At 41.0% G+C, this 57,671-nt stretch carries 51 protein-coding genes, 2 pseudogenes and 1 riboswitch (1 of these 54 running past the window's edge); of the genes and pseudogenes, 40 read left to right on the top strand and 13 right to left on the bottom strand.

Going from position 1 to position 57,671, the window contains the following annotated elements; translation table 11 throughout:
* Positions 1 to 1,272: the 3' portion of an LTA synthase family protein gene (locus tag J7E52_RS20380; RefSeq protein WP_214750267.1), read on the top strand. Its footprint begins 525 nt before the window's first position; the window shows 1,272 of its 1,797 coding nt (coding positions 526-1,797); its start codon lies off the left edge, out of view; it ends in the stop codon at positions 1,270 to 1,272.
* A gap of 20 nt (positions 1,273 to 1,292) precedes the next feature.
* On the opposite strand, the gene J7E52_RS20375 is transcribed toward J7E52_RS20380, so the two are convergent.
* The 4 genes from J7E52_RS20375 to tagD form a co-directional block, all read right to left on the bottom strand.
* Entirely contained in the window at positions 1,293 to 2,219 is a 927-nt protein-coding gene (locus tag J7E52_RS20375; RefSeq protein WP_214750266.1) for an LCP family glycopolymer transferase, read from the bottom strand.
* A gap of 288 nt (positions 2,220 to 2,507) precedes the next feature.
* The gene (locus tag J7E52_RS20370) at positions 2,508 to 3,548 is read right to left on the bottom strand and encodes a C40 family peptidase (RefSeq protein WP_214750265.1); all 1,041 of its coding nucleotides are present in this window, start codon (positions 3,546 to 3,548) and stop codon (positions 2,508 to 2,510) included.
* A 281-nt stretch (positions 3,549 to 3,829) separates the two neighbouring features.
* Entirely contained in the window at positions 3,830 to 4,993 is a 1,164-nt protein-coding gene (locus J7E52_RS20365) for a CDP-glycerol glycerophosphotransferase family protein (RefSeq protein WP_214750264.1), read from the bottom strand.
* The gene (gene tagD / locus J7E52_RS20360; RefSeq protein ID WP_057278149.1) at positions 4,986 to 5,384 is read right to left on the bottom strand and encodes a glycerol-3-phosphate cytidylyltransferase; all 399 of its coding nucleotides are present in this window, start codon (positions 5,382 to 5,384) and stop codon (positions 4,986 to 4,988) included. The genes J7E52_RS20365 and tagD overlap by 8 nt, the downstream gene beginning before the upstream one ends.
* A 929-nt stretch (positions 5,385 to 6,313) precedes the next feature.
* On the opposite strand from tagD, the gene J7E52_RS20355 reads away from it, so the two are divergent.
* The 5 genes and pseudogenes from J7E52_RS20355 (at position 6,314) to tagH (ending at position 14,236) form a co-directional block, all read left to right on the top strand.
* Positions 6,314 to 9,643, top strand: coding sequence for a CDP-glycerol glycerophosphotransferase family protein (locus tag J7E52_RS20355; RefSeq protein ID WP_214750263.1), 3,330 nt, complete (start codon positions 6,314 to 6,316; stop codon positions 9,641 to 9,643).
* 99 nt (positions 9,644 to 9,742) lie between these two features.
* The gene (locus J7E52_RS20350; RefSeq protein ID WP_214750262.1) at positions 9,743 to 11,281 is read left to right on the top strand and encodes a glycosyltransferase family 2 protein; all 1,539 of its coding nucleotides are present in this window, start codon (positions 9,743 to 9,745) and stop codon (positions 11,279 to 11,281) included.
* A gap of 133 nt (positions 11,282 to 11,414) precedes the next feature.
* A pseudogene (locus J7E52_RS20345) lies at positions 11,415 to 12,620 on the top strand (CDP-glycerol glycerophosphotransferase family protein); the annotation flags it as partial.
* 3 nt (positions 12,621 to 12,623) lie between these two features.
* Entirely contained in the window at positions 12,624 to 13,421 is a 798-nt protein-coding gene (locus J7E52_RS20340) for an ABC transporter permease (protein ID WP_214750260.1), read from the top strand.
* Positions 13,422 to 13,438: 17 nt separating this feature from the next.
* A complete protein-coding gene (gene tagH / locus J7E52_RS20335; protein WP_214750259.1) occupies positions 13,439 to 14,236 on the top strand; it encodes a teichoic acids export ABC transporter ATP-binding subunit TagH in 798 nt (265 codons plus the stop codon).
* A 37-nt stretch (positions 14,237 to 14,273) separates the two neighbouring features.
* On the opposite strand, the gene J7E52_RS20330 is transcribed toward tagH, so the two are convergent.
* The 3 genes from J7E52_RS20330 to J7E52_RS20320 are packed head-to-tail and all read right to left on the bottom strand — an operon-like array spanning position 14,274 to position 18,426.
* Positions 14,274 to 15,440, bottom strand: coding sequence for a glycosyltransferase family 4 protein (locus J7E52_RS20330; RefSeq protein ID WP_214750258.1), 1,167 nt, complete (start codon positions 15,438 to 15,440; stop codon positions 14,274 to 14,276).
* A 24-nt stretch (positions 15,441 to 15,464) separates the two neighbouring features.
* The gene (murJ, locus tag J7E52_RS20325) at positions 15,465 to 16,991 is read right to left on the bottom strand and encodes a murein biosynthesis integral membrane protein MurJ (protein ID WP_214750257.1); all 1,527 of its coding nucleotides are present in this window, start codon (positions 16,989 to 16,991) and stop codon (positions 15,465 to 15,467) included.
* A gap of 4 nt (positions 16,992 to 16,995) precedes the next feature.
* The gene (locus J7E52_RS20320; protein ID WP_214750256.1) at positions 16,996 to 18,426 is read right to left on the bottom strand and encodes an O-antigen ligase family protein; all 1,431 of its coding nucleotides are present in this window, start codon (positions 18,424 to 18,426) and stop codon (positions 16,996 to 16,998) included.
* A gap of 111 nt (positions 18,427 to 18,537) precedes the next feature.
* Between J7E52_RS20320 and J7E52_RS20315 the strand changes: the two genes are divergently transcribed.
* The 3 genes from J7E52_RS20315 (at position 18,538) to J7E52_RS20305 (ending at position 21,538) form a co-directional block, all read left to right on the top strand.
* Positions 18,538 to 19,281 (top strand): WecB/TagA/CpsF family glycosyltransferase, encoded by a 744-nt coding sequence (locus J7E52_RS20315; protein WP_214750255.1) that lies wholly within the window; start codon positions 18,538 to 18,540, stop codon positions 19,279 to 19,281.
* A gap of 18 nt (positions 19,282 to 19,299) precedes the next feature.
* On the top strand, positions 19,300 to 20,403 hold the full coding sequence (locus J7E52_RS20310; RefSeq protein WP_214750254.1) for a glycosyltransferase family 4 protein: 1,104 nt from the start codon (positions 19,300 to 19,302) through the stop codon (positions 20,401 to 20,403).
* Positions 20,404 to 20,479: 76 nt separating this feature from the next.
* Positions 20,480 to 21,538: a glycosyltransferase family 4 protein gene (locus J7E52_RS20305; protein WP_214750253.1), complete on the top strand. Its 1,059-nt coding sequence runs from the start codon at positions 20,480 to 20,482 to the stop codon at positions 21,536 to 21,538.
* Between the two features lie 199 nt (positions 21,539 to 21,737).
* Here the strand turns inward: J7E52_RS20305 and J7E52_RS20300 are convergent, their stop codons facing one another.
* Positions 21,738 to 22,760, bottom strand: coding sequence for an LCP family protein (locus tag J7E52_RS20300; RefSeq protein WP_214750252.1), 1,023 nt, complete (start codon positions 22,758 to 22,760; stop codon positions 21,738 to 21,740).
* Positions 22,761 to 22,938: 178 nt separating this feature from the next.
* Complete coding sequence (locus tag J7E52_RS20295) at positions 22,939 to 23,574, bottom strand: YigZ family protein (protein ID WP_214750251.1); 636 nt, start codon at positions 23,572 to 23,574, stop codon at positions 22,939 to 22,941.
* 615 nt (positions 23,575 to 24,189) lie between these two features.
* Between J7E52_RS20295 and J7E52_RS20290 the strand changes: the two genes are divergently transcribed.
* The 14 genes from J7E52_RS20290 to hag all read left to right on the top strand — a co-directional run bounded on the left by J7E52_RS20290 (position 24,190) and on the right by hag (position 35,687).
* Positions 24,190 to 25,332, top strand: a complete 1,143-nt coding sequence (locus J7E52_RS20290) for a sensor histidine kinase (protein WP_214750250.1) — start codon at positions 24,190 to 24,192, stop codon at positions 25,330 to 25,332.
* A 47-nt stretch (positions 25,333 to 25,379) separates the two neighbouring features.
* Positions 25,380 to 26,063: a response regulator gene (locus J7E52_RS20285; protein ID WP_101223770.1), complete on the top strand. Its 684-nt coding sequence runs from the start codon at positions 25,380 to 25,382 to the stop codon at positions 26,061 to 26,063.
* Between the two features lie 189 nt (positions 26,064 to 26,252).
* Positions 26,253 to 27,095: a DegV family protein gene (locus tag J7E52_RS20280; RefSeq protein ID WP_214750249.1), complete on the top strand. Its 843-nt coding sequence runs from the start codon at positions 26,253 to 26,255 to the stop codon at positions 27,093 to 27,095.
* A gap of 122 nt (positions 27,096 to 27,217) precedes the next feature.
* Positions 27,218 to 28,609 carry an ATP-dependent helicase ComFA gene (locus J7E52_RS20275; RefSeq protein WP_286197954.1) on the top strand — a complete coding sequence of 464 codons (1,392 nt, stop codon included), beginning with the start codon at positions 27,218 to 27,220 and terminating at the stop codon, positions 28,607 to 28,609.
* Complete coding sequence (locus J7E52_RS20270; RefSeq protein WP_214750248.1) at positions 28,602 to 29,294, top strand: ComFC family protein; 693 nt, start codon at positions 28,602 to 28,604, stop codon at positions 29,292 to 29,294. The genes J7E52_RS20275 and J7E52_RS20270 overlap by 8 nt, the downstream gene beginning before the upstream one ends.
* A 98-nt stretch (positions 29,295 to 29,392) precedes the next feature.
* Positions 29,393 to 29,806: a TIGR03826 family flagellar region protein gene (locus tag J7E52_RS20265; RefSeq protein WP_214750247.1), complete on the top strand. Its 414-nt coding sequence runs from the start codon at positions 29,393 to 29,395 to the stop codon at positions 29,804 to 29,806.
* A 218-nt stretch (positions 29,807 to 30,024) separates the two neighbouring features.
* Complete coding sequence (flgM, locus tag J7E52_RS20260; RefSeq protein WP_214750246.1) at positions 30,025 to 30,288, top strand: flagellar biosynthesis anti-sigma factor FlgM; 264 nt, start codon at positions 30,025 to 30,027, stop codon at positions 30,286 to 30,288.
* Positions 30,289 to 30,364: 76 nt separating this feature from the next.
* Positions 30,365 to 30,853, top strand: coding sequence for a flagellar protein FlgN (locus J7E52_RS20255; protein WP_214750245.1), 489 nt, complete (start codon positions 30,365 to 30,367; stop codon positions 30,851 to 30,853).
* Between the two features lie 30 nt (positions 30,854 to 30,883).
* On the top strand, positions 30,884 to 32,443 hold the full coding sequence (gene flgK, locus J7E52_RS20250) for a flagellar hook-associated protein FlgK (RefSeq protein WP_214750244.1): 1,560 nt from the start codon (positions 30,884 to 30,886) through the stop codon (positions 32,441 to 32,443).
* Between the two features lie 15 nt (positions 32,444 to 32,458).
* Positions 32,459 to 33,337, top strand: coding sequence for a flagellar hook-associated protein FlgL (flgL, locus tag J7E52_RS20245; protein ID WP_214750243.1), 879 nt, complete (start codon positions 32,459 to 32,461; stop codon positions 33,335 to 33,337).
* 41 nt (positions 33,338 to 33,378) lie between these two features.
* Positions 33,379 to 33,957, top strand: coding sequence for a DUF6470 family protein (locus J7E52_RS20240; RefSeq protein ID WP_309476915.1), 579 nt, complete (start codon positions 33,379 to 33,381; stop codon positions 33,955 to 33,957).
* Positions 33,958 to 33,968: 11 nt separating this feature from the next.
* Positions 33,969 to 34,412 (top strand): flagellar assembly protein FliW, encoded by a 444-nt coding sequence (gene fliW / locus J7E52_RS20235; RefSeq protein ID WP_214750242.1) that lies wholly within the window; start codon positions 33,969 to 33,971, stop codon positions 34,410 to 34,412.
* The gene (gene csrA, locus J7E52_RS20230; protein WP_214750272.1) at positions 34,412 to 34,645 is read left to right on the top strand and encodes a carbon storage regulator CsrA; all 234 of its coding nucleotides are present in this window, start codon (positions 34,412 to 34,414) and stop codon (positions 34,643 to 34,645) included. Before fliW ends, csrA begins: the two co-directional genes overlap by 1 nt.
* A 136-nt stretch (positions 34,646 to 34,781) precedes the next feature.
* On the top strand, positions 34,782 to 35,687 hold the full coding sequence (gene hag, locus J7E52_RS20225) for a flagellin Hag (protein WP_214750241.1): 906 nt from the start codon (positions 34,782 to 34,784) through the stop codon (positions 35,685 to 35,687).
* 501 nt (positions 35,688 to 36,188) lie between these two features.
* Here the strand turns inward: hag and J7E52_RS27100 are convergent.
* Positions 36,189 to 36,335: pseudogene (locus tag J7E52_RS27100) on the bottom strand (IS5/IS1182 family transposase); the annotation flags it as partial.
* Positions 36,336 to 36,793: 458 nt separating this feature from the next.
* On the opposite strand from J7E52_RS27100, the gene flaG reads away from it, so the two are divergent.
* From flaG to sinI, 6 genes are all read left to right on the top strand, one after another.
* The gene (flaG, locus tag J7E52_RS20215) at positions 36,794 to 37,156 is read left to right on the top strand and encodes a flagellar protein FlaG (protein WP_286197947.1); all 363 of its coding nucleotides are present in this window, start codon (positions 36,794 to 36,796) and stop codon (positions 37,154 to 37,156) included.
* Between the two features lie 14 nt (positions 37,157 to 37,170).
* Positions 37,171 to 38,682, top strand: a complete 1,512-nt coding sequence (locus J7E52_RS20210) for a flagellar hook-associated protein 2 (protein ID WP_214750239.1) — start codon at positions 37,171 to 37,173, stop codon at positions 38,680 to 38,682.
* A gap of 24 nt (positions 38,683 to 38,706) precedes the next feature.
* Positions 38,707 to 39,108, top strand: a complete 402-nt coding sequence (fliS, locus tag J7E52_RS20205) for a flagellar export chaperone FliS (protein WP_214750238.1) — start codon at positions 38,707 to 38,709, stop codon at positions 39,106 to 39,108.
* Entirely contained in the window at positions 39,108 to 39,452 is a 345-nt protein-coding gene (fliT, locus tag J7E52_RS20200; protein WP_214750237.1) for a flagellar protein FliT, read from the top strand. The genes fliS and fliT overlap by 1 nt, the downstream gene beginning before the upstream one ends.
* 252 nt (positions 39,453 to 39,704) lie before the next feature.
* The gene (gene hpf, locus J7E52_RS20195; protein WP_214750236.1) at positions 39,705 to 40,262 is read left to right on the top strand and encodes a ribosome hibernation-promoting factor, HPF/YfiA family; all 558 of its coding nucleotides are present in this window, start codon (positions 39,705 to 39,707) and stop codon (positions 40,260 to 40,262) included.
* Between the two features lie 672 nt (positions 40,263 to 40,934).
* Positions 40,935 to 41,020, top strand: a riboswitch (cyclic di-GMP riboswitch).
* A 31-nt stretch (positions 41,021 to 41,051) separates the two neighbouring features.
* Positions 41,052 to 41,192: a DNA-binding anti-repressor SinI gene (gene sinI / locus J7E52_RS20190; RefSeq protein ID WP_309476914.1), complete on the top strand. Its 141-nt coding sequence runs from the start codon at positions 41,052 to 41,054 to the stop codon at positions 41,190 to 41,192.
* Between the two features lie 148 nt (positions 41,193 to 41,340).
* Here the strand turns inward: sinI and J7E52_RS20185 are convergent, their stop codons facing one another.
* A complete protein-coding gene (locus J7E52_RS20185) occupies positions 41,341 to 41,664 on the bottom strand; it encodes a helix-turn-helix domain-containing protein (RefSeq protein WP_214750235.1) in 324 nt (107 codons plus the stop codon).
* Between the two features lie 419 nt (positions 41,665 to 42,083).
* Here J7E52_RS20185 and secA point away from each other — a divergent pair, with 419 nt between their 5' ends.
* The 9 genes from secA to J7E52_RS20140 all read left to right on the top strand — a co-directional run bounded on the left by secA (position 42,084) and on the right by J7E52_RS20140 (position 53,551).
* Positions 42,084 to 44,597 (top strand): preprotein translocase subunit SecA, encoded by a 2,514-nt coding sequence (secA, locus tag J7E52_RS20180; RefSeq protein WP_214750234.1) that lies wholly within the window; start codon positions 42,084 to 42,086, stop codon positions 44,595 to 44,597.
* A gap of 152 nt (positions 44,598 to 44,749) precedes the next feature.
* Positions 44,750 to 45,848 (top strand): peptide chain release factor 2 gene (prfB, locus tag J7E52_RS20175; protein WP_286197944.1). Its coding sequence is split into 2 segments (ribosomal slippage): positions 44,750 to 44,812 and positions 44,814 to 45,848, totalling 1,098 coding nucleotides; the frame shifts between segments, so codons are not numbered across the junction.
* A 155-nt stretch (positions 45,849 to 46,003) separates the two neighbouring features.
* Positions 46,004 to 46,867, top strand: coding sequence for a YitT family protein (locus tag J7E52_RS20170; protein ID WP_214750232.1), 864 nt, complete (start codon positions 46,004 to 46,006; stop codon positions 46,865 to 46,867).
* Between the two features lie 49 nt (positions 46,868 to 46,916).
* Complete coding sequence (gene cccB, locus J7E52_RS20165; RefSeq protein ID WP_214750231.1) at positions 46,917 to 47,258, top strand: cytochrome c551; 342 nt, start codon at positions 46,917 to 46,919, stop codon at positions 47,256 to 47,258.
* A 293-nt stretch (positions 47,259 to 47,551) separates the two neighbouring features.
* Positions 47,552 to 48,238: a cell division ATP-binding protein FtsE gene (gene ftsE, locus J7E52_RS20160; RefSeq protein ID WP_061141190.1), complete on the top strand. Its 687-nt coding sequence runs from the start codon at positions 47,552 to 47,554 to the stop codon at positions 48,236 to 48,238.
* Positions 48,228 to 49,121 (top strand): permease-like cell division protein FtsX, encoded by an 894-nt coding sequence (ftsX, locus tag J7E52_RS20155; RefSeq protein ID WP_214750230.1) that lies wholly within the window; start codon positions 48,228 to 48,230, stop codon positions 49,119 to 49,121. The genes ftsE and ftsX overlap by 11 nt, the downstream gene beginning before the upstream one ends.
* A gap of 88 nt (positions 49,122 to 49,209) precedes the next feature.
* Entirely contained in the window at positions 49,210 to 50,580 is a 1,371-nt protein-coding gene (locus J7E52_RS20150; protein WP_214750229.1) for a murein hydrolase activator EnvC family protein, read from the top strand.
* Between the two features lie 139 nt (positions 50,581 to 50,719).
* A complete protein-coding gene (locus tag J7E52_RS20145; RefSeq protein ID WP_214750228.1) occupies positions 50,720 to 52,144 on the top strand; it encodes a S41 family peptidase in 1,425 nt (474 codons plus the stop codon).
* A 213-nt stretch (positions 52,145 to 52,357) separates the two neighbouring features.
* Positions 52,358 to 53,551: a PDZ domain-containing protein gene (locus tag J7E52_RS20140; protein WP_214750227.1), complete on the top strand. Its 1,194-nt coding sequence runs from the start codon at positions 52,358 to 52,360 to the stop codon at positions 53,549 to 53,551.
* 74 nt (positions 53,552 to 53,625) lie between these two features.
* Here the strand turns inward: J7E52_RS20140 and J7E52_RS20135 are convergent, their stop codons facing one another.
* Complete coding sequence (locus J7E52_RS20135; protein WP_214750226.1) at positions 53,626 to 54,615, bottom strand: ABC transporter substrate-binding protein; 990 nt, start codon at positions 54,613 to 54,615, stop codon at positions 53,626 to 53,628.
* A gap of 180 nt (positions 54,616 to 54,795) precedes the next feature.
* Between J7E52_RS20135 and J7E52_RS20130 the strand changes: the two genes are divergently transcribed.
* Both J7E52_RS20130 and J7E52_RS20125 read left to right on the top strand, forming a co-directional pair.
* Positions 54,796 to 55,800, top strand: a complete 1,005-nt coding sequence (locus J7E52_RS20130) for a FecCD family ABC transporter permease (RefSeq protein WP_214750225.1) — start codon at positions 54,796 to 54,798, stop codon at positions 55,798 to 55,800.
* Positions 55,797 to 56,852 (top strand): FecCD family ABC transporter permease, encoded by a 1,056-nt coding sequence (locus J7E52_RS20125; RefSeq protein ID WP_214750224.1) that lies wholly within the window; start codon positions 55,797 to 55,799, stop codon positions 56,850 to 56,852. Before J7E52_RS20130 ends, J7E52_RS20125 begins: the two co-directional genes overlap by 4 nt.
* A 55-nt stretch (positions 56,853 to 56,907) precedes the next feature.
* Here the strand turns inward: J7E52_RS20125 and J7E52_RS20120 are convergent, their stop codons facing one another.
* Positions 56,908 to 57,441, bottom strand: a complete 534-nt coding sequence (locus tag J7E52_RS20120) for a YceI family protein (RefSeq protein WP_214750223.1) — start codon at positions 57,439 to 57,441, stop codon at positions 56,908 to 56,910.
* Positions 57,442 to 57,671: the final 230 nt, after the last annotated feature.

Here is a 57,671-nt window from a genome sequence, read left to right as displayed (position 1 = left end):
GAAGCGAATACCTTCTTGCGAAACTGGGGCCCGATCGGTCATCACGCATTGGATACGTATGCCTACTTTACTGACTCGGGAAGGCATGGAATGTCGTCGGAAGAAAAGAAGGTCGTTTCTGATTACTTCAATAAAAAGAAAAGAAAGGAAAATGTCCATTCCGGCTCCTTGGAGGGGAAGAATCTCATTATCATCCAAGTGGAATCCTTACAGGCGTTTCCACTATTTCAAAGCAGTGCCGGACAGGAGGTCACGCCATTCATGAATGAACTGGCGAAAGGGGGTTTGTACTTCCCGCATGTATACCCACAGACGGTATTCGGGAATTCATCCGACGGGGAGCTGATCGTGAATACCGGATTATTTCCTTTAAAGCAGGGCGCGACCTTTTTTCGGTTTCCTTATAATGATTTTCCGGGTCTTTCCAAGGAATTAAAAAAGTCGGATTATCAAAGTTTTGCATTCCACGGAGATGAAGAAGACTTTTGGAATAGGCAGCATGCATATCCCTCGCTAGGGTTTGATGACTATCTTTCCATAGAGGATATGCAGCAAGATGAGATGATTTCGATGGGATTGGGAGACCGCAGTTTCTTCAATCAAAGCTATGATTTCTTAAAAGATAAACAAAATCCCTATTACGCTTTTTTCGTTACATTGACCAGCCATGTACCTTTTTCGCTACCAAAGGAACAGATAACATTGAAGCCTGAAGTTGGAAAAGAGAATAGTTACCTTACTAAATATTTTGAAGCACTTCATTATACAGATTCAGCCATTGGGAATTTCGTAAAGAAATTGAAGGATGACGGGAAATTGAAAGACAGCGTGATTGTCATTTACGGAGATCATGATGGGCTATTTTTAAAAGATAAACACGAGGTAGAAGCGTATTACGGCAGTAAAATTAGCGATGAAGAGTGGATAAAGAGATATATGCCCATTCCCGTGATCATTTATCAGGAGGATATGGAAGGAAGAACGATTGATAAGGTAGCGGGCCAAATCGATATTTTACCAACTCTATATGATCTGTTCAATATTAAGAGTTCTTCATACTTTGGGGAGAGCATGGTGAATGGAGAAAAGGGCGATGCTTTGACATTAAAAGGGGATTATGGTTCTCAAATGAAAATAAATGGGGAAGGCAAGGTCGAAGAATTTTCAACAGAAGACCAAAAGGAGATTGATCTGAGTGATCAAGTGATACGTTCGGATTACTTTAAACAAATGAAGGAAGAGAAAAAAGGTGAAAAAAAAGAGGATGACTGATAAGGCCATCCTCCCTTTCATTATAATCCCAGATGCGTTTTCACACGATTTTGGGCTTCAAGCTTTACATCTTCTGGAACGATGTTGTACCAAACGCCATCTACCCGTTGATTGTCACCTTCAAGTGTATATTGTTCAATATTTTTGAGGGATGATTTGTAGTTATTTTGGATACTTAGCATTTCATTGAAACTTAAATTGGTTTCCACGTTTTTACCTAGAGCTTCGAATATATCGTCATAATTGGTAAGTGTTGATAGGCTTGACCCTTTTTTCATGACAGCTTGGATAACCTGGCGTTGCCGCATTTGCCGTCCATAATCCCCGCGGGGATCTTCCTTGCGGATTCGGGAATAAATCAAGGCCTCTTTACCATTTAAGTCTATTGAGCCTTTATTGAAAGTATATCCTTTATAGGTAAGGTCCATATCATTATCGACCGTGACGCCACCAACAGCATTCACGATATCCTGAAAGCCTTCCATATTCATTTTGACGTAATAATCAATCGGAATATCCAAATAGGCTTCCACTGTATTTATCGACATGGCAACTCCGCCATATGCATAGGCATGGTTCATTTTATCGTTTGTACCTTTACCGATGATCTCTGTACGCGTATCCCTCGGTAAACTCAATAACTCGATCGATTCTTTTTTAGGATTAACCGTCATGACAATCATCGTATCTGATCGACCTGAGTCATTTTCTCTTTCATCCACACCAAGAATCAGCAATGAAAATGGATCTTTGCTTTTGAACTTGATGTCCTCTGCACGTTTATCCGTTTTATGGGCTGTACCCTGCATAGTGTAAATCGCACCAGCTAATGATTTATAAACTGAAGCGCCATAAACACCTGCGCCAATGATAAGGATAAGAAGGGTGAAGCCGATTATTTTAAACGTTTTGCGTTTCTTTTTCTTTTTTTTATGTTCGGATCTCATTTAATATTCCTCCCTTAACCATCCCACAAAATGGAAGGTGTGAAAAAGTACCTAGTCGGTATTTTTAACTATACCTTTTTTTTGTCAAAAATAGAATAGTTTCTTTTTGTACTTAGAGTGTATATTTACCTTTTTTTATCCAAAAAAAACGAAGGATTCCAGAGAAACCGAATTCCTTCGTTAGCACATCATTAGAATGTTTCGTTACTAGTATAACCAGAGAAAAAGAAGCTATGATTCTTTTGCATAAAATTGCCAGACTTTAAGAGAAAGTCTGGCAAGTAAATCTTATAAACTTCTATAACCGATGATTTTACTCTTGAAATAAGAGTTTGAAGTAGTGCTGATTGATACTCCCTTGCTTGATGAGGCATGAATGAATTCCCCGCCGCCCAAGTAGATTCCCATATGGCTTACAACTGATTTATTGGAACCCGTTGCAAAGAAGATAAGATCGCCGCTTTTCGGTGAGGTAACCTTTTTACCCATATCATAATATGTGGAAGATGAAAGCCTCGGAACTTCATACCCAGCCTTCTTGAACGTATAGTAAATGAATCCGCTGCAATCGAAACCTGATGGGGAGGCACCCGCCCACGAATACGGTGTACCAATTAATTTCTTTGCTTCGGAAACGAGCTTGGCCACTTTGTTTCCCGAACTTGGGGCTTCCACTTTTCCGACATCGTTATTATCTGCAGGGGCAGTGCTTGCCGATTTACTTAATTTTAGTTTTTGACCCACTCTGATTAAATCGGACTTTAACGAGTTGATTGATTTAAGCTGGGCTACGGTCAAGTTGGTTTTTCTGGAAATCTTGGAAAGGGTGTCGCCTTTTACCACTATGTATGTAGACGAATTGGCTGGGGTCTGTGTAACATTGGATGGTTTGGAGCTGCCGGGTAAATCAATGGTGGTGGTAGTGGTTGATTTAGATACGATAAGTTTGTTGCCTGCATAAATTCTATCGGATTTTAAGTTATTCAGTTTCATCAATTCAGCAAGTGTAAGGTTATGTTTGTTTGCAATCCTGGTTAAGGTATCACCTGAAACAATGGTATATGTGGTTTTCTTTGTTTTTTTCACGGAAACTGAAGAAGCATTAGATGTTGTTTTGGAGTTGGGTGTAATTAATTTTTGATTGATTCTCAAAAAGTCTGATTTTAAGTTATTAAGCTGTTTTAAGTCTTTTACCGTCGTATTATGTTTCTGCGCGATTTTACTTAAGTTATCACCGCTTTTGACTGTATATGTACCGGCAAGGGCAGGAGAAACGAAAGTCGAAGATAACATGGCTAATGTCGAAAATGCGACAACACTTTTTTTCACAATTTTCCACCTCTAATATGTCTTTTTCCCTATTCTAACAAATTAAATGGTTTTAAACATATTACATTTTTGTTACAAGGGGAAAATAGTAGTATTTTACTGGTTTATATTGGTTGGATTTGAGTGATGAAATCTACAATATTTTCTATAATGTGAGTCTTTTTTCACATTGAGGAGTTTTGCGTTTTCATTTGTCATTCGCTGTAAAAATGTCCCTGTTTTTAGGGTGCATTTCCGTTAGAAAAAATGAAAACCCACTTCGTTTTACGAAGTGGGTGGTTTTATTTAAAAAGGAAATGGACTAAATTCCTGCTTGAATTTCCTGTGGAGTATTCATTCCATTTTTGGTTAAAGGAAGCGATCTTCAGTAAGGAATGATCGGCGGCACGGATTTTCTTTAAGAGCTCTTCTGTGGTAGATACCACGGGTCCGGGCATGGAAGAGGAGTAGTCCTCCCAGAATCCCCGTTCCTGCACATAATTTTCTAAGTCATATGCAAAGAATATCATGGGTCTTTCCAAGAAAGAGAATTCAAATGGTATCGATGAGTAATCGGTTATTAAAAGATCCGTACTGATAAGCAGTTGATTAACGTGAAATTCACTATTGACAGGGTAAACGAATCCCGGGAATTTATCTTGTAAATCATGCTCTGCTTTTACTGCTGGATGCAGTTTTAGTAATAACGCATAATTTTCGGCCTGAAGTTCCTTATAGAGCAATTCCAAATCAAGTGCAATCTCTCCGTTGTTCAAGCCGTCATTACGGAATGTAGGGGCATACAGCATGATTTTCTTATGCTCAAGTTCTGGATACTTGGCCAGCAAAGCCTTATGGGCAGTTCTTTTTGATTCATCATTGAAAAAGAAATCGGTCCGAGGTATCCCGGTCCTTAGGATATGGGATGCCGGTAGTTGAAAACTTTCTTGAAAAATCTCGGCCATTCTCTCTGAACCTGCCGTAACATAATCGAATTTATTATATACCTCTAAAAATCTTTTCCTTGCACCGGCTGAACGGTTTTGAATGGAAGGGTCTTTTGCCCCGAATTGCTTAACGGCACCGGCTGCATGCCACACTTGAACACATGTTACTTGCTTTTTGAATGCAATAGCTGAAAGAAAGCCAAAATAATTATCGATGATAATCCATTTTGATGTAGCCAGATGATAAACCGATCGGATCATGGCCATGATATTTTTTGATTCAAACGGAAGGACGATGGTTTCCCCATCGTCCTTAACTTGTATAGAACTGCCCGATTTCGTTAAAAATACTTTTTGAACGGAAATGTCCTGCTTGTCCATTTCATCTGCGATATATTGGCAATTGTCCCCGAATGATGTGACAAAGGTCGTTTTGTCATATAAAGGGAAAAGTTTAAAGATAGAGAATAAAACTTTGAAACAAAAAAGATAAACCCCTATCGCGAATTCTTTAGCCATTAGTAACTTGTAAAAGGTCATCTTTGATTTGGGAAGTCGAAATGCCGATTGTTCTTGGAAGGTAGACCACTTCACAAACTTCGGATAATTCATCGAATTGGCCTTTCCAGTCATCACCCATTACAAAGATGTCTACACCTTCACGAACGATGTCTTCCCTCTTTTGTTCCCAATTGTCTTCCGGTATAACTTCATCCACATAGCGGATTGATTCAAGGATCATTTTTCTGTTTTCAAAGCTATGATAAGCTTTTTTATCTTTTAAAGCATTGAATTCATCCGTGGAAATGGCAACGATCAGATAATCCCCTAAATCTTTAGCGCGTTTTAATAGATTGATATGACCCCAATGAAGCAAATCAAAGGTTCCGTAAGTGATTACTTTCTTCATTTTTATTCCTCCTTTAAGACTCTTAAACTGTTATTCAATCAAAAATATATATTTGGTCTATTAGAATATGAAATGGAACAATAAACAGGCAACTAGCACTTCAATTCTGCTTGTTGTTTTACTATAAGCAAAATGAATGCATTTTTAGGTAATGACATTCTCTTACTAATTATAACTTAATGGCTTTACAAATAAACCACAATTTTTTTACAAATAAACCACAATTTTTACATTGATGATTATTGTAAATATTATATTTTAAGCTAAAATTAAATGTTGACTAATTTGTAGGGCATAATAAGGTTCTATAGAAGTGTATAGTTTATACCGAATGGTATTTAAAAATAATTATATTCAAATTACTTGAAGTAATCTGCTGACCGATTGATAAGAAAAAAACATTATTCTAGCTGTAATCAGAATAAGCCATTAACAATTTTACCACGTTTAGGAGATAACAACTAGAGGAGCTTCATAAATCCCTGTTTTCTCTTGAAGTGGCAGAATCGTATGAAGGACAGATGATGGCATGTATAGGCCAGAATCTATCGCCTAACATTTTTTTAAGGACCCAATTAATGAAGTGTAAGTATTGTTATGAAAGCGTTAACTTTGATGTCAAGAAAACTTCTATGCAATTAAGAGAATTGTTTTTGCTATTCCCTATCCATTCTGGCAACATGGAAGAACGGCAGTACTTCCTTGGAAGTCTTATGCTTACGGAATGTTTTTAAGCTTTAGTATGTTCGTTTTCGACAACGGACTAACCAATATTATCTCTTTCTGTTCATTAGAGGAATGGTAGGATATATATGGATGTTTTACCTGGCTGTTTAAGGATATTGAGGAAAAACCCAAAAAAGTTTATGATTTTAAAGTACATTGAATGATTCGTTTTTATTTAAATAATTTGTAATAGGTGGTCTAAAATGATTAAAAAGCTTCTTGGAAAAGGGAAAGCAAAAAAAACTCCTAAAATTAAGCTGAAACAAGTTCTGACCATTGCGCAAGAGAAAGATAAGCTGTTGATAAAAGGGGAATTTTCAATAGAACATTATTGCGCTAAAGAACTATGGCTATATTCTAGGGAGTACGAAGATCAAAAAATAAAAATAGCTGAATCGGTGAGTTCATCTAAATTTGAGTTTAAAGTAGATTTGAAAGATTTAATGCGGAAATTAGAAGGTGATGAACCGACTGTTTATGACTGTTATATAAAGGTTTCCGTTCCAGTTGAAAAGCTGAGCAAAAAAACGATACTTAATATCGAACATAAAGCTGAATATGTAGAAGAGAACGAACAGGTTAATATCGAATATCCAATTCGTCTAGGGCGTTTTCAGGAAACGCACATGAACAATTTGAGTATTTATAACCATGAAGATAAACAAAGTATATTCTCTATAACGAATAAAGGGAATTTATCTTTGTACTTCAATAAAACCCCTAAAATTTCGATTAAGTCTCAAATTGAAAAAATCAAAAACAAATCGAAAACCATGCAAATTAATGGTCAAATTTTCACCAAGCATTCAAGGATCATAAAAGGTGAGGGCCTAGTAAAAGGAAGACAAAGTGACAAAGAATATCAGGCAAATATCTCTTTTATTCATAATAAGGAAATGAATATTAAGAAATATGGACTGAATCGTTATATATATGATTTAAAATTGGATTTAGAACAATTGGTCAGTGCGGATTTGGAAGATGATGTATATGACATTTATATGAAATTACATTTACATGATCAGGAAGAGCCGAAAATGGTACGCGTCGGAAGACCAACCACCAGAACTAAATTATTCACTAAAAAGACCGATGTCAGCTCGAATAATGGAGTTGCTATCGTCAATCCATACTATACCTTTAAAGCATCCAATTTATCTTTGGAAGTGTTTAACTTCTCTACGGAAAGTTATCAATATTTAAAAAGGATGATGGGGTGGAGGCGATTTTTGGCTTTATTTAAAAAGAAAAAGGATGTCTGGCTAATTGGAGAAAGAACGTATAAAGCCCAGGATACCGGTTATCACTTTTTTAAATATATGAGGGAAAACCACCCGGAAAAAGAAGTGTATTATGTTATAGAAGAAAATTCCGTGGAAGCCAAGAACGTCGAGCCCTTTGGAAATATACTTTATTTCAAGTCAAAGGATCATATTAAAAAGACTATGGAATCGACCCGTATCATTTCATCACATCATCCGGATTATTTATATCCTTTAAGAACATCTGAATTTAAAAATCGTGTTAAGGGAGTTAAGGTATTTCTTCAGCATGGTGTTATGGGCACCAAGAATATGGTGGCAAACTACGGGAAAAATGCAGTCTCCGGCTTTAGTACGGATGTTTTTCTAGTAAGTTCAGACTTCGAAAAGGATATGATCGTAACCGATTTTGGGTACAACGAAAAAGAAGTATTCACGACGGGACTTTCGAGGTTCGACTCGCTGTTCAAGGATGATGTTTTAACAAAGCGGCAATTATTGATCATTCCAACATGGAGAGATTGGATTACATCCGATGAAATATTTTTGGAAAGCGAGTATTTTGAAAGGTATCAGAAATTAGTGAATCATCCGGTTTTACATGAGTTATCTAAAAACAATGGGTTTGAAATCATATTTTGCCTTCACCCTAATATGCAGAAATTTACGTCTTATTTTAAGGATGCCCCAGTTAGGGTGATCAGTCAGGGCGAAGTGGATGTCCAAAGATTAATTAAGGAAAGCGCGATTATGATCACAGACTATTCAAGTGTAGCTTTTGATTTTAGTTTCCTGCATAAACCGGTTATTTACTATCAATTTGATAGAGATCGTTTCATAGGGAAAAGACCGTCACATTTGGATTTGGATAACGATCTTCCGGGTGAAATCGTTGATGAATTGGATGAATTGTTAGGTGTATTAGCCGAATATGCCAACACTGACTTTGTCATGAAGAACAAGTATATGGATAAAGCAAATCGTTTTATTAAATATCGCGATGTCCATTCTAATTCAAGGATATTCGAAGTGATTCAAAATGCAGAAAAAGATCAAAATTCACTAATTAAACTATATAACCATCCGATATCGAAACTCATTATGAATCGGTTCAGGAAAAGTGATAAGTATTTCCCTGTCATGAAAAAAGTTTATAAAATCATGTCCATGCTTATCCCGGTTGACCGGAACCTTATTCTTTTTGAAAGTGGGATAGGGAAGCAATTTGCCGATAGCCCCAAATATATTTATGAAGAACTCATCAAAAGGGATAATAAATATAAAAAAGTTTGGGTGTATAATGGGAATTTACCGATAAAAGGAAAGAATACGAAGCTGATTAAACGCTTAAGTCCGGAATACTATTATTATTTAGCCAAAGCAGGTTATTGGATAAATAATCAAAACTTCCCTACCTATTTAAGCAAAAGGAAGGAAACGACATATATCCAGACTTGGCATGGTACCCCTTTGAAAAAAATGCTATTTGATATAGACAACATTCAAGGAAGAGACGAAGGGTACTTAAATCGAGTGCATGGTGCAACGAGAACTTGGGATTATTTAATATCACCAAGTCCATACGCATCCACGGCCTTCAGAAGTGCCTTCAAATATGAAGGCGAAATATTAGAAACGGGATATCCAAGAAATGATTTGTTTTACAGGGAAGATTCTTCGATAATCGCCAAGTCAGTGATGGAAAAACTGAAGATACCAAAAGGAAAAAAAGTCATCTTATATGCTCCTACATTCCGGGATAATCAAACTTCGAAAAACAATAAATTTATTTTCGAGCTGAAATTTGATTTGGAAAGAATGAAGGAAGAACTAGGGGATGAATATATCCTGTTGTTAAGGATGCATGTTGTTATAAGCAATAATCTCAGCATCCCGAGCGAATTTGAGGATTTCGTGATAAATGTATCCAATTATTCAGATATTCAGGAACTTTACCTGATTTCCGATATATTGATTACGGATTATTCTTCAGTAATGTTCGATTTTGCTAATACTGCTCGGCCGATTTTGTACTACACTTATGATTTGGAAGATTACCGGGATAACATCCGTGGATTCTATATGGATTTTGAAAAGGAAGCACCAGGTCCATTTTTAAAAACAACTGAGGAGATCATCGAAACCATTACCAATATTGATGACATAAACATGCAATATAAAGAGAGATATGGTTTATTTAGAGAGAAGTATTGTGGAATAGAAGACGGTAAAGCTACGCAGAGGATTGTGGATAAATTTTTTAATGATTGATTCCTAAAATAAAGGGTATTGTTGCTTAAGTAACTGGTAAATTGGCTGCCAGAGTCGAAACATCTATGTTACCTCTAGACATAAAAGGAGAGGAATCGTATGAATTTCTTGGTGCGTCAAAAAGCGAGGGAACTTTTAAAGAGCAGTAATATCCTTATAAAAAATAATCCTGTAAGCTTAAGAAATAAATTTTTAGGAAAAGGAAAAAAAGTCACGGTAGTCACTGCTGCATATAATTCTGAAAAATTCATCAGAAAAACGATCGAATCCGTAATCAATCAATCCATGGGTATAGATCAGATTGAATATATCATCATTGATGATTGTTCGACTGATGGCACAAATAAAATCATTCAAGAGTATACAGCTAAATATAAAAATATCTGTTCGGTCACCCTTCAAGAAAATAATGGGTCACCCGGGACCCCGAGAAACATTGGAATAGAATTGGGAACATCCAAATATATAACATTTTTAGACGCGGATGACTGGCTTGCACATGATGGACTGGAAAGCCTCTATAACATCCTGGAGGAAACCGGTGATGATTATGTAGTGGGCAAAACGGTAAAAGTCGAATCAGGGTCAGAGAGTGTTATCGGTGAGTTTGCTTCCATTAAAGAAAGAAGAAGCATAACCCCAATGGATGTTCCGCACTTTTTTTATCATATGGGTCCAACGGCCAGGATGTTGAATCTGCCTATGGTTAAAGAAAATGAAATTGGTTTTCCGAATATGAAATTCGGTGAAGATAAATGGTTTTTCACTGATGTTTTCTTTAAAGTTAAAGCTGTATCAACTACTAAAAAACCTATTTATTATGTCAATAGAACTTCGGAAAACCTCTCTTCTTTAACACGTGTTACCAATGTGTTAGACAAAAGAAAAGCGGATATTGAAATAATAAAGTATATTCAATCCAAGGATGTTGCCATTGATTTGAAAAGGGTGGCTCTAAATCGGATTTATGAGTACGATGTTGTAAAAACATTCGACAGTCAAACCTTTGTGAATTCCAAGAATAAAGAAGATTTTATAGAAATATTAAGGGAAGCCGTCGAAACTGCGAAAAACTTGTCATATGACTTCAAGAATGAATTTAAAGTACCTATTTATAAATTAGCACTTGAATTATTCATGGAGGATCGCATTGATGACTTCGTAAAGTTGTTTGAATGGTTAAAGCGAGATTCCAATAAAAAATATTATATAAAAGATGGTTTACCTTATTATGAACTTCCTTTTCTGGAAAGTGAATATCGCTTTGTCAGGATACCGATGCTTGCCCGTGCACTGGATTCTTATATTATGGATAATGTCTACCACCAAAGTTTTGAGATTTATGGTGATGATATAAACAATATAGATTCTGTATTGATACGAGATAGAACAAGAATCGACAATGAAATCAATTGCGGAGTCCAAATAGAAGGTAATAGAGGCCATTTCACTGTTTCATTAGAGGAAATTGATAAAATGGAAAATTCCTTATTTACGTTGTTCATTCGCTACAATGATTATCAATTGGTGAATATTAAAAGGATCCTGAAAAATAAGATGACGTATAATAAGAGAAATGTCGAGTTTTATACAACAGTGGCAAATAATTTGGGACTGGCAATCAAGTCTTTGGAGTAGCTGTTAGAAGTACACCAAAATAAGCTCTCCCTTCTATTGGGCGAGCTTATTTTTAATTTTATTAGCAGGTTCCATTATCATTAATCAATAAAAAGGGAGATCGGATATGTCAAATGAAAAAATACAAACCTCAAAGAGACCTTCCTTTCTATCGCTAGTTAAAAATAAGGCTAAAGCAATTATTTTAAGAGGATATAAAATGGCTTTTTCATTGGCGGGCACAGTATTGCCAGTGGACCGGAAGCTTGTTATTTTTGAGAGCTTTTTGGGCAAGCAGTATAGCTGCAATCCCCGGGCGATTTATGAATACTTGCAGAGTAACCATCCTGAATATAAAATGTATTGGAGCGTAGATAAAAGATATACGGCTCATTTCGAAGAGGCAGGCATCCCATATCTCCATCGTTTTTCATTTAGTTGGCTGCTCAAAATGACAAGAGCCCATTATTGGGTAACGAACAGCAGGCTCCCGCTTTGGATTCCGAAGCCGAAGCACACGATCTATTTGCAAACGTGGCATGGGACTCCATTAAAGAAACTTGCGGCAGATATGAATGAAGTTCATATGCCTGGAACAACGACGGATAAATATAAAGAAAATTTCCATGCCGAATCAAGTAAATGGGATTATTTAATTTCACCGAACGCTTATTCAAGTGAAATTTTTGCCCGTGCCTTCAATGTCGATACTGCTAAAATTCTGGAAACCGGTTATCCTCGCAATGATATACTTTACAATGGGAATAATCGTGATACAATCGACTCATTGAAACAGAAGTTGGGTATACCAATAGAGAAAAGGATCGTTTTATATGCCCCAACTTGGAGGGACGATGAGTTTTATAGCAAGGGAAAATATAAGTTTGAAATAAAACTCGATCTGGATCGAATGAAACAGGAATTGGGGGAGGAGTATGTCATTTTGCTCCGTCTTCATTACTTGGTTTCCGAGAACTTGGATTTATCGGCGTATCAAGGATTCGCCTATGATTTATCCAGTTACGAAGATATTAGCCATTTGTATCTTATTTCGGATTTATTAATAACCGATTATTCATCCGTATTCTTTGATTACGCAAATTTACAGCGTCCGATGCTTTTCTATGTATATGATATTGATAATTACAGGGACAAGCTTCGCGGGTTTTACTTTGATTTTGAAAAGAATGCACCTGGTTTGTTAGTAAAAACATCTGATGCGGTCATTGATAGTATCAAGACGATGAAATATGAAAATACCTATGATATCAATCATTTTCACGAGCGGTTTTGTGCACTCGAGGATGGCCAGGCTTCACGCCGTGTCGTAGAAAAAGTGTTTTTAGGAAGGTCTGTGTAATTTATGAGTTCAGCTTTGACCGTTTTAAAAGAACAGTTCAATAATTTTTATTTGGTAAGGCGTTTATCTGTTTATGAGATGAAAAGTGCCAACAGCAATAACTACTTGGGAATCCTATGGGAAATCATCAATCCGATGATACAGATTGCGATTTATTGGTTTGTATTCGGCTTTGGTATCTTAAATCGCGGGGAAGAGTTCCTTCCATGGCTGATGGCAGGGATCGTTGTCTGGTTCTTTGTGAATCCGGCCATAACCCAAACGTCCAAATCCGTCTATTCCCGACTGAATATGGTATCCAAGATGAGCTTTCCGATGAGTGTCATTCCATCGTATGTCATTTTTGCCAAGTTGTATCAGCATTTCATGCTGCTGGGAGTCATCATCATCCTATTGGGTTTTACTGGATACCTCCCTACGCTTTACATCTTGCAACTGCCGTATTATGTTGTCGCGACGGTCTTGCTGTTATTTTCATTTGGATTAATTACTTCAACAATATCAACCATTATTCGAGACGTTCATAATTTAATCATTTCCGTAATGAAAATTATGTTTTATTTAACACCAATCCTTTGGGTATTGGATGCAAAGGACCACCCTGTAATAGTCAGCATCATGAAGCTGAACCCTCTATATTATATTGTGGAAGGGTATCGAGCTTCATTGTTGGGGGAATCATGGTACCTGATAGCCCATTGGGAATATACGCTTTATTTCTGGGCAGTCGTTATCATCTTGTTTTTGATAGGTTCCTCGCTGCATGTCAGGTTTAGAGATCGCTTTGTTGACTTTAAGTAAACTGGAAGTGAGAAAAGTTGGAAAAATCGGTAATAGTCAAAGATATAACGAAAAAATATAAATTATATAATAAAAACTCGGAAAAATTATTGGATCTGCTTTTGCCCAAAAGCTATGGGGAAGAGTATTTTGCTCTGAGGAATGTAAGCTTTGAAGCAGAAAAGGGCGATGTAATAGGATTTGTCGGGGTCAACGGATCAGGGAAATCCACATTGTCCAATATTATTGCAGGCATTATCCCGCCTACGGACGGAAATGTCCAAACTAACGGGAAAACGGCCTTGATTGCCGTTGCCTCAGGCCTGAATAATCAGTTGACGGGAAGAGAAAACATCGAGCTGAAAATGCTGATGCTTGGATTCGATAAAAATAAAATCAAAGAACTTGAGCCTGAAATCATCGAGTTTTCAGAACTGGGTAAATTCATTGACCAACCGGTGAAATCCTACTCAAGCGGCATGAAGTCCAGGCTTGGTTTTTCCATTTCCGTGCATATCGATCCAGATATCCTGATTATTGATGAAGCCTTATCAGTCGGGGATAAAAACTTTGCTGAAAAATGTTTGGAGAAAATGAACGAATTTAAGGCAAAGGGCAAAACGATGTTCTTTGTCAGCCATTCAATCGGTCAGATGAAGAAATTTTGCCAAAAGGCTTTATGGCTTGAATATGGAGAGTTAAAGGCATACGGTGCCATGAACGAAGTAATGCCGCAATATGAAGCATTCTTAAAAGAATATAACGCCATGTCTAAACAAGAACAGAAAAAATACCGTGAAGAACAAATGAAAAGGCGCAGTTCCGCACTGGTATGAAGGTGAAAAGCAGACCCGGGCTTCGGGTCTGCTTTTTTTAGTGAAGCACTTCATCATAAGCTTTCTCAAACCGCTCGGCAGCTGAAAGATGGGAGTATTCGCTTTCCATTTTATATCTTGCTTTCGCAGCTAACTTTGTTGCATATTCAGGATCATTAAGCAGGATGGAGATGGCTTGGGCAAGAGCTTCTTCATTTTTTTCCGCTACTAACAGACCATCTTCACCATCAATGAGAATCTCCTTTAAACCTCCGATTGCACTTGCGATGACGGGTGAGCGGCAACTCATCGCTTCTAAAGCAGAAATGGAAGTCGCTTCTTCCACCCCGTGGGAATGAACGCTTGGGATGAGTACGATGTCCGATGCTTCATAGAGGTTATGCATTTTCTCGAACGGCACTGAACCGAGGAAAAGTACGGAAGCGGATATTTTGAGCCTTGTGGCGGTTTCCTCAAGCCGGCTTCGCTGTTCACCCGTACCTGCATAGACCAATACTGTTTCAGGATGGTTTTCCAGCACCTCAGGGAGAGCAAGGAGCGGGTAGATGACACCGTTCTTTTCCGTCATTCTTCTCGGAACGAAAAGCATCTTTTTATGCAGGGGTATTTGAAAGTCCCGGCGGGTTTGCTCCCGCTTTGCCATTTCCGGTTTGAAAGCAGTCACGTCAATGAAGTTCTTGATCGTATCCGCCTCTATATGTGCCAAATGATTTATATAGTCTTTGATCCTTTGATCGACCGTCACGACTTTTGCAGCAGACTGATATGCTTTTCTTTCTAGCTCCCTAATGATCAAATCTTCTTCACTATCCGGAAGAAGGGCGCCCCTGCTGACTGCCTCGAATGAATAATAACCATGGACGGTTTGCACTGTCGGTATCCCGGATTCGATGGAGGCGAGCGTTGCGAAAATGTCTTGTGCATTAATGACATCATAGTTCTTTTTCAAGGCTTTAATAGATGAAGCCAATAATTTTTGGCGTTGCCGGTCATTGAAAAGCTGGCCGCTCCCCTGTTTAACTTTATTTAATAAAAATCCTGGAGCCTGGGCAAGCATCTTCCTCTTGAATGGTGGTAATTGAGAGAAAGATAATATGTCCACATTATGGCCCCGCGACATTAAACCCTTCTTTAACGTAGTGATATGACTCGATAGCCCTCCTTCATGAGGGTAGTTGAAAATCGTTGTGATTAAAATGTTCATAATGGCACTCCTTTTTCTAATGTATTACTTTGATGATCTGATTCTTTTCAGCGCTTGCAGACTGCTTACTTTAAAAAGAATGGATAATGCGAGATATAATCCGAATACCAGCAGCGAGATGATCACTAATTCCATGATGATGGGCAACGTTAGTGTAAGCGGATGGATCCAGAGAGCGATTCCGTAAATGATGGTTCCGATGATGGTAAGCTTGCTGCTTTCCTGAAAAACACCCCTGAAAGCGGCCTTGTCCGCTCTTTCTGTCTTTAACCATAGGTAGCTGAAAAGGTAGAGAGATTGCAGGAGCATGGAAATGCCCGATGCTAATGCGATTCCACCGACGCCGAGATAACGTGATAGGACCCAGCTGATCAGGACGTTAAGTAATACGGCAATCAGGCAGGAATACATCGCCACTTTCGTTTTCTTCAAGGCGTAGTAGGCGTTCATCAAATAATCCCTCAGTGCAAAGAACGGGAGGCAAGCTGAATAAAAGATGAATGCCCTATAAGTCATTTCGGTAGCTGAAGCATCGAAAGCGCCGCGTTGGAAAGCCAGAGTGATTAAGCTGTTTCCGCTGATTAACATGACGACCATCAACGGAATCGCTAAAAATAATAGTGATTTCAATCCCTTTAAGGTCAAATTAAGGAAAGATTGATAGCCTATAAGCGCGCGCTCGACGATTGAAGGATACAATACGGTAATCAGCGGCGTGAGGACAATGCTTAATGGCAGCCACAGCAGGCGATTCGCATAGTTCAGGGCCGATACGCTTCCGGTTTCGAGCGAGGTCGCAATAATCCGATCGACGACACTATTCAACTGGATTGCCAAAGCGGCGATGATGATTGGATAAAAGGTGAACAGTGTTTGTACGATCTGCCTTTTATGAGGCAGGAAAGAGACGATGGGCCGGATTCCGTATTTCTTCAATGATGGGTATTGAATAAGGAACTGGCTTGCTGCACCGAACACAAATCCCCAAGCCAATCCTTCAATCCCAAAGGGAGCAGCGAACAATACAGTGGCTGCGATAATGACCGTGTTCTGTGCAGTTGAAGTGAGTGCCGGCAGAATAAAACGCTTATTCGCATTCAGGACCCCCGTCGCCATGTATGACAGCGTGAAAAATAGTAAACTTGGCAGCATGATCCGGGTCAGTGATTCCGTAAGGGCAAGCTCTGAATCAGAGAAACCCGGGGCAGTCAACATGACAAGCGGCTTTATGAAAATCATGCAGGCAATGGTCAGGACTCCGGCTACCAGCATAAAGAAGGAACCTAAAACACTGATGAATTCATCAGCTTTCAACGGGTTATCCGCCTTCTTTTCCAAGTAAATGGGAATGACGCCGGCCTGAAGACCGCTGCCGAGAGCCGTAAAAAGAATGGTTGGTATGAGGCTTGCCACGAAAAAAACATCTGCCATTGATGATGCCCCGAAATAGGCGGCTATGATCGACTCCCGCCCGAATCCGAGGACTTTTCCAATGGCTGCAATAATAGTGACGAGCCCGACCGATTTAATGACATGTGAAAGAGTAGGCATATTTTCAATCCTTTAAAATGATTTCCTTCTGTAAACAGAATCCCAAACAACTATAAAATATCAGCGTAAACGTTTTATCTTCGAGAATATTGTAGAAAAGTCCTGCTAATAATGCGGCCAACATCAGGCAGATGGTGAACGCGGCTAAAGTGCCATTTCCCGATTTTAGGATTTTACGGCAGGTGAAAAAGATGAATGCAAGAACCGCAAGAAAGCCCAGCACACCAGTTTGGACCAGAATCTGGATATATTGATTATCGGTATACATTCTTTCACCAATTTGGTATTCCTGATAGATTGGTGAGGAATAGGAAAGTGTAGCAGAGTCTCCGAAGGTTGCTAACCCGGTGCCGATTATCGGGTGATCTTTGAAAATTTCAATTCCCTTGATCAGGACATATAACCGACCCCATTCTGTACTTTGGTGCAGAGTCTTATCAGAGAACATTTCTGAAAAACGACTGGAGAGGGCATGTTCGTGCTCGGAAGAGGGGGTGCTGCCGATTACCACATTTTCCATGGGAATCGATGCGGATACCTCCACTTTACTTGATGCAAATAAAACTGGGTAATAAATAAGAAGCAGGCCGAGACAAAATGCTCCTACAGCATATTTGAGAAATGGTTTATTTTTGGTCCATATTATAAAGATAAGCGCCGCGAACCCGAATGCAATCATCGTGCCCCGTGAATAGGTAAGCAGTAACGTTCCGGAAAGCAGGATGGCAGCCAGAAAGACAATCCATTTATATTTTTTCAGCGACTGAAATAGAAAGAAACTAAGGAATAACTGGATGCTTAAGAATAAGGCAAATACATTGGGATTGGCAGGTGCTCCATAAATCCTCATCCGGTTTGTTGGAGAAAGATTCCACATTTCCCATGAGTGTGGAAGCAGGATCGTACGTAAAAAGATTTTCTCCACTATGCCATGCAGGCAAAGTAAGATTGTAAATATTAGGATAACCTTCAAAAAGAGAAAGATATCCTTTCTTTCTAGATTTAATTCACCGATAATGTAAAGAAGCAAGAATGTAATAAGCAATGCACGAAGTTCAAATAGGATGGGGAGAATTCCCACTCCGTTTATGAGTGCAGCTGCGGCACCAATTAAACAAAACAACCAAAATGGCGCAGTAAAATGATATTTCGAAAATTGCCATTCGTTCTTTTTGAATCTTTCAATAAGCAAAGAAATGAATAAGGTGAGGATGATCAGGTCACCTGTATAGGTTAAGCCGCTATTCAGTTCCATCAATAAGGGACGGGCAGGGAAATAAATGAATAGAATTAATAACAGGTTTTTTTTATTTATACCGATAAAAACGAGCATCAACGCCGTTGCCATGTAACCGGCGATAGGGTGAGGCACTGCCGATGGGACGAGCAGGCACAGCAATAGAATGGGTAACGATTGTTTTTCTATAAACTTCAATTGATTAACCACCTTTGAATCAAAAATCACGTTCTATGATGTGTATGAAAAAATTTCTTGAATAATACCCCACCCTTTAGATGTATAGTACATATGAAAGGCTGAAGTGAAATGACAGAAAAGTTTGTTGAGATACTATCCATTCCATTCATTGATAGCAATATGGATGAATTCATGAATGGAATGATATATCCCAGATTGATGAATCAGGAAAAAACGTTTGTCGTTACGGCAAATCCGGAAATAGTTGAGTATGCAAATGAACATCAGGATTATAAAGACATCATTTTATCTGCTGATTACATCACTCCGGATGGCGTTGGTATTATTATGGCCTCTAAATGGCTAAATCAACCTTTACAAGAGCGGATTACAGGATTCGACTTGATGAATGAATTATTTCGGGTCGCTGAAGAAAAAGCGCTGAAGGTATACCTGCTTGGAGCGGAGGAAAACGTGATTGAAGCAGCGGCCCTGAAAGTAAAAGAACTATACCCGGGTCTCGAGTTGGTGGGATACAACCATGGTTACATTGATATCAAGGATGATATCCTGCCTAAGTCGATAGCGGAACTTGAACCTGACATCATATTGACTGCATTGGGGTTCCCCAGGCAGGAAAAATGGGTTTCCAGGCACTATGCGTTATTCAATAAGGGGTTATTCATGGGAGTTGGGGGAAGCTTTGATGTCCTCGCGGGAAAGGTGAACCGCGCCCCGGTTTTCTGGCAAAAGATGCGTCTTGAATGGTTGTACCGACTTATCCAGCAACCTTCACGGTGGAAACGGATGCTTGCGCTGCCAAGGTTCGTATTAAAGGTTAGGCGGCTAAGGAAATCGGTGCAGCGTTCCTGAACATAAGGAGTGGACTGGATGAGGATCTTGCATTTAAACGCTGGTAATGAAACTGGCGGCGGTATGTTTCATATTATGTCCTTACTGAACCAATTGAATAAAGAGGAGTGTTTGCTTGGTTTATTTGAAGATGGTGAACTTTACCGGCGGGCCATGTCCTCCGGGATACAAACCGAACTTTTCAAACAACATTCCAAATTTGACCTTTCAATTTTGAAACCTTTACGGGACTTTATCCGTCTAAATAATATAGACATCATCCATACACATGGTCCGCGGGCGAATATATATGGTGCCTTTATAAAGCGCCTCTTTAAATGCCCTTGGCTTCTTACTGTTCACAGTTCACCTCATCATGATTTTTTGGGGCAGGGTGTAAAAGGGAAATTGTTTACGCGCCTTCATGTAAGGTCATTTCAATATGCCGATCATATACTTGCAGTTTCCGACCGCTTTAAGCAGGACTTGATTGACCAAGGAATCCATTCGTCCAAAATAACAAAGATCCTAAACGGAATTGACTTTGAAAAGGAATTGCCTTTCCCGTTTCAAAGAGAAGACTTCGGTTTTGGGAAAGATGATTTCATCATCATCATGCCTGCAAGGCTTGAACGTGTGAAAGGTCATGAAATTGCTTTAGCGGCATTAAGTGAAGTGGTATCGGAATTCCCCCATGTGAAGCTGATCCTTGCAGGGGACGGGAGCAGGAGATCCGCTCTGGAAGAGATGGTCTCGGAAAAGGGATTATCCGATCATGTGTACTTTTTAGGGTATCGTGAAGATTTAGATCGAATCTACCCGTTGGGGGACATCACATTATTGACTTCCTTAAGCGAAAGTTTTCCACTCGTTTTACTTGAAGGAGCAAGATCGGGTCTTCCGGCAATCACTAGTGATGTCGGCGGTGTACAGGAATTGATTCCCGATCGGGGCAAGGGCTGGATAACGGATATCGGCAATGTCGAACAGCTGAAACTGGCCATCTGCAATGCTTTGGAATTAAAAAAATCCGGGGACTTGACAAAGATAGGGCTGGATTTACAAAAATTTGCAAAAAACAACTTTTCTATAGAGATTTTAGCCAATAACGTATATAATGTTTATTTGAGGATGAAAAATTAAAATAAGCATTTATATATAGGTTTTCTTATAGATCGTAACGGGTATTAGATTTTTAGTTGAATTGAGGTGGTTCTTGATGTTAATAGGGGCCTTGTTGGTAGCCTTTTTATTATCCATTTTTTTGACTCCTTTTGTCGGAAAGCTGGCCTTTAAATTAGGAGCTACCGATAAACCGAATGAGCGAAAAGTGCATAGTAAAATTATGCCGCGCATGGGCGGTTTAGCTATATTTTTGAGTTTTTTCATTACCTTCTTGCCCTTCTTGCTTTTCATGGATGATTTTGGGGAGCAGCTGCCCCTTCTTGTGGGAGCCCTTGTCATCATATTGATCGGGATGGCTGATGATATTTTTGAATTAAGAGCTGCACCCAAATTCCTGGGCCAGGTTTTGGCTGCCCTCATCATCGTATTATGGGGCGGTCTTGAAGTGGAATTCATCAATTTGCCGTTCTTTACCGATACACTTGAATTTGGTGTTTTAAGTATACCGATCACCATTTTGTGGATTGTCAGCATCATTAATGCAATCAACCTAATAGATGGATTGGATGGTCTTGCAGGCGGTGTCTCGACAATCGCATTAGTGACAATTGCAACAATGGCCCTTATTAAAGGGGACCTATTTGTTGCCATGGTCGCATTGATCGTGATTGGAAGCACTCTTGGCTTTTTGAAGTATAACTTTCATCCGGCAAAGATTTTCATGGGAGATACAGGCGCATTATTCTTAGGTTACATCATTGCCGTTCTGTCCCTGCTAGGGTTTAAAAACGTTACGATGATTTCATTGATCGTACCGATTATCATTTTGGGTGTTCCCATTTCGGATACATTTTTCGCGATCATCCGCAGGGTCGTCAATAAACAGCCGATCTCGGCTGCTGATAAATCCCATTTACATCACTGTTTGATAAATTTGGGATTCACTCATAAGCAGACTGTCTTGCTCATTTACGCTTTAGCTGCTTGCTTTGGTTTAGCGGCCATAATCTTTTCATTTGCAACGATGTGGGGAGCATTGATCCTAGTAACGGGACTTCTGCTGATTATAGAAATTTTCGTGGAGAAAATTGGTTTGGTCAATTCAAACTATCAGCCGTTGCTCAAGATGCTCAACTTTAAAAACAAGCCATGATCGTTTTGGAAATAGATTGCTAGATTAGCTAATTTTGCTAGTGGATATATGAAAAGCCACCAATCGTTTAATGTAACGGTTGGTGGCTTTTTTGCTACTAACTGGAGGGGCTTGATCGTATTAAGGCTATCTGCGCAAAGATAACGCAGATAGCCTTAAAAAAGAAAACCCCCACTTCATGACGAGTGGGGGTTTCACTTTATTCTTGTATTTGTGATTGAACTGCTTCAGTTTGATTGCCTTCATTCGGTCCCAGGTTCAAGTGGGATTGAAGCAAGAGCCTAGTGTTAGCTAATGATGTTTCGTTCAGCTGATAATAATAGGTTCCGCTAATGGTGGAATCCTGACCTTCAAGTTTGATAGTTTCAAGATTGAGGCCTTTATCGGTAGTTACATATTTTATGAAACCTCTCATTTGTGAGAATTGAAGGTTCGTTGTCATATTGTCACCGACAGCTTCCATTACGTCTGTATATTTCGTTAGTGATCCAGCAGTGGTTGCTTTGGCGATGATGGCTTTTAGGACTTCCTGCTGACGCTCGCCGCGTTGGATATCACTGTCCTTTTTACGTGTCCGTGCAAAGGCTAATGCTTCTTCACCATCAACGGTCTGTAATCCTTCTTCGAGATGGATGGCATTCTTTTTGTCATGTGAATCGATTTCATTTATTTCATAAGGGACGTCGACTTCGATACCATCCAATGAATCAACGACATCGATGAAAGCATTAAAGTTCATGCGAACATAATAATCGACAGGGATATCTAGTAACTCCTCTACGGTGTCCATCGTCGCTTTTGGTCCGCCGGCTGCATGGGCCGCGTTGATTTTCGTGGTTACGCCTTTGGCTGGCACGTACACATATGAATCACGTGGAATGCTTAATAGTTTTATAGATTTTTGATCTTTATTGAATGTGGCCAGAATTAAAGCATCCGAGCGGGAATTTCCTTTTAGGTCACGGTCCTTACTATCATCGATTCCTATGAAAAGGATCGAGAAATTATCCTCGAGCGGGTCGATCGCTTCACTTCGCTTTGCTGATGCTTCCACGGGGTCATATGAATCATTGAAAACATTCTGGGCTTTCATATACAGGGTTGCAGCATACGTAGAAGCACCCAGACCGAGTACCAGCAGGGGAACAAGCAATAACCAAAGCCTCTTTCGCCTTTTTTTCTTTGTTTTTTTAATTTTATAAACACGCCTAGTAGTAGACATCTTTTTCTTCTCCTTTTAAATAACGAACATCAGACATATATCGCTATTTTTCGAATCCTGCAGTTTATATTTCGTCATATATTACACCTAATTTTACAATGATTTAATAATTTCGTAAAATAAATATTTCTTTTCAATTATATTACAGCATAAAAAAGGAAAAATATGCAGGAGTATATCAGGCGAATTCCTCTTCCAAATAAAGCATCTCTTCCTCAGTGATGTGGCCTTGACCATTTGTCAGCTCTGTCATCCAAGCGGTATATGTCTCTTTTTGTGTTTCCTCAACATATACAAGGATATTGACCTGATCAAGGTACTGAATTTCCTTTATTTGATAAATGGAAGATCGCAATTCGTTTTCCAATTTTCCAAGCCAAGTATAGTCGACGGTTGTCGAAATCACCCGCATTAGTTTTCTAATGACCACACCAGTGGTATTTATTCCTTCTGAAGTCGCCTTGCTGTAGGCGCGAATGAGACCGCCAGCACCAAGTTTGATGCCGCCAAAATACCGTGTTACCACAACAGCGGTGTCTTTCAGTTCCTTTTTCTTAAGCACTTCTAGGATAGGGACGCCTGCCGTTCCGCTAGGTTCCCCATCGTCGAGGGCTTTTTGGATTTGATTTTGTTCCCCGATCATATAGGCTGAACAATTATGTGTGGCATCTTTGTGCTTTTTCTTGATTTCCTGGATAAAGGCCTGTGCGGCATCTTCGGTTTCGACCCGGGCGATGTGGGAAATAAAACGGGATTTTTCAATGACGATTTCGTGTTCGCCGCGACCTGTCACCGTTAAATATTTAGTGAGCATTGCTATTCCACCTTCGTACTTCCTATTAGTTGATTTATTATAAGGCTTTGCGGAAAAAGTGGCAATGTCGATTCATTTACATAACGCATGTGTAAAGAAACTTTAATATAAGATAAAGATGTACGTGTTATAATTAATTTCATTGCCTGTTATTGTTATTAGCTGGTCATATATGCTTAAAAGAATAACATTGTAGGAAAAACATGAGTTCTGTGCCATTATACTGGCTTTACCTTAACGTGTCCTCTCATTTCAAGGATTTTGCCATTTAATAAATGCATCTGTTTCATATGATAATCAATGAAGCGGAATATCCCATTTGATTGAAAAGGATAATTTGTATTAGGATAATAGAAATGGCTTTCTGCCTTTAATAGGCAGACTTAATGGCCGGAATATGAGATGTATAGTAAATATGTACATTTTATGGAAATCGTAAAAGGAAATTAACGTATTTTTAATCTTTTTTTGGTACAATATGTTCATGAAGGTTACTTCATACAAAAGTTTCCTGAAATTTAACCATTCATGAAAAAGGAAAGAACTTTTTTCCATATACATAGTCTTTAAGACAATAAATTGTTTAAGTCTTTTGATTTAAGTGGAGGGATCTTAATGTCCATAAAAAAGGTTGATGCTAAAGCATTGGACAAGATCTTGGAAACAATGGTGAGCACTGTCAGTGAAAGTAAGGATGAAGTCTTTGATATCGGCGAACAATGCCGAAAGGATTTCGAGTCATTATCAAAAGAGCTTGATGATGTGAAAATCAGGGTTGCCATTGTGATAACCGATAGCGATGCACTGGATTCGAAAGCCAGGTTTGCTCGAAAAAGGCTTTCAGAAGTCAGTATGCACTTCAACCATTTTTCTGAAGAACAGGTGCGCGATGCTTATGAAAGGGCACATAAGCTGCAAGTCGATTTACAAATTAACCGGCAATTGGAGAAAGAGCTCCGTAATCGCCGGGATGAGCTTGAGTTAAGGTTAAGGGGTTTACAGCAGACGATCGATAAAGCGGTGCATCTCGTCTCGCAAATATCGGTAGTACAGAATTATTTGACACAGGATCTTAAATTTGTGGGGGAAGCCCTTCAAGAAGCGAAACGCAAACAGGACTTCGGCCTGAAAATAATCGAAGCCCAGGAGCAGGAACGTAAAAAGCTCTCACGTGAAATTCATGATGGTCCGGCGCAAATGCTGGCAAACGTCATGATGCGCTCAGATCTGATAGAACGGGTGCAGCGGGAGAGAGGACCTGATGAAGCGTTAGTGGAAATCCGCAGTTTAAAGGTCATGGTCAGGAGTGCTTTATATGAGGTGCGCAGAATCATCTATGACCTTCGCCCTATGGCGCTTGATGATTTAGGCCTTGTACCTACCCTCAGAAAGTACCTGCAAACGACCGAAGACTATAATAATGGCGTGAATCTGAATTTCGTCAACCTTGGACAGGTCAAAAGGCTTCCTTCCGATATGGAGGTCGCTTTATTCAGGCTGGTTCAAGAGGCTGTACAAAATTCATTGAAGCATGCGGACCCAAAACAGATTCAAGTTAAACTGTCCATTTCCAAGGAGATGGTGACCGTCGTCGTCAAAGATGATGGAAAGGGGTTTGACTCTTCGATTCAAAAAGAAGGTTCATTTGGCTTGGTAGGAATGAGAGAAAGAGTCGAGCTGCTGGAAGGTGAAATGACGATAGATTCACAACCAGGTGCAGGCACTTTAGTATTTATACAAATTCCCTACCATATATAAACTATAGAAAATAGACATTTTAAATAGAAACTAGGAGGAAGAAGCCGTTGAAGACTAGTATCATCATTATCGATGACCATCAGCTTTTCCGTGAAGGCGTAAAGCGCATATTAGATTTTGAATCATCCTTTGATGTTGTTGCCGAGGGTGATGACGGAAGCGAAGCTATGGATCTCGTTGAAACACATAAACCTGATGTTGTTATCATGGATATCAACATGCCGAACATGAATGGGGTCGAAGCGACAAAAATGCTCGTGAACCGTTATCCTGAAACAAAAGTCATCATCCTTTCCATTCATGATGATGAAAACTACGTACAGCACGCCTTGAAAACAGGAGCACAAGGTTACCTGTTGAAAGAAATGGACGCAGATGCGTTGATTGATGCTGTACGTGTAGTCGCTGAAGGCGGCTCATACCTACATCCGAAGGTGACCCATAACTTAGTTAAAGAATATCGCCGCTTGGCAGCTGAAGAGGGTGCTGATCGTGATTCCGTACATACAATAGAAATCAGGAGGCCGCTTCACCTATTGACTCGACGCGAATGTGAAGTGCTCCAACTTTTAGCGGATGGGAAAAGCAACCGTGCCATCGGCGAAACTCTATATATCAGTGAAAAGACAGTCAAGAACCATGTAAGTAACATTCTTCAGAAGATGAATGTGAATGACCGTACACAAGCGGTTGTCCTAGCTATTAAAAACGGCTGGGTAGAAGTGAAGTAATAAGCTATCGATAAGTCCGGCCCTTCAGATTCCGCAATGCGTGCTGAAGGGCTGGATTTTTTGTTGGAAGGATGATTAGGTGATTTCATATTTTTGGTAATGAAGAAAGTAATTTAATGCAAATAAAGGCATTTTCAGATAGAATGGTGAATATGATACGAAGTAAATTTTTATAAGGATGGTACTATTATGAAAACCGCAGTCGTAACAGATAGCACTGCATATATACCTGAGGAAATACGTGATCGTTTACATATACATATGATGCCGCTTAATGTCATTTTTTCCAATGAAGCATATCGGGAGGAAGTTGATATTACTGCGGATGAGTTTTATGAGGAAGTAAAGAGGCAGGAGAAATTGCCGACCACTTCACAGCCCCCGATCGGGAAGTTTGTCGAGAATTTCGAGGAGCTGCAAAAAGAATATGATGATGTTATTTCAATTCATTTATCAAGCGGCATCAGCGGAACGTTTCAAGGAGCGGTATCGGCGGGTGAAATGGTCGAGGGAATTAAGGTTCATGCCTTTGATTCGGAAATCAGCTGCATGGTACAGGGGTTTTATGTGATCGAGGCGGCAAAGATGGCACTTGATGGAAAAGGGGCAGAAGAAATCATGGCCAGGCTCGAAGAAATGAAGCCATCGGTCAGGGCATACTTCATGGCAGATGACCTATCCCATCTGCAGCGCGGCGGCCGCTTAAACAGTGCCCAAGCATTGATTGGCAGTCTGCTTCAAGTGAAGCCGGTTCTCCATTTTGTTGATAAGGTCATCGTCCCATTCGAAAAAATCCGTACAAGAAAAAAAGCGATGAAACGGATTGCCGATTTGCTTGGAGAAGACGCGGCGAGCGGCGAGAAATATAAAGCCGTCATCATTCATGCAAAACGGGAAAGTGAAGCTAAAGACTGGAAAGCGGAACTTGAAGGTCGGTTCCCAAATGTCGAGTTCGACATCAGCTACTTCGGTCCAGTAATCGGGACGCATCTCGGCGAAGGCTCGATGGGGATGGGCTGGTATAAAATTTAAGCTATAACGCCTTTCGAAAGTGGAAGGCGTTTTTTATCGAACAAAAAGGAATCCGGAAGTAAAAAGCGAATGATAAGGGAGAGCGTAATTTATCAAGAAATGGAGGTTGCAGTTTGGAAAAAATGAGCATTTCCCCCCTTTATTCCCCGGAACTTCAGAACCATCTCACCGGAAAACATCTTTTGGCATTCGAAATCCCCTTCTCTCAAGAACTCCTCGCAGAGCACCTCAAGAATGGGTATGTCTCGGAAACTTGCGGCGTGCAATCCGGGAACGGCAGTTATCGCTGTGTACGCTGCGGTAACAAAAATCAAACTTTGTTTTATACATTCCCTTGCAAGATTTGCGATCAAGATTGCACTTACTGCCGTTCATGCATCATGATGGGACGGGTCAGTGAATGTGCAAAGTTATATAGGTGGACCGGACCCGGCATTCAGTTTAAGATTCCTGACAATGTGATGAGGTGGGCAGGCACTTTATCGGCAGGTCAACAAACTGCCTCTGACTGTGTCGTTGAAGCCGTAAACGGAAAAGATGAACTCCTCGTATGGGCTGTATGCGGGGCAGGAAAGACGGAGCTCCTATTCCCGGCAATTGAGGCAGCCTTGCATGCCGGGAAACGGATTTGTTTGGCAACTCCGCGGACCGATGTCGTTCTCGAACTCTCCCCAAGGTTAAAAAAAGCCTTTCCTGCCATTGAAGTCACGACCCTCTATGCCGGCAGTGCCGATCGACATGTTTTTTCGCCACTAACCGTTTCCACGACACATCAGCTTTTCCGTTTTATTGAAGCTTTCGATGTCATCATCGTTGATGAAGTCGATGCGTTTCCCTACTCAATTGATGATTCGCTGCATTATGCGGTTAATAAATCGAAAAAGGTTTCTGCGGCAACCATCTACTTGACCGCCACACCTTCGAAACGGATGCAGCGCCTATACCGAAGCGGCAAATTGAAAGCCGTCATAATCCCGGCCCGTTATCATCGTCAGCCAATCCCTGTTCCTGAAATGAAGTGGAGCGGCAATTGGCAAAAATTATTTCTTCAAAAAAAGATTCCCCCCGCAATCAACGGATGGGTAAGTGAACGCCTTAAGCAGAATATCCCCTTCCTCTTGTTCTTTCCAAGCATTAGAGTGATGGAGCAGGTCATTCCGCTGTTTCAAAAGCTGTCCCCAAAATTATCGATTGTCCACTCCCGGCACCCCGATCGAAAGGAAAAGGTAATGGCACTAAGAAATGGATTGGTTCCAGGATTACTGACCACGACCATCCTGGAACGCGGCGTGACTATTGAGCGGTTGGAGGTAGCCGTGATCGGTGCTGAACATGAAGTGTTTTCTGATAGTGCCCTCGTTCAGATTGCCGGGAGGGTAGGGAGAAGTTTTGCTAACCCTGCCGGAACGATCACCTTTTTTCATTACGGTAAAAGTAAAGCGATGGTCGAGGCGGTTCAACATATACAAATGATGAATAAAGATGCCATGAAAAGGGGGCTGCTTGATGAATAGATGTCTTGTTTGTGATGAAGGAATGAAGCAGGCATTGACATGGAGGAGCTTGCTTAAGCAGGCCGAGTACAGGGCGATCTGCGCAGGGTGTGAGGGGAAACTTGATAGGATTACCGGAGAAACATGTACAATGTGTTCAAGGGAGCTTGGCGGGGGGCATATTACCGGTGACCTCTGTCTAGATTGTTCAAGATGGGAAAGGAATAGGGAGTGGCATGGCTATTTGTCGAAGAACATATCGCTATTTCATTATAATGATTACTTAAAAGATATTATTGCTAAATATAAGTACCGTGGGGATTATGCATTAGCTGAGGTTTTCGTCCCTTTCTTGAAAGAAAGGTTAAAAGACATGGAGTTTGACCTGGTAACGGCCATCCCGCTTAGTCATGAACGGCTTAAGGAGCGGGGATTCAACCAGGGACAGGCTTTGGCAGATTCTCTTGGACTTCACACGGTGGAGATCTTGACAAGAATCCATACGGAAAAACAATCAAAAAAATCACGTCATGAGAGGATGTCTCTACCGCAGGTTTTCCAGGTCATGCAATCAGCTTTGCTGGAGCATAAATCTATTTTGATTCTCGATGACATTTACACGACAGGCACAACTCTCAGGCATGCAGCCAAAGCCTTGGTAACGGCTGGGGCCAAAGAAGTATCATCCATCACCTTGGCTAGGTGAAACAGCTTATTTTATTAAACATCCTAAAGTATCGCCGGGATTATTCGATATATACAGTACTGAAGAATAATCGCTGTGATGGTGAAGGAGGGGCCCCGATGGAAGTTTTCAACTGTCCAAACTGTAATTCGTTATTCGTTATGACGAAATTCCGTGATGTATGCGATGCCTGTTATAAAGAAGAAGAAGCCCAATATGATAAAGTGTATGCATATATTCGCAAGAAAATAAATAGAACGGCGTCCATGATGCAGGTTGTCAATGACACCGGCGTTGAAGAAACGTTAATTATTAAATTTGTGAGAACGGGAAGGCTGGCGCAGTTTCCCAATCTAGGAATTCCATGTGAAAAGTGCGGTGCTAACATTAAGAGCGGAAGGTTATGCGGCAAATGCGGCGATTCAATGAGGTCGGATTTGCAGGCATTTGAAAATGAGGAAAAGCGCCTGACTGAAATTCAAGGAAATGATAAAAAAAATACGTACTACATGAAGGATGATCAAAAAGGATAAATCATGGAAACATGATGCGGTATTTGTTAAAATATTCGATATTGAGAACAAAATTCGACATTGGGTGTCGAAGGAAAGATTACAGGAAACAATTAAAGAAATCCATTCCTTGTCGATAATAAAGATAGGGAGAATAACACAGTCCAGAGCCATTTTCATGTGTTAAGGAATCGAAACATTATGATTTATAAAATCGACCGAAGGAGAGGATCTGGAATATGAAAATCAATAACGTCGGTATGACAGGTGTTAACCCTTATAATCTTCAAGCCAATAAAACGGGGAATATCAAAGAATCCAAGGTCAAATCCTCGGATAAAGTTGAAATTTCTTCAGCGGCAAAAGAAATGCAGCAATCATCACCGTTTCTTGCTGCAAGACAAGCAAAAGTGGACGAATTGAAAATCCAAGTTGAAAAAGGAAATTATAAATTGAATGCACAAGCAACGGCTAAGGGTCTCATTGATTTTTACCGGAAATGAATTTTCAATGAAAAAGCTTGAATGAGTGGACGGAGCCATTTTCCGTCCTTCATTTCTGAAAGGAGGAGGCAGCAAAATGTCTGCACGGAACATCATCGGATCGCTTGAAAAATTGATTAAGCTTCATAAAAGCTTCAATCAATTAGCGATAAGAAAAACGGCCATTTTGAAAGCGAATGATACCGAGGCAATTACTGCCCTGCTGATTTCGGAACAAAAGCATATTAAAGCGATCAGTCAGACGGATAAAGAAAGAGAAAGGGCAGTCGAGGAATTTCTTGCAGCCAGTGGAACGGTGGGACAGCCTGCCTCCATCCATACCATAACGGAACTGACAGGACCTGAAGAAACGGAAATCCTTGAAATGCTAAAAGCGGAATTGCTTGATGAAGTGGCAAAGCTGAAGGAGCGGAACGGTTTAAATCAGCAATTGATCTATCAGTCGCTTCAATTCATCAATGTCTCCTTGGATACACTGAGACCGCAGCACCAGAACCTGAATTATGGGGATTCGGTTAAGAAAACGGCCAAAATCGGCATGGGCATGTTTGATTCCAAAGCATGATAAGCAGAAAAAAGATGGAGGTGCGAGCAAATGATTTCAACCTTTATGGGTCTTGAGACCGCCAAACGCGGATTATCCACCTCTCAAGGGGCCTTGTATACAACAGGAAATAACGTGGCCAATGCCAATACATTAGGATATTCAAGGCAGCGGGTCAACCTGGTCCAGACGTCGGGCTTTCCTACTGTCGGTTTGAACAGTCCGCGCGTTGCCGGCCAAATCGGGACAGGGGTGGCAGCTGAAACGGTTCAGCGGATCCGGGATAGTTTCCTGGACGCACAATACAGGACACAAAGTAATAAAATCGGTTATTACGGGGCCATGAGCGAATCCCTGACGAAAATGGAAGGCGTCATGAACGAACCGACCGACAGCGGATTAGCCGCCACAATGGAGAAGTTCTGGAATTCGCTGCAGGGGCTGACGGCGAATACGGAAAACTCCGGGGCGCGTGAGGTCGTTGCCTCGACGGGCGTCATGGTCGCGGATACCTTAAATTATTACTACAACTCGCTAACGAACGTTCAAACGGATATCGGAAATCAGATAAACGTCAAAGCGAACGAAATCAATACGCTTATCAGCAGCATTGATCAGCTTAACCAACAAATTAGCAAAGTGGAGCCGCACGGTTATATCCCCAATGACCTTTACGATAAACGTGATGTACTCGTAGACAATCTCTCGCAGCTTGTCAGCATTAAAGTGAATAACGTCATTCCGACGGATTACGGCAAAGCCAGCGATGTGGCCACAGGGCTATACAACATCGAATTGATGCAAGAAGACGGTTCGTCCTTTGCACCGCCCATCAATCTAGTCAGTGTTAACCAAACCGGGATGGTGGGAACTTCGAAAGTTGAAGTTAGCCATGATAAAAAGACAGGTATGGTGGACGGATTGAAGTTTGGTTCGAAAATATTGACGGATTACAATTTCTCGGGAGAACTGTCCGGTTTGATCAATAGCTTCGGCTATAAGAAGGCTGATGGCACAATCGGCGGCGCTTATCCTGATATTCTGAAAAAGCTCGATAATATGACGACGGCTTTTGTGAATGAGTTCAATGCCATCCATAAACAAGGTTATGCATTAGGTGATGGCAACACTTCAACATTGAACTTCTTTGAAATTGAACCTGGTAAGAGTGCCGCCCAAAGCATCAAGGTGAATGGTGAAATCGTTAAGGATCCCACAAAAATCGCCGCAGGCGGAAAAAGCGGAGGGGCATCAGGTGATAATGAAAACGCCAAACTCCTTGCTGACCTTAAAAAGAAGGCGTTCAGTGAGTACTCGACTAAGGACCAAAACTCCGACGAATTGACGGGAAGCTTCGACACCTATTATTCCGGTATCATCGGAAAGCTTGGCGTGGATTCCCAAAGCGCCCAAAAGAACCTTTCCAATTCTGTCGTGCTTGCTGCCTCCGTCAATCAAAATAGGGAGTCAGTCAGTTCCGTATCCCTTGATGAAGAAATGACGGACATGATCAAATTCCAGCAGGCATACAACGCATCCGCAAGAATGATGACGATGATGGATGAAATGCTCGATAAAATCATAAACGGAATGGGTACAGCAGGCCGTTAATAGGAGGAGACGAATATGCGGGTAACGCAATCGATGCTAACCAATAATATGCTGAGCAATTTAAGCAGCAGTTACGAAAAGATGTCCAAGCTGCAAGAGCAGGTTTCCTCTCAAAAGAAATTCTCCAAACCATCCGATAATCCTGTTGCGGCCATGATGGGAATGGGGTACAGGACAAATCTCAATCAAATAGGGCAGTATCAAAGCAACATTGCCGAGGCGACCAATTGGATCGACAGCACGGATGATGCCATTACGGAAAGTGTTTCCGCCATGCAGCGGATTCGTGAATTAACCGTTCAAGGCAGCAATGGCACGTATGAAGGGGAACAACTTAAAACCATTACTGAAGAAATTAAACAATTAAAAGAACATCTCATAACTCTTGGCGACACACAGATTGGCGGGAAGTATATTTTCAACGGCCAGGATACGAATGTGAGGCCATCGTCCGTTAAAGATGGGAATGGAAATACGGTGTATGGCACAGGGGACATAAACCTTGAAGTGTTTTCCGGGATTTCCCTTAAAATCAATACGGACGGTTCCAAGATTTTTGGTGATGCACTCGCTGCCGGCGGAAGCATCGACCAGACAATCGAGGCACTCGAAAACGGCGGGGACGTGAGCGGCACGCTGGAAGGACTTGACGCAACGATAAATACAACCTTAGGCATGCAAGCACAGGTTGGCGCAAGGCAGAATCGGATTGAGCTGATGACGGACCGTCTCAAGCAGCAGGAGGTTTTTGCCACTGAAATCCTTTCGAAAAATGAGGATGTCGATATCGAAAAGGCAATCATGGATTTGACGACCCAGGAAAGTGTCCATAGTGCCGCATTAAGTATCGGAGCAAAAATCATGCAGCCGAGTTTATTGGATTTTCTTCGCTAAGCTATTCTTAAATGGATAGCTTTTTTCTATAAGGAGTGTTGATGATGCAGATTCCACAAATTAGATTGCAATCCACCCCAATGAAGATTGGATTGAATATAGAGCAGCCTGTACAGCAAATCGAACAGAAGGCGGCGGTCCAATCAATCGAACAGCCGCATGCCATACTGGAGATTCAAACGACCCCAGGCAAGCTGACGATCGATCAGTCAAAGGCAAGGGAAGACATGGATTTGAAAAGCCTCTCAAGAAGAGTCGATGAATTTGCGCAGCAGGGATATCAAGATTGGCTGGCGGGTATGGCAAGACGTGCCCAGCAGGGAACTGAGCTAAGGCATATTGAAAAAGTCGGTAATCCACTTGCTGATCAGGCCAGGCAAAACAGCAAAGGACCTGAGAAGCAATTCAATCTCGGCTGGATTCCCTCTCATTTCAGCGTGAAGCTTGACTACCAGCCAGCTCAAGTGAAGATTGAAGCAACCGCCCAAAAACCGATCATTGATGCTCAAATCAATAGACTGAACCATACATACACTCCAGGAAGTGTGGATGTGGAAATTCTACAAAAAAATGCTCTGGATATAGATTTCATCAATCTATTTCCAGATGAAATAAGGTAGTGAAAACATAGATGATTCTACAAACGAAATTTCATGGCGAACTTGAATTGGAAGAGAAAGAGATTTATGTATTTGAAAGCGGGATACCAGGATTTTTGGAAGAAAAACAGTTTTGCTTGCTAGCTTTGGATGACACGCCATTTTTCGTCCTGCAATCGACAGAAACAAAAGAGCTGGCCTTCATTGTGACGGATCCTTTTGAAGTGTTTCATGATTACGAAGTGAAGCTTACGGATGAGGTGTTATCTTCTTTACAAATAGAAACGGAACTGGAAGTCATCACTTTCGTCATCTTAACGATCCAGGACCCTTTCAATGAAACGACGGCGAATCTTCAGGCTCCGATCATCATAAATGGCCCAAAAAAAGTCGGAAAGCAATACATCATGAACGCTAGTGAATACCGTACAAAGCACAGACTGTTTGAACCTCCAGCCGAACAGGAGGGGAAATGATGCTCGTATTGACCAGGAAACCAAATGAAGCGATCATGATTGGCGATGATATCGAAATTACCATCCTGTCCGTTGAGGGGGAACAGATCAAACTGGGGATCAATGCCCCTAAAAACGTCGATATCCATAGGAAGGAAATCTACCTGTCCATCCAGCAGGAAAATAGAAAAGCCTCTAAAACAGAAACCAATTTTCTGGAAAACATAAATGAGTATTTCAAGAAAAAATCTTAAAAACGCTAAATATGTTTCCAAGCAGGTCGATATTACATATACAACGATGGACAGTGAAATAGGCGGCCGACTTATTCACTGCCCATCGTAAAAAACCACATGGACGTGGGACCTTAAACTCAAGGAGGAAACATAAATGATTATCAATCACAATATCTCAGCTCTAAACACGCACCGTCAATTATCAAGTGCAACGAATGCACAATCCAAATCAATGGAAAAACTAGCTTCAGGCATGCGCATCAACCGTGCAGGGGATGACGCAGCCGGGCTTGCAATCTCTGAAAAAATGCGTGGGCAAATCCGCGGATTGGACCAAGCTTCCCGTAACTCACAAGATGCCATCTCATTGATTCAAACGGCTGAAGGTGCATTGAACGAAACGACTGACATCCTTCAACGTATGCGTGAACTTGCTACACAAGCAGCAACGGATACTAATACATCAACTGATCGTGGTGAAATCCAAAAAGAAATGAATTCATTAACATCTGAAATCAACCGTATTGGTAATACCACCGAATTCAATACTCAAAAGTTATTAAATGGTTCTAAAGATACAGCTACCGCAGGAACTGGCCTTCAATTCCAAATCGGTGCAAACGAAAACCAAAGTCTAACACTTGAAATTGCTGATATGCGTGCAGCTGCTCTTGGATTGACTGGTACTGCTGCTGATCCAGGATTTACGACTGCCAATGGCGTAAGTGATGGTACTAACTCTACCGCTACTGAAGCTGGACTTGATGTTTCTAGTGCTGCTAATGCATCAGGAGCTATCACGAAAATCCAATCAGCGATCGATAAAGTGTCTGCTGAACGTTCTAAATTAGGTGCTAACCAAAACCGTTTAGAGCATACGATCAACAACTTAGGTACTTCTTCTGAAAACCTGACAGCTGCTGAATCACGTGTCCGTGATACAGATATGGCTAAAACAATGATGGAGCAAACTAAAAACTCTATCTTGGCGCAAGCATCTCAAGCAATGTTAGCTCAAGCAAATTCAGCACCTCAAGGGGTTTTACAACTTCTAAGGTAAATTTGAAGGGCGTTTTATCCAGTAATGGATAAAATTATGACTGGGTGAATTGCTGGAACTTCCTAAAGCTACATCAACCACAACGTAACTGGAAACGGTAAGCGTGATGGTCTGAAAATGATGGAGATGACATAATGGATAATCAGCAGCCAAGCTCCTTTGAGGAAACTCTGGAGAAGGTTCAACGACTAGGATATACAGTCTAAGGCGAAAGCTATGACAATGAAATCCGTAGGGTGGCGATAGCCATTCGAAGTGCCCAGCCCCTTATAAAGTAAGGGTGAAGATATAGTCTATTCTATGATCGAAAGACATAGTCGCAAAGCAAGCGAACCAACAACCACAAGGTGTTCTTCAATTATTACGTTAATCTTTACTTGGTTTCATTCAAGAAAGACTCAAGATATTTTTATTGAGTCTTCAGTTGGTAGACAAAAAGGTGTCGGAGTGGTCTCATTCCGACACCTTTTTTATTTTTCAGGATTTGATGAATCAATAGAGATGTTCAACATACACATAATGCTTTCGGAAGAATCCTTCTTTTGTTCGAGGACGTATATAGGGTAAAGCCGGTATGATTTCTTTGCCGTAATGGGAGTTTGTAATGGCTGGGGCTGGTGTTTTGTAAGCTGCATTTGCTAAAACGGCTTCAGATTCTCCAACTTTCCGCTTATTCCCACTGGCTTTCGCATGTGCGGAATTAGCAATACATGCTTGCACTTATCCGTTTTCTTTCTGTAGACTTCATTAAGATTCGAGGGAAATCTGTTCAAAATAGTGTAGGTAAAGGAGCTCTATCTAAATGTTAAAACAAAAGTTGATTGGAACGGAGGGTGCGAGACTCCTGCGGGAGATACGTGTCCAAGGGAGACCCCGCAGGCGCAATGGCGCCGAGGAGGCTCACGGACCGCCCGCGGAAAGCGAGTGCCTGGAGTGGAAATCAACTAGACTCCAGATATTCTTCTGGAGTTATTTAGTAGAATCTCTATTATAGACAAAGATCATTCATGATAGTCTGCAGTTTAAACCAAAATCAAAGCTTTACTAAATATAAAACTTTAATTACCGATATAAAAAGTAAAGACATCATATTGGGGGCTATTTAGATGCTGGAGAGTTTGTCCACGAATATTCTTTCCTCACAACTTAGAACAGCAATCTCGGAGGGAATCAGTTCATATTATCAGCGGGAAATGAATACGCTTGCCTATTCGGAACAAAGTGTGGAATCTACTGAAGAGCCTTCAAAAGAAGAGGTGCAGGAAATGGTGGAGAGTTTGAATACCCTCCTGAATCCGACACATACGGCCATTCGTTTTGAATATCACGAGAAGCTGAATGAGTACTATGTCAAGGTAGTGGATGACGTGACGGATGAGACGATCAGGGAAATTCCTCCGAAGAAGTTATTGGATTTTTATGCGGCAATGACGGAATTTGTCGGCATAATGGTGGATGAAAAAATATAAGCGGGTGATCAATTTTGGTACGAATCAGTGGTTTAGCAAGCGGGATGGACATTGATGAACTAGTTAAAAGCATGATGCAGGCAGAACGGGTGCCATTGGATAAATTAACACAGAAAAAGCAGTATTCCGAGTGGCAGCGGGATGATTACCGTTCGATAAATACGGCTTTATCTGAATTGGATACGCTCATTCGTGATGGAATCGGGAAGCAGTCTTCCTTTATTAAAAAGAAGGTGACGGTATCGAATCCAGATGCTGTATCAGTGAGAAATGTGAATTCGACCAGTGATTTTTCAGGGAATATACAAGTGAATGGACTGGCCAAAGCAGCAACCATGACAAGTACGGAGAAATCAGCTGTTACTGACCCTAAAAAGAAATTATCGGAATTGGGAATCACGACACCTCAAGATATTACGATACTGGCCATCAATAAAGATGGCGGTTTTGATACGGAAGTAAAAGATGGAGTAACAGTGGAAAAACCGTATACGCTTACCCTTAATGCGGACGATACGTTAGAGAGTGTCATAAATAAAATTAATGCTAACTCGGGAGTGACTCTATTTTTCGATGAAACGTCCAAGCAGTTTTCCATCACTGCTAAAAATACCGGTGATGTTAAAGATCGGCCTGAGATTGAATTGGGTGGCACCGGAGATTTTTTCAATACGTTAAAAATAGGCAGTAACAATGAAGGAACTGGCGGCACAAAAGGGGAAAATGCATCCATTGTTTATAATGGACTGGAAATTTCGAGGCCTTCGAATACGTTTCAGATTAATGGAGCGGAAATAACGGTAAAGCAAAAAACGACGGATACAGTCACTTTCTCTTCAACAGCTGATGTGGATGCCATCTTGGACACGATCACACAGTTTGTGAATAAATACAATGAAGTCATTAAAAAGGTTCAAGATAAAACGGGTGAAGCGAAATATCGCTCCTTTACCCCGCTTACAACCGAGCAAAAGAAGGCGATGACAGAGGATGAAGTGAAGCTGTGGGAAGAAAAAGCGAGGAGCGGTACATTAAAAAGCGATTCGACATTAAAAAGCCTCCTGACCACAATGAGGTCATCCCTATACACCTCGGTGGATGGGATCACGGGAAAAAACAATCTCAGCAGTTTGGGGATCACCACCACCAAAAATTATTTGGAGGGCGGTAAATTAACGATTGATGAGGACAAACTCCGGGCAGCCATAAGTGAGGATCCCAATGCGATTTATGATATGTTCATGGCCAATGGTTCGGAAAAGAGCGACAAAGGCCTCGCACGCCGGTTAAGGGATGATATAGAATCATCCATGAAAGTGATTACTGAAAAAGCCGGAAAGGCCGGATATGTTAATAGCAATTTTACAATCGGAAAATTGGTTGATGGGCTAGATAAGAAGATTTCAACATTTGAAGCAAAGTTAACGAAATTGGAATCGCGCTATTACAACCAGTTCACGGCGATGGAAAAAGCGATTCAAAAGGCAAACAGCCAAAGTGCATCGTTAGCTTCTTATTTTAGTTAAGGTAAGTCGGAAAGGAAGTTAAATATGGCGATAAATAATCCATATCAATCGTATCAGCAAAATTCAGTCAATACAGCATCCCCGGGAGAGCTTACATTAATGCTGTATAATGGCTGTTTGAAGTTCATCATGCTTGGGAAGAAGGCCATTGAAGCAGGAAATATCGAAGCGAAGAATATGAACATCATCAAGGCGCAAAATATTATCCGCGAATTGATGGTGACGCTGAATATGGATACGGATGTATCCAAAGATATGATGAGTTTGTATGATTTCATGAACCGGCGCCTGATAGAAGCGAATATGAAAAATGATGTTTCTGCCTTGGAAGAAGTTGAGGGACTTGTTACTGAGTTCCGGAATACTTGGAAGGAAGTAATTCAGATCAATCGGAAAAAACAATTTACCCAAAGCGGTCAAGTGTAATGGTGATTAGAACCTTTCATGATTTGACTGCTGAATTGCTTGCCGTCCTGGAAGATCACACGATCACAGAGCGTGATGATAAAATAGAAAGGATCACAAAGCTGATTGATCAGCGAGATGGACTTCTTTCTCAAATCAAACCGCCTTTTACTGGCGAAGAGCAGCAGCTGGGCCGTGCAGCACTGTTGCTTAACCAACAGGTCGATCACTTGCTGAAGCTCCAAAAGCAGGAGATACAGCGGGATATCCAGGAAATAAATAAGAAGAAACGATCATCTAATAAATACACGAACCCATATGAAAGTCTATCAGTCGATGGCATGTTCTACGATAAAAGAAATTGATTACCCAACCGTTTGGATACCAAACGGTTTTTATGTTAATTATTTTTAAATTTTCTGTAAATAATATAGGCTTAATTTTTTCTTTATAGCATAGCATTTGATATAATGAAGCTAGGGCAGACATCAACCCTTTCCAAACCTTCCGACAATTGTTTCATTATTTCGACATATTTCATGATGTGTTTCTAAAAGGAACCGGAGGGGTATTGTAGAATCTAACTGTATAGTCTTAATTTAAGGAGGACTCACTTTATGAATTACAACGTACGCGGTGAAAACATTGAGGTAACTCCAGCAATTCGAGAATACGTCGAAAAGAAAATTGGCAAGTTAGAACGATATTTTAACAATACACCAGATGCAAATGTGTTAGTGAATTTAAAAGTGAACAATAATACATCAAAGGTCGAAGTGACGATTCCCATGCAGAATTTGGTTCTTCGTGCTGAAGAGGAAAATGCGGATATGTATGCTGCCATTGACTTGATCAATGATAAGCTTGAACGCCAAATTCGTAAACATAAAACGAAGGTCAATCGTAAGTTCCGGAACAATCTATCGACTGCACCAGATGCATTCGCCTTCAATACGGAAGTCGACGAAGTGGTGGATGAATTCGAAGACGATAATGATATTGAAGTGGTCCGCAATAAGCGCTTTGATTTAAAGCCGATGGACAGTGAAGAAGCGATTTTACAAATGAATATGCTTGGTCACAGTTTCTTCGTTTACACGAATGCGGATACTAATACAACGAACGTAGTGTACCGTCGAAAAGATGGACGCTATGGATTGATTGAACCTAGTTAATTATTATTCTAAGATCAAAAGCACAGCCCAGCCTCTGGGTTGTGCTTTTTTAATGCATATTAATAGAATACCATTCGTTTCCTGTTGGATTTACTTGAAAAGCATAAAAAAGGACTGCTTCCTTATGTTCTCTAAAAAATCCAAAAGTTCATTTAAGAGAACGGAATTTGTTCTTTATTAAGATAAATAGTTATTTTTACCTATTCAAATATCCCTATTTTTTGTACTATACTCGAATTGTTAGTTCTTTAAAAAGAACAACTGGTTTTTTTATAAAAAACAATTTGATCAAGGTGCAGAGGGGTTGGATTACTTGTATCGAAAGAATTGCCATACATGCCATAGGGCTTCTTTTAGCAGTGCGGAATATGGAAAGTGGCTTTGCCCGACCTGCGGTGAGGATTTAACTGCGCAAAAAGCCTTGGATGCACTTACAATTGAGAGAATCAATACAGAGCAACGAAATATTAAGAAGAGTAATATATACTATTATAAAAAAACGAGACTGAATAATACTATGAAAGATCACCTGAAATTTTAATTTTCTTAATATTGTAATATTTTGTCGGATGAAAGTTTTTGCATTTATGTGGATTACCGACATAAAATAGCAATATATGGAGTGTGTATCCGTTATAATATGATTATAAGTAATGTGTTTGGTAATAAATACCACGACAAAGGCAAACTTATTGAAAGATGAGGGCGCAAAGGCACAGGTCTAAGGTCCTCGCGACTATGATGGCTGGTCTGCCTGAAATACAAAGAGTATTCCAGGAGGTAGAAGAGGTGGCAAATGTGGAAATAGATCATGAATGGGTGAAATTGATTTCAGAAGCAAGGAGCTTGGGTTTCAAAAAAGAGGAAATCAGTGCTTTTTTTAAACGCGAAAGCCTTGAGGTAACATTAGAGGAGAACGATGGAAAATAGCTTCCGAACAAGATCGAGAACATCCCTATAAACAGGGTTATATTCATTAGCTGCTTATAGGGTTTATTCTTCCTTGAGATTCTAGCGAGTCTAGCTTATTCAAACTGTATTCTTCAGGATTATGTAGGTAAACTAGTACACTACCACTCTATTCTTCTTTATCTTTTCTCCATTTATTAAACTCGATGAATTCCCTGAATTGTTGTTTTGAAACACCCGAATTCATAGCTTCCTCAACGATTTTCATCCATTCGGTGTCCAAGGTTTCCTTATTTGGTGCATCATAAAGCAAGGCATCAACAGGAATGTTAAGTACGGCGGAGATTTTTTCAAGAAATTGAATAGAAGGATTCGTTTGTAAGTTCCGCTCGAGCGAACTTAAATAAGACTTTGCCACACCAGCTTTATCGGCAAGTTCAGTCATCGACATTTTCTTTTCTTCTCGCAGTTTTTTTACACGTTCACCAATCATCAATACCACCTCGAAACATGTTCTATTTATCTTCCGCTAATAAGTGTCAGTAGCCCACCTTATCATTCAAAACAAGACGACTGTAAGGTTGGATTACTTTGACATGCTATCGCTAGAGAGGACACAGCATCTAGTGATGGAAGGTTATGGATAATTCTCATTTGCACATGGAATAGTGGGGAGTTTGCAACATATTTTTTATACTTCCTTCTATTTTAACAGTTTTACTCCTCATTTATCCATTGTTTTTCGCAAGAATTGCATTCAGGTCTATACCAGGTAAGTGACATGAAGTTGTACCTCTATGATAGAAGTGGTAAAATTAAGCGTGCATTAGTAATAATAGAAGATGTGTTTCTTCTTACTTATATGAATTTTGTCATTGAACGATCATTACCATAATAGAGGAGCGTTATTGAATGCTTAATATATTAAATAAAGTTTTTGATCCGAATAAGCGAGAAATCAAACGTTTAGAAAAAATCGCCGATCAGGTTGAAGCGCTGGCTGATGAGACGGCGGCGTTATCGGATGAGCAGCTGCGTGCCAAAACAGGTGAGTTTAAAGAGCGTTATCAAAATGGGGAAACCGTTGATGATTTGCTTGTCGAGGCTTTTGCGGTTGCACGTGAAGGGGCAAAGCGTGCTCTGGGCTTATATCCTTACCGTGTTCAAATCATGGGTGGGGCATCTCTTCATGATGGAAATATCTCCGAGATGAAAACAGGGGAAGGTAAAACCTTAACATCCACCATGCCGGTTTATTTAAACGCGCTTACCGGTAAAGGTGTACATGTCGTTACTGTCAATGAATACTTGGCACACCGTGATGCCACCGAGATGGGTGTATTGTATGATTTCCTTGGTTTGACCGTGGGATTGAATTTGAACAGTCATTCTAAAGAAGAAAAGCAGGCGGCGTACAATGCGGACATTACTTACAGTACGAATAATGAGTTAGGTTTTGATTATCTTCGTGACAATATGGTGTTATATAAAGAACAAATGGTACAGCGCCCGCTGCACTTCGCTGTCATTGATGAGGTCGATTCGATTTTGATCGATGAGGCGAGAACGCCATTGATCATTTCCGGTTCCGCACAAAAATCGGCTCAGCTTTATATCCAGGCCAATGCGTTTGTGAGAACCTTAAAAAAAGAAACGGACTACACATATGATGAAAAGACAAAAGGTGTTCAACTGACGGAAGATGGGATGAATCGGGCTGAAAAAGCGTTTAATATCGATAATCTGTTCGATATTAATCACGTTACTTTGAATCATCATATCAATCAGGCGTTAAAGGCGCATGTTTCCATGCATTTGGATGTGGATTATGTGGTCCAGGAAGGCGAGATAGTCATCGTTGACCAATTCACTGGCCGTTTGATGAAAGGCCGCCGTTACAGTGAAGGTCTCCATCAGGCGATCGAAGCGAAAGAAGGACTTGAAATTCAAAATGAAAGTATGACTCTTGCGACGATTACGTTCCAGAACTATTTCAGGATGTATGAAAAACTTTCAGGTATGACCGGTACAGCCAAAACGGAAGAAGAGGAATTCCGCAACATCTATAATATGAATGTCATTGCGATCCCGACAAACAGGAATATCATCAGGGACGACAGGGCAGATCTTATATACGCGACAACTGATGGGAAATTCAAGGCTGTTGTGGAAGACATCGCCGAACGTTATACAAAAGGTCAGCCTGTGCTTGTCGGTACGGTTGCCATCGAAACATCTGAAGTCATATCTGCCTATTTATCCAAAAAAGGAATCCCTCACGATGTTTTGAATGCAAAGAACCACGAGCGTGAAGCGGAAATCATTGCGAATGCAGGTAATCAAGGTTCAGTTACGATTGCTACGAACATGGCAGGGCGCGGTACGGATATCAAGCTTGGCGAAGGTGTCAAGGAGCTTGGGGGCCTTGCCGTCATTGGCACGGAACGTCATGAAAGCAGACGTATAGATAACCAGCTACGTGGTCGGTCCGGCCGTCAGGGAGACCCAGGGGTCACTCAATTCTATTTATCAATGGAAGATGAATTGATGCGCCGCTTCGGTTCGGATAACATGAAAAACATGATGGCACGCCTTGGTATGGATGATTCCCAGCCAATTCAAAGCAAAATGGTGACAAGGGCCGTTGAATCCGCACAGAAACGGGTCGAAGGCAATAACTTCGATTCACGTAAGCAATTACTGCAGTATGACGATGTTCTCCGTCAACAACGGGAAATTATATATAAACAGCGTTTCGATGTCATGGAAAGTGAAAACTTACGTGAAATCGTCGAAACGATGATTACGGCATCCATCCAGCGAAATGTTGTCGCGTTTGCACCAATGGGCGATGAGGAAGGCTGGAATTTACAAGGCCTTGTCGATTACCTGAATGGTAACCTATTCAATGAAGGTTCAATCACTGTAGCTGATTTGGAAGGAAAAAATGAATCGGAATTGGTTGAGTACATTTTAGCAAAAGTGAAAGAAAGCTATGACCAAAAAGAAGAAGAGCTATCTGAAGAACAAATGCGTGAATTCGAAAAAGTAATCGTTCTTCGTGCAGTCGATAGTAAGTGGATGGACCATATTGATGCTATGGAGCAATTGCGCCAAGGGATCCACCTTCGTGCATATGGCCAGATCGACCCGCTTCGTGAATATCAATCAGAAGGTTTCGCAATGTTTGAAGCCATGATTGCTTCGATGGAAGATGAAGTCGCCAAATACATCATGAAGGCTGAAATCCGCAACAATTTGGAGCGGAAGGAAGTCATTAAAGGACAAGCGGTCAATCCGAAGGAAGAAGACGGGGGGAAAGTGAAAAAAGCCCCTGCCCGCAAAAAGGAAGACGTTGGCCGAAACGCGTTATGCCCATGCGGCAGCGGTAAAAAATATAAGAATTGCCATGGCAATTTAGGCTGAAGTTAGGTGTATAATGATTATGGGACGGTTAAGTGTAAGGCTTGCCGCCTCTTTTCATGTTTAGTTTGCATATAGTTTGAAGAGGTTTATTTGTAATGAAGGGAATCCCTCTTCAGGGATTTTTTTTAACATACTTAATGAGGTGAAGAGAAATGGAATTAGCAGAAATAAGAAATGAACTTGAACGGACAGCGCAACGATTAACGGACTTTAGGGGGTCTCTTTGACTTAGATGAAAAAGAGGCACGAATCGCACAGCTTGAAAATGAGATGACACATCCCGATTTTTGGAATGATCAGCAAAAAGCACAAACTGTCATCAATGAAACGAATGCTTTGAAAGAACAAGTCAATCAATTGTCCGACCTGAATGAATCATATGAAAATTTGGATTTGACATATGAATTAGTGAAAGAGGAAAATGATCAAGAACTTTTAGCTGAGCTGGAAGAAGAAATCACGGTTCTTGCACAAAAGATGAATGACTTTGAACTTCAACTTTTACTAAGTGAAGAATATGACTCGAAAAATGCCATTCTTGAACTGCATCCTGGTGCAGGCGGAACGGAGTCCCAGGATTGGGGTTCCATGCTGCTTCGTATGTATACAAGATGGGGTGAAAAAAGAGGCTTTAAAGTGGAAACCCTTGATTACCTTCCAGGTGATGAAGCTGGAATCAAGAGTGTCACTTTAATTTTCAAAGGCCATAATGCCTATGGTTATTTGAAAGCGGAAAAAGGAGTACACCGTCTTGTCCGTATTTCTCCTTTCGATTCCTCAGGACGACGCCATACTTCATTCGTTTCGTGTGAAGTCATGCCGGAATTCGATGAGACGATCAATATAGAAATACGCACGGAAGATTTGAAAGTCGATACGTACCGGGCAAGTGGTGCAGGTGGTCAGCATATCAATACAACGGACTCCGCAGTCCGGATTACCCATATACCTACGAACACCGTGGTAACGTGCCAAAACGAGAGATCTCAAATCAAAAACAAGGCCCAAGCCATGAATATGCTGAAAGCCAAATTGTATCAACGTGAAATTGAGCAGCAACAAGCGGATTTGGATGAAATCCGTGGTGAGCAAAAGGAAATTGGCTGGGGAAGCCAAATTCGTTCTTATGTTTTCCACCCGTATTCCATGGTTAAAGATCACCGTACTAGTGCAGAGACCGGAAACCTGGGAGCTGTCATGGATGGGGATATAGATATGTTCATTGATGCGTACTTGCGTTCAAAACTATAAGATCAGCCAGTCGGACCGGTTTCCCCGGTCCGGCTTTTTTTATGATTTCCTTTTTAACATATCCTCTGGCTGACATTTACAGGATTGAAAAGGGATGCTCTACTTCGTTCGGCCAATACTAGATAATAATGATGGTTCGAGGAGACTTATGCAGAATGAGGAAAAGATACCGGGAGCAAAAGCATCCCTTAATTCAAAAGTTAATGGAATATGGATTGGTGATTATCGGTTCGGCTATAATTGCCATTGGTTTTAATGTATTCTTACTGCCAAACCAGGTTGCATCTGGCGGGGTCAGCGGGATTAGCACGATTCTCGATTCAACTCTCGGTTGGGAGCCAGCCTACGTTCTTTGGGGTTTTAATATCCCTTTGTTCATTGCGGGGCTTATTATCCTTGGAAGACATTTCGGAGCCAAAAGCCTGATTGGAACCTTGTTTCTGCCTTTAGTGGTATTTCTGACAAAGGGTTGGGATGCATGGACGAATGATGCATTGCTTGGTTCGATTTGCGGGGGGATGATGGTCGGACTTGGGCTTGGGATCGTCTTTCGCGGGAAGGGCTCCACAGGGGGGACCGATTTGGCGGCACAGATTTTCCATAAGTATACCCATCTGTCATTAGGGACCTGTGTGGCAGTCATTGATGGAATCATCGTTTTAAGTGCTGCCATTGTTTTTGATATTGAAAAAGGGCTTTATGCATTAATAGGATTATATGTGACAAGCAAGACGATCGACCTTGTCCAGATTGGATTGAACCGGTCGAAGATGTCACTAATTATCACGAATAAAGAAATGGAAGTAAGGGATGCTATCATACATGAGCTTGACCGGGGTGTAACAGGCGTATCCGGGTATGGCGGCTATACGGATGATACTCGTCCAATTTTGATGTGCGTAATAGACCAGTCGGAATTCACCAAATTGAAACAATTGGTGAAACTCGTTGACCCTAAAGCTTTTGTAATTGTAATGGACGCATCGGAGGTACTCGGGGAGGGTTTTAAACTGGATTGAAATTGGTATAATGTTCTTGTGCTGGTATAAATCAGAGGGGGTAAATTCGATGAAAGTGAAATGGTTAGCCTTAGTTTTGGGTACTTCTTTGGCCTTGGCTGCATGCGGTGGGAACGATGATGCTGCAGATAAAGAGCCTGCAAGTGAAAATAATGAAACGACTACGGCAGGTGCCGGTGATGCCGCTAAAATTTATGAAAACAAATGCTCAAGTTGTCATGCGGTTAATCTAGAAGGCGGCGTGGGACCGAATTTAACGAAGGTCGGTTCCAAGCTTTCGAAAGAAGACATCGAAAAAGTCATTGCGAATGGCCAAGGTGGAATGCCAAAAGGTATAATCCAGGGCAAGGAAGCGAGCATGGTCGCTGAGTGGCTTGCTGAACATAAGTAATGATCGACGAAACGTCCTGCTTTAGCAGGACGTTTCATTTAGCCTCTTTAAAACCTCGAAACAACTCACATTTAATCCCTTATCAAGCAATCAAATCCTGGAATTATTACATAGATGTTGATATATGTCTAACTGAAATGAAACTGTAATATTTTTTATGCTTAATTTGACAAAATATGATGTTATAATGTTTCTGTGCTCAAGTAAGAGAGATTCCTGTCAGATTTCAGTGAAAATTGTCGAAAAAGCTGTTGGTACATAGTGATAATCCAAGCAAATTAGGTGGTTTTAGAATGATAGAAATGATAGATGTGAAAAAGACATATCCCAATGGCGTAATTGCCATTAATGGAATCAATGTGAAAATAAAGCCAGGCGAGTTCGTTTATGTAGTGGGTCCGAGCGGTGCCGGAAAATCGACCTTCATCAAAATGATGTATAGGGAAGAAAAGCCTACAAGCGGTAATATCTTGGTCAATGGCCTTAGCCTGCCAAGTATCCGCAATTCGAAAGTTCCTCTATTCCGCCGTAATATCGGTATGGTATTCCAAGATTTTAAACTCCTTCAAACATTCACTGCATATGAAAATGTTGCTTTTGCCATGGAAGTTATTGAAAAGGAACCAGAAGAAATCAAAAAGAGAGTCATGGAAGTTCTCGATCTGGTTGGCATTAAACATAAAGCGAGGATGCTGCCTTCCGAGTTATCCGGTGGGGAGCAGCAAAGGGTTGCAATAGCCCGTTCGATCGTCAATGACCCTAAGGTAGTCATAGCCGACGAGCCTACAGGTAATCTTGATCCCGAAACATCATGGGAAATCATGAACATATTTGAAGAAATTAATAAACGCGGAACTACGCTTGTCATGGCCACTCATAATAGGGACATAGTCAACAATATTAAACGACGTGTCATTGCCATTGAAAGTGGAAAAATAGTTCGCGATGAACATCGAGGTGATTACGGATATGAAATTTAGAACATTGCTCCGTCACTTCCGTGAAAGTTTTAAAAATATTGGCCGTAATGGATGGATGACGTTTGCTTCAGTCAGTGCAGTAACGGTCACTCTAACATTGGTTGGCGTCTTTTTAGTGCTCATGATGAATTTAAATCATATCGCGGGAAATGTGGAGAAAGATGTCGAAGTTCGTGCACATATAGATAATGCGGCGAATGATGACGATATAAAAGCTATCGGTAAGCAAATTACGGAGATGAACGGCATTGAATCAGTGATTTTCTCTCCAAAAGATGAAGAGCTTACTAATTTAATAGATGATTTAGGAGATAATGGTGAGGCTTTTAAACCATTTGAACAAGATAACCCATTAAGGGACGTTTATGTTATCAAAACGAAATCTCCGCAAGATGTCATCAAGGTGGCAAAAAAAATCGAAGGTTTGGAGTATATCCAAAGTGTTAAATATGGACAAGGCTATGTCGAGAAACTATTCAGTTTTGTTAATATTGCTAGAAACATAGGGATCGTTCTTATTGTAGGCTTACTATTTACTGCAATGTTCCTGATTTCGAATACGATTAAAATTACCATTGTAGCCAGAAGAAAAGAAATTGAGATCATGAGGTTGGTAGGGGCGACGAATACGTTCATCCGTTGGCCATTCTTCTTGGAGGGACTGTGGTTGGGAGTCCTCGGTTCCATCATTCCGATAGGTCTGATAGCAGTACTCTACTACAATCTATATAAATATGCAGCACCGCAGATCACGTTAAAATTCATTGATTTCTTGCCTGCAAATCCGTTTATTTATCAAGTTTCGGCCATCCTCATCGTAATTGGTGCCGTTATCGGGATATGGGGCAGCTTGATGTCCGTCAGGAAGTTCTTGAAAGTATAAAAGTGTTGTTTACTCGAAAGCCAAAAGAAGCCAGATAGAGAGACGTTACAAGGTACGGATGTAACGGGATTGAAAGGGGAAATGAAACGTGAAAAAAAATATCATTGCCATGAATGCCTCCATCATGATCGGGTTGGGAAGCATTCTAGCGGCACCTTCGGTTTATGCTGAGTCGATTTCGGATTTAGAAAAACAGAAAGAGTCCATCCAGGATAAACGTTCGGGTGTTGAATCGAATATTTCCGAAACGGAAAAGAAAATCGATAACCTGCAGGATAAGCAAATGACAGCAGAAGATCAAATCGCTGCCATTGAAGCGAAAATTGCAGAGTCCGCAAAAAAAATCGATGCTAAAAATGCTGAAATTACACAAACGAAAAAAGAAATCGAGGCATTGAAAGAAGAGATTAAAGTATTAAAAGAGCGGATCGCCAAACGTAATGAAGTATTGAAGGAAAGGGCACTTTCTTTTCAGGAGACTGGCGGGGACGTGAACTACCTTGAAGTATTATTCGGATCATCCAGTTTTGGAGATTTAGTTGACCGTGTCGGAGCTGTAGCGACAATCGCTGAAGCGGACCGCGATATCTTAAAGCAGCATGAGCTGGATAAAAAAGAGCTGGAAGAAAAGCAAAAAGCCGTTGAAACGAAGCTTGCCAGTTTAGAAGTGGCAAAAGCTGAACTATTGGAAATTCAAAAGCAACAAAAACAGCAGAAGCAAGAAAAGGATGCTTTAGTTAAAAAATTAAAGCAACAAACTGAAAAGCATGAACATGAGAAGATGGGTCTAGAGGAAGAAAAAGCGAATCTTGCCGCTCAAGAAAAGGCGATCAAATCGGCCATCAACTTAGAGCATCAACGTCTTGCGGAATTGGAAGCAGCCCGTAAAAAGGCGGCAGCCGAAGCGAAAAAACGTGCAGAGCAAGAAGCTGCACAAGCAGCATCACAAGCATCCGAATCAAAAAAACAATCCACTTCTTCAGGATATAGTGCAAAAAGCAACAGTTCATCATCATCTTCACACGTTTCGTCTAATGTAAGTCAAGCGCCAGCTGTATCATCGGGTACTTTCACTAGACCAAGTGCAGGATATGTATCTTCAACAATGGGTGAACGTTGGAATAAACAGCATGCCGGCATCGATATCGCCGCTAGTGGGACGGTTCCAATTGTGGCTGCTGCCGACGGAGTCGTAAGCCGTTCTTACTTCTCAAGTTCATACGGTAACGTCATCTTCGTTACCCATTCGATCGGCGGTCAGCAATGGACTACTGTGTATGCACATTTAAGTTCCAGACAAGCAAGCGAAGGTGCTGTAGTCGCCAAAGGTCAACAAATCGGCCTCATGGGTAACACAGGACATTCCTACGGTCAGCATTTACACTTTGAGCTACATAAAGGCCCATGGAATTATAGCAAGTCAAATGCTGTTAATCCATTAAACTATATACCTAATTAATACCCAATATATCAACGGAAAAACAGACCAGGATAAATTCCTTGTCTGTTTTTTTGTGGTGTCACCATTTTCTATAAGCATATTCTTTCCAATTGCCTCATATAGTGAAATACATATCAGGTCAGAAATGGGGATAAATATGGTCAAAAAATGGGTACTTCCTCTAGTAATCATCATGTCACTAGCCATTGGAGCAGTGGGGGGCATATATTGGACAACCCTCCCGGCTAAGAATGAAGCAAAGGATGAAAGCCAAGAAATAACGAAGGATAAGGAATGGGCAAAAGTGGAACAAGCTTACGGTTTGATCGTAAGTCAGTATGTAGAACAGGTGGACGGCTCCAACCTGGTGGAGGGTGCCATCCAAGGCATGCTGTCAGCGCTGAAAGATCCTTATTCCGTATATATGGACAAGGAGACCGCCAAGCAATTCAATGAAACCCTGGACTCCTCTTTTGAAGGGATCGGGACTGAAATCGGAATGGAAGATGGTAAGGTCATAATTGTTTCTCCTTACAAAGATTCGCCTGCTGAAAAAGCTGGATTAAAGCCGAAAGATCAAATCCTTAAGGTGAATGGTGAAAGTGTAGAAGGTTTGGATCTGTATGAAACACGCCTGAAAATCCGCGGCAAAAAAGGGTCTCCCGTCAAAATGGAAATAAAGCGGGCAGGGGTGGACAATCCACTTGAATTCAATATGGTGCGTGCCGAAATTCCGTTGGATACCGTATTTTCATCAATTAAGGAAGTTGCCGGAGAACAAATCGGTTATATCGAGTTGACCACATTCTCGGAAAATACTGCGTCTGATTTCAAAAAGCAGATGAAAGAGTTGGAAAAGAATGATATCAAGGGCTTGGTCATAGATGTACGCGGCAATCCAGGTGGCCTTCTTTCTAGTGTTGAAACGATTCTTGGCGAGTTTATCACAAAAGACAAGCCCTATTTGCAAATCGCAGAAAGAACGGGGGAAACACAATCGTTTTTTACTAGCCTTAAGAAAGCGAAAAGTTATCCCATTGCCGTCTTGACGGATAAAGGCAGCGCCTCAGCCTCGGAAATCCTGGCCGGAGCGATGAAAGAGGCCGGAGGGTATCCATTGGTTGGCGAGAAGACCTTCGGGAAAGGCACAGTACAGCAAGCTGTACCAATGGGTGATGGCAGTAAGATTAAACTTACGTTATATAAGTGGCTGACGCCTTCAGGGAACTGGATCCATAAAAAAGGGATCGAACCGACAATCAAAGTGAAACAACCGGAGTATTTTGATGCACATCAGCTGGCCATTGAGAAGGTGATGCAGCGGGATATGAATGATGAACAAATCCAGTATGCCCAAAGCATTCTGAAAGGACTTGGATTTGAACCGGGCCGTGAGGATGGATATTATGATTGGAGTACAGAAATCGCAGTAAAGGCATTCCAAAAACAATTTGGCCTGGAAGTGACTGGTAAGCTGGACGCTAAAACCGCAGCACATCTGGAATCCGCCATTCTGGAAAAGATCCAGGATGAAGATAATGATATTCAGTTACGTACGGCTTTGAATTATTTAGTGAAATAACTTGATGGCATCGTTCCCTTGGGGCGGTGCCTCTTTTGCATTTAATCGAGCCCCGCCTGCGAACATGGAGGCAGTATAGGGAAAACTTAAGATAAAGCTACTTTTTCTGCATCTTAATAGGCATGGAGGCTACATTTTTGATAGAATAGGAGGTAACTGACCAGAACGAAATTTGACAAAATTTTGATTACTTTTGAGGATGGTGGAAAGAAATTGACAACGGATTGGCTGATAGCATGCTTAATGGGATTAGGAAAACTCTTCCTTCATCCTTTGCTTTATGTTTCGATTGCCTATTGTTTATTCATCGGCTATCTTCGCGTTAAACGGGAACGCCATGATTTTAATACGAAGATCTACAGTTTTTCCATGGAGCTGCGTTCCATGTTACCCCAAGGATTGATATGGGGATTGATCCTCTCATTCCTTACGCTGGCTACTGGACTCGCCATTCCCATGGCGTCGCTGTTCATCATGGCAGTGGTTACGATTTTGTCCATGCTAACCATGAAAAGGAGGTTTGTTTCCCCCGTTTATACAGTGGGGCTCACCTTCTTTATCCTTTTCTTTTTATATGATAGAGATATCAAGCTTACGTTATTTCAGGATGCCTTTAATCAGCTCGATCGGTCCGTATATCCGACACTTGTCATTTTAATAGGGTTATTACTGATTGCTGAAGGGTTTTTGATTGTTGGCAACGGTAGTAAAAACGTCTCTCCTCAGTTGGAGGTATCCAAGAGGGGGCAGCCGATAGGTGTGTATGTTTCACAGCGAATCTGGCTAATTCCCATGTTCGTTATGGTTCCTGGAGGACAACTTCCAGTACCTTTCGAATGGTACCCGGTTTTTTCAATCGGGGACATGTCCCTGTCGCCGATCGTACTGCCCATTTTAATCGGCTTTAAGCAAAAAGTTCATGGGACGCTCCCGGAATTGGCAATTAAGGCGCAAGGCAAAAAGGTAGGGGCATTGGGAATTGTGATTACAATATTGGCGGCAGTTGGTTACTGGTACCCCCCATTGGCAATCATAACGGCCGTTTTAGCAATCTTGGGTCGTGAATTCCTGCATTACTCCCAAAAGGCAATGGATCAAAAGCTTCCTTTTTATTTTTCGAAAAGTAAGCTCGGTGTCCAGATCTTAGGCGTTATCCCTCAATCTCCGGCAGATAAAATGGGGTTGCTAAAAGGCGAGGTCATTTCGAAAATAAATGGGGTCGTCGTCAGGGAAGAAGAAGAGTTATACAGGGCGCTCCAAATAAACCGGGCACATTGCAAGCTTGAAGTCATCGATAATAATGAACAGATTCGTTTTGTGCAAAGAGCTCTTTTTGACGGGGAGCATTATGAATTGGGCATCTTGTTCGTTGACGATCAATTGAAGGAAAGCGGACAAGTGGGTTAATGACACATTAATATAGAATAAAAAGCCTTTCTCGAATTATATCGAGAAAGGCCTTTTTCAATAGAAACGTGTTATTACTTTTCAAGCATGATCTTTTCTATATCTTCCAGCATTTTATTAGCTGCAATTACTCCGCCAGCTGTATTCCATGTTGCGTCGCTAACCTCATGGGCATTTCCATTTTTGACTGCATCAAGGTTTTTCCAAAGTGGATCATTCGTCCATTCTTTTGCTGTGCTTAGGGCTTGTTTGTCCCCTTCAGGAGCGTAAGTGAAGTAGAAGAGAATATCTCCATCCATTTTAGGGATGACTTCTTTCCCAACCTCGATGGCAAGGTTGCCTAATTTATTATCTGCAGTGAAAAGTTCCTTCTGTTGTTCTGCACGTTTAAATCCTAATTGATCGAAAATCACTCCAGAGAATGAATCAGTGTAATAAATACGAGTAGTTCCAGCCATGAAACGGACAATGGAAACTTCTTGATTTACTTTATCACCCAATTTAGCTTTAAGATCTTCTGTGTTTTTATCGAATTCTGCAATTACATCGTTACCTTTTTCTTCAAGGTTCAAGGCTTTTGCATATAGTTTAAAGTTTTCTTTCCAATCTCCTCTTAGCGTTTCAGAGAAAACGGTAGGGGCAATCGCATTTAATTTATCATAAACAGCTTCTTGGCGTATCTTGCTTCCGATAATCAAGTCAGGCTTCAGTGATGCGATTTTTTCTAAGTTAACTTCATGTTCTACACCAACAACTTCTACCCCATCCATATCATCTTTAATATGGTCGTACCAAGGCTCACCAAGCCATGATTGAACGGCACCAACAGGTTTAATTCCTAAAGCAAGCAATGCTTCAGTGCCTTCATTTGTTAGAACGACCACTCTTTTAGGAGTTTCTTTCAACTCTGCAGTGCCCATGGCATGCTCAATTGTGTAGCTTTTCTCTTCTTTCTTGTCTTCAGCTTTATTTCCATCGGCTTTCTCATCCGAATTCCCGCAAGCTGCTAGAAGGAAGACTGCAAATATTGTAAAAATCGTTAATAATGACTTGAATCTAAACATCTATGTATCCCTCCCAATTTTTCAGCAAATGATAATCATTCGCACTTAACAGCATCATCATAAAATGAATATACTTTTCTGTCAATATATAATTGAAAATGATTCTCAAATTCGTTGACATAATCCTGTTAACACCAGTAAAATATTACTATACAAACGTGATTGGAAAGGTAACTGGATATGTTATTAAAAAATTCATGGCAGAAATGGATGGGGCTGTTCATTACCATTCTTTTGCTGCTGTTTTTACTGTGCTCAAGCATTGTATACGGTTATACAGATACAACATGGAAAATGGCCATCGATGCTTTTAGCCATTTCAATGGGACGAATGAACACATTGTGATTCAATCAGTCAGACTTCCGCGGGCCCTGATCGCTTCGGCTATCGGTGCAAGTTTGGCCATTTCGGGGGTGTTAATGCAAACGCTAACTAAAAACCCCCTGGCCTCTCCGGATATATTCGGGGTCAACGCCGGGGCGGGATTGGCGGTTGTCACTGGGGTCACCGTTTTTGGGATAAGCAATCTTCAAGTATTTACATGGCTGTCTTTCATAGGTGCCGCCATAGCCGCGATAAGCATATTTATGATTGGAAGCATGGGACGCGGCGGCTTGACACCGATGAAGCTGACATTGGCTGGTGCAGCCATGACGGCCATGGTAGCTTCGCTTACACAAGGTCTTCTTGTTTCTAATGAGGCCCTTTTAGAGCAAGTCCTATTCTGGCTTGCCGGGTCCGTTTCCGGTAGAAGTCTGGATAATTTAGTTGCCGTCCTGCCTTATCTTGTCACAGGTTGGGGCCTTGCCTTGATCATGTCCGGTAAAATGAATGTGTTGTCCATGGGTGAAGATGTTGCAAAAGGCCTTGGATTGAATATAGTTTTCCTAAAGCTTGTTCTGGGGCTGGCAATCATCCTGCTCGCTGGCGGATCAGTGGCGGTTGCCGGTCCGATTGGCTTTATAGGAATCGTCGTTCCGCATCTTACCCGTTCTATAGTAGGCATCGATCATCGCTGGCTGATTCCCTTCTCTGGACTTTTCGGGGCGGTGCTTTTGATTGCAGCCGATGTCATATCCAGGTATATCCTGATGCCTCGAGAAGTTCCGGTTGGAGTCATGACAGCCATAATCGGAACCCCATTCTTTATTTATATTGCCAGAAAGGGGTTCAGCGGTCGATGAAGTCATATAAGAGCTTTCGTTTATTTAATGAAAAAATATCATTCTTGGTGGATAAAAAAGCTGTGATCGTGATTTTCATATTATTTTTAGTCACTTCACTAGTGTTTGTGATCAGTACTGGTGTGGGTGAAATGAATATAAATCCGCTAAGTGTCCTCCAGGTCTTTATCGGAGGGGGGACGGAGAGCGATCGGCTTATTATCCAATCTTTCCGCCTGCCTAGAATAATTGTTGCCCTGTTGGTAGGGATGGGCCTTGCTGTAGCTGGAGGAATCCTTCAAGGGATGATTCGAAATCCACTTGCTTCGCCTGATATCTTGGGGATAACGGGAGGAGCGACTGTAGCGGTCGTTGGATTCTTGGCCATTTTTAGCGATAAGAATCATTCATTGACGGTGAGCATCAATTGGCTGCCGTTAGCTGCATTCATTGGGGCGACAGTGGTGGCCTTACTTGTTTATTCCTTAGCCTGGAAAAATGGAGTTCCCCCGATAAGGCTTGTGTTGATCGGGATTGGGGTGATGGCTTTAATGAAGGCACTCACTACGATGATGATGATTCTTGGCCCAGTTTTTCAAGCGAGCCAGGCAAACCTTTGGATCACGGGGTCAGTGTCTAACTCCACCTGGAATAATATTGCTGTACTGGCACCATGGACGATTCTATTCCTGTTAATTGCCATCCTGTATGCCAGAAATATTAATTTACAGGAGCTAGGCGATGACCTTGCAACGGGGCTTGGGGGACATGTTCAGAAACAGCGGTTTACATTATTGATGATCAGTACGGCTTTGATTGGCGGTTCCACAGCTTTTGCCGGAGGAATAGGATTTGTGGGATTAATGGCACCCCACATGGCCAGAAGGCTGGTTGGTTCGAGTTTTGGAGTGTTACTGCCCACTTCGGCTTTGCTTGGTGGCATCCTGGTTATGGTGGCGGATTTGATTGGACGGACCCTATTCTCACCTTTGGAAATACCGGCTGGTGTCTTCACAGCGAGCATCGGGGCACCATACTTCATTTATTTACTTTATAAAACGAGGAATTCGTAAATCCGGTAAATGTAGAAAGAAGCAGCCATCCTGGGGATGGCTGCTTCTTTCTTAATTAAGCTTCTTTAGAAACTTCGATTTCGATGGTTAGCGTGATTTGATCGCCGATCAGTACGCCGCCTGTTTCCAATGCAGCGTTATAGGTTAGACCATAATCACTGCGTTTGACTTTCCCTTTTCCGCTAAAGCCTGCTTTTTCATTTCCCCATGGATCTTTCCCTTGGCCTTCGAAGGTAATGTTGAAAGTTTCTTCTTGTGTGATTCCATTAAGAGTCACATTTCCAGTTACATCGTATTCATCTTCATCCGTTTTCACAATTTTTGTTGATTTGAATGTTAATGTAGGATTTTTTTCTACATCAAAGAAGTCAGCGGAACGCAAGTGATTATCCCGGTCTGCATTGCGTGTGTCAATACTGGCCACATCAACGGTAAAATCGATTTCTGCTGTTGTTAGATCCAATGGGTTAGCTAGAATGCTTGCTTCGAACTTATTAAAACTTCCTTTTACTTTAGCGATCATCATATGTTTTACGGAAAATTCAATAGTACTGTGAGTCGGGTCGACTGTCCATTTTGTATTTGTCATGGTTATTCCTCCAATTATTAATCTTGAATTTATATATCTTTAATTTGAGATGTCTTAACTTAATGTAATTATAAGAGGTGGAAGCAATAGTGTCAACTGAAAGTTTTCCTTAATTTTGAAAATATGAAAAACCCTGTGCATTTATGGTGCACAGGGTTTCAGACTGTAGACAAACTCCATGAAATCAAGTTTGTCTCAGTTTTTATGAAGGTTTATAAAACCTCGAACGT

It is taken from the genome of Bacillus sp. ISL-34 (assembly GCF_018613325.1).
Taxonomy (GTDB): domain Bacteria; phylum Bacillota; class Bacilli; order Bacillales; family DSM-1321; genus Peribacillus.
This window is presented reverse-complemented; position numbering and strand designations above follow the sequence as displayed.

Excerpts from the sequence above, each read along its gene's own strand:
- J7E52_RS20240 (WP_309476915.1), top strand. The coding sequence starts at position 33,379 with ATGATGCAGATTCCACAAATTAGATTGCAATCCACCCCAATGAAGATT.
- J7E52_RS20125 (WP_214750224.1), top strand. The coding sequence starts at position 55,797 with ATGAAGTCATATAAGAGCTTTCGTTTATTTAATGAAAAAATATCATTC.
- ftsX (WP_214750230.1), top strand. The coding sequence starts at position 48,228 with ATGAAATTTAGAACATTGCTCCGTCACTTCCGTGAAAGTTTTAAAAAT.
- secA (WP_214750234.1), top strand. The coding sequence starts at position 42,084 with ATGCTTAATATATTAAATAAAGTTTTTGATCCGAATAAGCGAGAAATC.
- J7E52_RS20365 (WP_214750264.1), bottom strand. The coding sequence starts at position 4,993 with ATGGCTAAAGAATTCGCGATAGGGGTTTATCTTTTTTGTTTCAAAGTT.
- J7E52_RS20350 (WP_214750262.1), top strand. The coding sequence starts at position 9,743 with ATGAATTTCTTGGTGCGTCAAAAAGCGAGGGAACTTTTAAAGAGCAGT.
- J7E52_RS20290 (WP_214750250.1), top strand. The coding sequence starts at position 24,190 with ATGTCCATAAAAAAGGTTGATGCTAAAGCATTGGACAAGATCTTGGAA.
- ftsE (WP_061141190.1), top strand. The coding sequence starts at position 47,552 with ATGATAGAAATGATAGATGTGAAAAAGACATATCCCAATGGCGTAATT.
- J7E52_RS20340 (WP_214750260.1), top strand. The coding sequence starts at position 12,624 with ATGAGTTCAGCTTTGACCGTTTTAAAAGAACAGTTCAATAATTTTTAT.
- J7E52_RS20315 (WP_214750255.1), top strand. The coding sequence starts at position 18,538 with ATGACAGAAAAGTTTGTTGAGATACTATCCATTCCATTCATTGATAGC.
- csrA (WP_214750272.1), top strand. The coding sequence starts at position 34,412 with ATGCTCGTATTGACCAGGAAACCAAATGAAGCGATCATGATTGGCGAT.
- J7E52_RS20255 (WP_214750245.1), top strand. The coding sequence starts at position 30,365 with ATGTCTGCACGGAACATCATCGGATCGCTTGAAAAATTGATTAAGCTT.
- J7E52_RS20295 (WP_214750251.1), bottom strand. The coding sequence starts at position 23,574 with ATGCTCACTAAATATTTAACGGTGACAGGTCGCGGCGAACACGAAATC.
- fliT (WP_214750237.1), top strand. The coding sequence starts at position 39,108 with ATGGTGATTAGAACCTTTCATGATTTGACTGCTGAATTGCTTGCCGTC.
- J7E52_RS20270 (WP_214750248.1), top strand. The coding sequence starts at position 28,602 with ATGAATAGATGTCTTGTTTGTGATGAAGGAATGAAGCAGGCATTGACA.
- flgL (WP_214750243.1), top strand. The coding sequence starts at position 32,459 with ATGCGGGTAACGCAATCGATGCTAACCAATAATATGCTGAGCAATTTA.
- J7E52_RS20330 (WP_214750258.1), bottom strand. The coding sequence starts at position 15,440 with ATGAACATTTTAATCACAACGATTTTCAACTACCCTCATGAAGGAGGG.
- J7E52_RS20265 (WP_214750247.1), top strand. The coding sequence starts at position 29,393 with ATGGAAGTTTTCAACTGTCCAAACTGTAATTCGTTATTCGTTATGACG.
- hag (WP_214750241.1), top strand. The coding sequence starts at position 34,782 with ATGATTATCAATCACAATATCTCAGCTCTAAACACGCACCGTCAATTA.
- J7E52_RS20120 (WP_214750223.1), bottom strand. The coding sequence starts at position 57,441 with ATGACAAATACAAAATGGACAGTCGACCCGACTCACAGTACTATTGAA.
- tagD (WP_057278149.1), bottom strand. The coding sequence starts at position 5,384 with ATGAAGAAAGTAATCACTTACGGAACCTTTGATTTGCTTCATTGGGGT.
- J7E52_RS20355 (WP_214750263.1), top strand. The coding sequence starts at position 6,314 with ATGATTAAAAAGCTTCTTGGAAAAGGGAAAGCAAAAAAAACTCCTAAA.
- flgM (WP_214750246.1), top strand. The coding sequence starts at position 30,025 with ATGAAAATCAATAACGTCGGTATGACAGGTGTTAACCCTTATAATCTT.
- J7E52_RS20185 (WP_214750235.1), bottom strand. The coding sequence starts at position 41,664 with ATGATTGGTGAACGTGTAAAAAAACTGCGAGAAGAAAAGAAAATGTCG.
- J7E52_RS20145 (WP_214750228.1), top strand. The coding sequence starts at position 50,720 with ATGGTCAAAAAATGGGTACTTCCTCTAGTAATCATCATGTCACTAGCC.
- J7E52_RS20170 (WP_214750232.1), top strand. The coding sequence starts at position 46,004 with ATGAGGAAAAGATACCGGGAGCAAAAGCATCCCTTAATTCAAAAGTTA.
- hpf (WP_214750236.1), top strand. The coding sequence starts at position 39,705 with ATGAATTACAACGTACGCGGTGAAAACATTGAGGTAACTCCAGCAATT.
- J7E52_RS20130 (WP_214750225.1), top strand. The coding sequence starts at position 54,796 with ATGTTATTAAAAAATTCATGGCAGAAATGGATGGGGCTGTTCATTACC.
- J7E52_RS20275 (WP_286197954.1), top strand. The coding sequence starts at position 27,218 with ATGAGCATTTCCCCCCTTTATTCCCCGGAACTTCAGAACCATCTCACC.
- fliW (WP_214750242.1), top strand. The coding sequence starts at position 33,969 with ATGATTCTACAAACGAAATTTCATGGCGAACTTGAATTGGAAGAGAAA.
- J7E52_RS20305 (WP_214750253.1), top strand. The coding sequence starts at position 20,480 with ATGTTAATAGGGGCCTTGTTGGTAGCCTTTTTATTATCCATTTTTTTG.
- J7E52_RS20310 (WP_214750254.1), top strand. The coding sequence starts at position 19,300 with ATGAGGATCTTGCATTTAAACGCTGGTAATGAAACTGGCGGCGGTATG.
- J7E52_RS20135 (WP_214750226.1), bottom strand. The coding sequence starts at position 54,615 with ATGTTTAGATTCAAGTCATTATTAACGATTTTTACAATATTTGCAGTC.
- flgK (WP_214750244.1), top strand. The coding sequence starts at position 30,884 with ATGATTTCAACCTTTATGGGTCTTGAGACCGCCAAACGCGGATTATCC.
- cccB (WP_214750231.1), top strand. The coding sequence starts at position 46,917 with ATGAAAGTGAAATGGTTAGCCTTAGTTTTGGGTACTTCTTTGGCCTTG.
- fliS (WP_214750238.1), top strand. The coding sequence starts at position 38,707 with ATGGCGATAAATAATCCATATCAATCGTATCAGCAAAATTCAGTCAAT.
- J7E52_RS20280 (WP_214750249.1), top strand. The coding sequence starts at position 26,253 with ATGAAAACCGCAGTCGTAACAGATAGCACTGCATATATACCTGAGGAA.
- J7E52_RS20300 (WP_214750252.1), bottom strand. The coding sequence starts at position 22,760 with ATGTCTACTACTAGGCGTGTTTATAAAATTAAAAAAACAAAGAAAAAA.
- J7E52_RS20375 (WP_214750266.1), bottom strand. The coding sequence starts at position 2,219 with ATGAGATCCGAACATAAAAAAAAGAAAAAGAAACGCAAAACGTTTAAA.
- murJ (WP_214750257.1), bottom strand. The coding sequence starts at position 16,991 with ATGCCTACTCTTTCACATGTCATTAAATCGGTCGGGCTCGTCACTATT.
- flaG (WP_286197947.1), top strand. The coding sequence starts at position 36,794 with ATGCTGGAGAGTTTGTCCACGAATATTCTTTCCTCACAACTTAGAACA.